This is a genomic window from Anaerofustis stercorihominis (genome assembly GCF_024623185.1).
GTDB lineage: Bacteria > Bacillota > Clostridia > Eubacteriales > Anaerofustaceae > Anaerofustis.
Genome location: NZ_JANJZK010000009.1, coordinates 1 through 56,383 on the forward strand (window position 1 = coordinate 1; position 56,383 = coordinate 56,383).

Annotated in this window: 70 protein-coding genes and 1 riboswitch; of the genes, 57 read left to right on the plus strand and 13 right to left on the minus strand. The window is 32.2% G+C overall.

Annotated elements, in window-relative coordinates; translation table 11 throughout:
- The first annotated feature begins 405 nt into the window (after positions 1-405).
- From NSA01_RS06385 to NSA01_RS06395, 3 genes are all read left to right on the plus strand, one after another.
- Complete coding sequence (locus NSA01_RS06385; protein ID WP_257480666.1) at positions 406-1,935, plus strand: L,D-transpeptidase family protein; 1,530 nt, start codon at positions 406-408, stop codon at positions 1,933-1,935.
- Positions 1,936-3,089: 1,154 nt separating this feature from the next.
- Positions 3,090-3,165: riboswitch (cyclic di-GMP riboswitch) on the plus strand.
- A gap of 55 nt (positions 3,166-3,220) precedes the next feature.
- Entirely contained in the window at positions 3,221-4,456 is a 1,236-nt protein-coding gene (locus NSA01_RS06390; RefSeq protein WP_257480668.1) for a hypothetical protein, read from the plus strand.
- A 130-nt stretch (positions 4,457-4,586) separates the two neighbouring features.
- Positions 4,587-5,621, plus strand: coding sequence for an alcohol dehydrogenase catalytic domain-containing protein (locus NSA01_RS06395; protein ID WP_257480672.1), 1,035 nt, complete (start codon positions 4,587-4,589; stop codon positions 5,619-5,621).
- A 47-nt stretch (positions 5,622-5,668) separates the two neighbouring features.
- Here the strand turns inward: NSA01_RS06395 and yyaC are convergent, their stop codons facing one another.
- The 4 genes from yyaC to NSA01_RS06415 form a co-directional block, all read right to left on the minus strand.
- On the minus strand, positions 5,669-6,223 hold the full coding sequence (yyaC, locus tag NSA01_RS06400) for a spore protease YyaC (protein ID WP_007050779.1): 555 nt from the start codon (positions 6,221-6,223) through the stop codon (positions 5,669-5,671).
- 97 nt (positions 6,224-6,320) lie between these two features.
- On the minus strand, positions 6,321-7,025 hold the full coding sequence (locus NSA01_RS06405) for a tRNA lysidine(34) synthetase (protein ID WP_257480673.1): 705 nt from the start codon (positions 7,023-7,025) through the stop codon (positions 6,321-6,323).
- 23 nt (positions 7,026-7,048) lie between these two features.
- Positions 7,049-7,891 carry an N-acetylmuramoyl-L-alanine amidase family protein gene (locus NSA01_RS06410; protein WP_257480674.1) on the minus strand — a complete coding sequence of 281 codons (843 nt, stop codon included), beginning with the start codon at positions 7,889-7,891 and terminating at the stop codon, positions 7,049-7,051.
- 62 nt (positions 7,892-7,953) lie between these two features.
- Complete coding sequence (locus tag NSA01_RS06415) at positions 7,954-9,540, minus strand: hypothetical protein (RefSeq protein WP_257480675.1); 1,587 nt, start codon at positions 9,538-9,540, stop codon at positions 7,954-7,956.
- A 180-nt stretch (positions 9,541-9,720) separates the two neighbouring features.
- On the opposite strand from NSA01_RS06415, the gene serS reads away from it, so the two are divergent.
- The 3 genes from serS to NSA01_RS06430 are packed head-to-tail and all read left to right on the plus strand — an operon-like array spanning position 9,721 to position 12,859.
- On the plus strand, positions 9,721-10,986 hold the full coding sequence (serS, locus tag NSA01_RS06420) for a serine--tRNA ligase (RefSeq protein ID WP_257480676.1): 1,266 nt from the start codon (positions 9,721-9,723) through the stop codon (positions 10,984-10,986).
- Positions 10,987-10,995: 9 nt separating this feature from the next.
- Positions 10,996-11,940 carry a hypothetical protein gene (locus tag NSA01_RS06425; protein WP_257480677.1) on the plus strand — a complete coding sequence of 315 codons (945 nt, stop codon included), beginning with the start codon at positions 10,996-10,998 and terminating at the stop codon, positions 11,938-11,940.
- A gap of 58 nt (positions 11,941-11,998) precedes the next feature.
- On the plus strand, positions 11,999-12,859 hold the full coding sequence (locus NSA01_RS06430) for a S66 family peptidase (protein ID WP_257480678.1): 861 nt from the start codon (positions 11,999-12,001) through the stop codon (positions 12,857-12,859).
- Between the two features lie 54 nt (positions 12,860-12,913).
- Here NSA01_RS06430 and NSA01_RS06435 read toward each other — a convergent pair whose 3' ends face one another.
- The 3 genes from NSA01_RS06435 to NSA01_RS06445 form a co-directional block, all read right to left on the minus strand.
- The gene (locus tag NSA01_RS06435) at positions 12,914-13,084 is read right to left on the minus strand and encodes a DUF362 domain-containing protein (protein ID WP_007050786.1); all 171 of its coding nucleotides are present in this window, start codon (positions 13,082-13,084) and stop codon (positions 12,914-12,916) included.
- A gap of 235 nt (positions 13,085-13,319) precedes the next feature.
- Entirely contained in the window at positions 13,320-13,682 is a 363-nt protein-coding gene (locus tag NSA01_RS06440; protein ID WP_257480679.1) for a hypothetical protein, read from the minus strand.
- A gap of 75 nt (positions 13,683-13,757) precedes the next feature.
- Complete coding sequence (locus NSA01_RS06445; protein ID WP_257480680.1) at positions 13,758-14,375, minus strand: manganese efflux pump; 618 nt, start codon at positions 14,373-14,375, stop codon at positions 13,758-13,760.
- A gap of 145 nt (positions 14,376-14,520) precedes the next feature.
- Here NSA01_RS06445 and NSA01_RS06450 point away from each other — a divergent pair, with 145 nt between their 5' ends.
- On the plus strand, positions 14,521-15,999 hold the full coding sequence (locus tag NSA01_RS06450) for a phosphomannomutase/phosphoglucomutase (RefSeq protein ID WP_257480681.1): 1,479 nt from the start codon (positions 14,521-14,523) through the stop codon (positions 15,997-15,999).
- A gap of 103 nt (positions 16,000-16,102) precedes the next feature.
- Complete coding sequence (locus tag NSA01_RS06455) at positions 16,103-18,970, plus strand: UPF0182 family membrane protein (RefSeq protein WP_257480682.1); 2,868 nt, start codon at positions 16,103-16,105, stop codon at positions 18,968-18,970.
- A gap of 152 nt (positions 18,971-19,122) precedes the next feature.
- Here NSA01_RS06455 and NSA01_RS06460 read toward each other — a convergent pair whose 3' ends face one another.
- The 4 genes from NSA01_RS06460 to NSA01_RS06475 all read right to left on the minus strand — a co-directional run bounded on the left by NSA01_RS06460 (position 19,123) and on the right by NSA01_RS06475 (position 21,490).
- On the minus strand, positions 19,123-19,704 hold the full coding sequence (locus NSA01_RS06460) for a helix-turn-helix domain-containing protein (protein ID WP_257480683.1): 582 nt from the start codon (positions 19,702-19,704) through the stop codon (positions 19,123-19,125).
- 204 nt (positions 19,705-19,908) lie between these two features.
- Positions 19,909-20,421, minus strand: a complete 513-nt coding sequence (locus NSA01_RS06465) for a CarD family transcriptional regulator (RefSeq protein ID WP_257480684.1) — start codon at positions 20,419-20,421, stop codon at positions 19,909-19,911.
- 201 nt (positions 20,422-20,622) lie between these two features.
- Complete coding sequence (locus NSA01_RS06470; protein ID WP_257480685.1) at positions 20,623-21,030, minus strand: hypothetical protein; 408 nt, start codon at positions 21,028-21,030, stop codon at positions 20,623-20,625.
- Positions 21,031-21,046: 16 nt separating this feature from the next.
- Complete coding sequence (locus tag NSA01_RS06475; protein WP_257480686.1) at positions 21,047-21,490, minus strand: cell wall hydrolase; 444 nt, start codon at positions 21,488-21,490, stop codon at positions 21,047-21,049.
- Positions 21,491-21,716: 226 nt separating this feature from the next.
- Between NSA01_RS06475 and NSA01_RS06480 the strand changes: the two genes are divergently transcribed.
- Genes NSA01_RS06480 through pgsA form a run of 3 tightly spaced genes read left to right on the plus strand, consistent with a single transcriptional unit; the run spans position 21,717 to position 26,395 of the window.
- Positions 21,717-24,509, plus strand: a complete 2,793-nt coding sequence (locus tag NSA01_RS06480; protein ID WP_257480687.1) for an FtsK/SpoIIIE family DNA translocase — start codon at positions 21,717-21,719, stop codon at positions 24,507-24,509.
- A 12-nt stretch (positions 24,510-24,521) separates the two neighbouring features.
- A complete protein-coding gene (rimO, locus tag NSA01_RS06485; protein ID WP_257480688.1) occupies positions 24,522-25,856 on the plus strand; it encodes a 30S ribosomal protein S12 methylthiotransferase RimO in 1,335 nt (444 codons plus the stop codon).
- Positions 25,856-26,395 carry a CDP-diacylglycerol--glycerol-3-phosphate 3-phosphatidyltransferase gene (gene pgsA, locus NSA01_RS06490; protein ID WP_257480689.1) on the plus strand — a complete coding sequence of 180 codons (540 nt, stop codon included), beginning with the start codon at positions 25,856-25,858 and terminating at the stop codon, positions 26,393-26,395. The genes rimO and pgsA overlap by 1 nt, the downstream gene beginning before the upstream one ends.
- Positions 26,396-26,481: 86 nt before the next feature.
- On the opposite strand, the gene NSA01_RS06495 is transcribed toward pgsA, so the two are convergent.
- Positions 26,482-27,063: a DUF5662 family protein gene (locus NSA01_RS06495; protein WP_257480690.1), complete on the minus strand. Its 582-nt coding sequence runs from the start codon at positions 27,061-27,063 to the stop codon at positions 26,482-26,484.
- A 274-nt stretch (positions 27,064-27,337) separates the two neighbouring features.
- On the opposite strand from NSA01_RS06495, the gene NSA01_RS06500 reads away from it, so the two are divergent.
- Entirely contained in the window at positions 27,338-27,604 is a 267-nt protein-coding gene (locus NSA01_RS06500; protein ID WP_257480691.1) for a DUF6809 family protein, read from the plus strand.
- 30 nt (positions 27,605-27,634) lie between these two features.
- On the opposite strand, the gene NSA01_RS06505 is transcribed toward NSA01_RS06500, so the two are convergent.
- On the minus strand, positions 27,635-27,994 hold the full coding sequence (locus NSA01_RS06505; RefSeq protein ID WP_257480692.1) for a Spx/MgsR family RNA polymerase-binding regulatory protein: 360 nt from the start codon (positions 27,992-27,994) through the stop codon (positions 27,635-27,637).
- A gap of 241 nt (positions 27,995-28,235) precedes the next feature.
- Here NSA01_RS06505 and NSA01_RS06510 point away from each other — a divergent pair, with 241 nt between their 5' ends.
- The 45 genes from NSA01_RS06510 (at position 28,236) to NSA01_RS06730 (ending at position 56,370) form a co-directional block, all read left to right on the plus strand.
- The gene (locus NSA01_RS06510; protein ID WP_257480693.1) at positions 28,236-29,570 is read left to right on the plus strand and encodes a polysaccharide pyruvyl transferase family protein; all 1,335 of its coding nucleotides are present in this window, start codon (positions 28,236-28,238) and stop codon (positions 29,568-29,570) included.
- A gap of 45 nt (positions 29,571-29,615) precedes the next feature.
- Positions 29,616-30,329: an IspD/TarI family cytidylyltransferase gene (locus NSA01_RS06515; RefSeq protein ID WP_257480694.1), complete on the plus strand. Its 714-nt coding sequence runs from the start codon at positions 29,616-29,618 to the stop codon at positions 30,327-30,329.
- Positions 30,330-30,354: 25 nt separating this feature from the next.
- On the plus strand, positions 30,355-31,422 hold the full coding sequence (locus tag NSA01_RS06520; protein ID WP_257480695.1) for a galactitol-1-phosphate 5-dehydrogenase: 1,068 nt from the start codon (positions 30,355-30,357) through the stop codon (positions 31,420-31,422).
- A 21-nt stretch (positions 31,423-31,443) separates the two neighbouring features.
- Positions 31,444-33,090 carry a CDP-glycerol glycerophosphotransferase family protein gene (locus NSA01_RS06525; RefSeq protein ID WP_257480696.1) on the plus strand — a complete coding sequence of 549 codons (1,647 nt, stop codon included), beginning with the start codon at positions 31,444-31,446 and terminating at the stop codon, positions 33,088-33,090.
- Between the two features lie 414 nt (positions 33,091-33,504).
- The gene (gene rpsJ / locus NSA01_RS06530) at positions 33,505-33,813 is read left to right on the plus strand and encodes a 30S ribosomal protein S10 (protein WP_039945534.1); all 309 of its coding nucleotides are present in this window, start codon (positions 33,505-33,507) and stop codon (positions 33,811-33,813) included.
- 41 nt (positions 33,814-33,854) lie between these two features.
- The gene (rplC, locus tag NSA01_RS06535; RefSeq protein ID WP_039945536.1) at positions 33,855-34,490 is read left to right on the plus strand and encodes a 50S ribosomal protein L3; all 636 of its coding nucleotides are present in this window, start codon (positions 33,855-33,857) and stop codon (positions 34,488-34,490) included.
- A gap of 23 nt (positions 34,491-34,513) precedes the next feature.
- On the plus strand, positions 34,514-35,131 hold the full coding sequence (rplD, locus tag NSA01_RS06540; protein WP_257480697.1) for a 50S ribosomal protein L4: 618 nt from the start codon (positions 34,514-34,516) through the stop codon (positions 35,129-35,131).
- Positions 35,131-35,418 (plus strand): 50S ribosomal protein L23, encoded by a 288-nt coding sequence (gene rplW, locus NSA01_RS06545; protein WP_306813871.1) that lies wholly within the window; start codon positions 35,131-35,133, stop codon positions 35,416-35,418. Before rplD ends, rplW begins: the two co-directional genes overlap by 1 nt.
- 14 nt (positions 35,419-35,432) lie before the next feature.
- On the plus strand, positions 35,433-36,266 hold the full coding sequence (gene rplB / locus NSA01_RS06550; protein ID WP_257480698.1) for a 50S ribosomal protein L2: 834 nt from the start codon (positions 35,433-35,435) through the stop codon (positions 36,264-36,266).
- Between the two features lie 10 nt (positions 36,267-36,276).
- Entirely contained in the window at positions 36,277-36,555 is a 279-nt protein-coding gene (gene rpsS / locus NSA01_RS06555) for a 30S ribosomal protein S19 (protein ID WP_007050807.1), read from the plus strand.
- Positions 36,556-36,575: 20 nt separating this feature from the next.
- Positions 36,576-36,911 (plus strand): 50S ribosomal protein L22, encoded by a 336-nt coding sequence (gene rplV / locus NSA01_RS06560; protein WP_257480699.1) that lies wholly within the window; start codon positions 36,576-36,578, stop codon positions 36,909-36,911.
- A gap of 17 nt (positions 36,912-36,928) precedes the next feature.
- Positions 36,929-37,570: a 30S ribosomal protein S3 gene (rpsC, locus tag NSA01_RS06565; RefSeq protein ID WP_007050809.1), complete on the plus strand. Its 642-nt coding sequence runs from the start codon at positions 36,929-36,931 to the stop codon at positions 37,568-37,570.
- A gap of 33 nt (positions 37,571-37,603) precedes the next feature.
- Positions 37,604-38,041 (plus strand): 50S ribosomal protein L16, encoded by a 438-nt coding sequence (gene rplP, locus NSA01_RS06570; RefSeq protein WP_039945541.1) that lies wholly within the window; start codon positions 37,604-37,606, stop codon positions 38,039-38,041.
- On the plus strand, positions 38,041-38,241 hold the full coding sequence (gene rpmC / locus NSA01_RS06575) for a 50S ribosomal protein L29 (RefSeq protein WP_257480700.1): 201 nt from the start codon (positions 38,041-38,043) through the stop codon (positions 38,239-38,241). The genes rplP and rpmC overlap by 1 nt, the downstream gene beginning before the upstream one ends.
- Before the next feature lie 18 nt (positions 38,242-38,259).
- On the plus strand, positions 38,260-38,514 hold the full coding sequence (rpsQ, locus tag NSA01_RS06580) for a 30S ribosomal protein S17 (protein ID WP_007050812.1): 255 nt from the start codon (positions 38,260-38,262) through the stop codon (positions 38,512-38,514).
- A gap of 29 nt (positions 38,515-38,543) precedes the next feature.
- Positions 38,544-38,912, plus strand: a complete 369-nt coding sequence (gene rplN / locus NSA01_RS06585) for a 50S ribosomal protein L14 (RefSeq protein WP_007050813.1) — start codon at positions 38,544-38,546, stop codon at positions 38,910-38,912.
- Between the two features lie 13 nt (positions 38,913-38,925).
- Positions 38,926-39,234, plus strand: a complete 309-nt coding sequence (gene rplX, locus NSA01_RS06590) for a 50S ribosomal protein L24 (protein WP_007050814.1) — start codon at positions 38,926-38,928, stop codon at positions 39,232-39,234.
- Positions 39,235-39,250: 16 nt separating this feature from the next.
- Positions 39,251-39,793, plus strand: coding sequence for a 50S ribosomal protein L5 (gene rplE, locus NSA01_RS06595; RefSeq protein ID WP_007050815.1), 543 nt, complete (start codon positions 39,251-39,253; stop codon positions 39,791-39,793).
- 13 nt (positions 39,794-39,806) lie between these two features.
- The gene (locus NSA01_RS06600) at positions 39,807-39,992 is read left to right on the plus strand and encodes a type Z 30S ribosomal protein S14 (RefSeq protein WP_007050816.1); all 186 of its coding nucleotides are present in this window, start codon (positions 39,807-39,809) and stop codon (positions 39,990-39,992) included.
- 38 nt (positions 39,993-40,030) lie between these two features.
- Positions 40,031-40,429: a 30S ribosomal protein S8 gene (rpsH, locus tag NSA01_RS06605; protein ID WP_007050817.1), complete on the plus strand. Its 399-nt coding sequence runs from the start codon at positions 40,031-40,033 to the stop codon at positions 40,427-40,429.
- 26 nt (positions 40,430-40,455) lie between these two features.
- Complete coding sequence (gene rplF / locus NSA01_RS06610; RefSeq protein WP_257480701.1) at positions 40,456-40,992, plus strand: 50S ribosomal protein L6; 537 nt, start codon at positions 40,456-40,458, stop codon at positions 40,990-40,992.
- A gap of 13 nt (positions 40,993-41,005) precedes the next feature.
- The gene (rplR, locus tag NSA01_RS06615; protein WP_257480702.1) at positions 41,006-41,374 is read left to right on the plus strand and encodes a 50S ribosomal protein L18; all 369 of its coding nucleotides are present in this window, start codon (positions 41,006-41,008) and stop codon (positions 41,372-41,374) included.
- Between the two features lie 17 nt (positions 41,375-41,391).
- Positions 41,392-41,895, plus strand: coding sequence for a 30S ribosomal protein S5 (rpsE, locus tag NSA01_RS06620; protein ID WP_007050820.1), 504 nt, complete (start codon positions 41,392-41,394; stop codon positions 41,893-41,895).
- Positions 41,896-41,900: 5 nt separating this feature from the next.
- A complete protein-coding gene (rpmD, locus tag NSA01_RS06625; RefSeq protein ID WP_007050821.1) occupies positions 41,901-42,098 on the plus strand; it encodes a 50S ribosomal protein L30 in 198 nt (65 codons plus the stop codon).
- 14 nt (positions 42,099-42,112) lie between these two features.
- Positions 42,113-42,556, plus strand: coding sequence for a 50S ribosomal protein L15 (rplO, locus tag NSA01_RS06630; protein WP_257480703.1), 444 nt, complete (start codon positions 42,113-42,115; stop codon positions 42,554-42,556).
- Between the two features lies 1 nt (position 42,557).
- Complete coding sequence (gene secY, locus NSA01_RS06635; protein WP_257480704.1) at positions 42,558-43,814, plus strand: preprotein translocase subunit SecY; 1,257 nt, start codon at positions 42,558-42,560, stop codon at positions 43,812-43,814.
- Between the two features lie 13 nt (positions 43,815-43,827).
- On the plus strand, positions 43,828-44,475 hold the full coding sequence (locus NSA01_RS06640) for an adenylate kinase (RefSeq protein WP_007050824.1): 648 nt from the start codon (positions 43,828-43,830) through the stop codon (positions 44,473-44,475).
- Positions 44,475-45,224, plus strand: a complete 750-nt coding sequence (gene map / locus NSA01_RS06645; protein WP_257480705.1) for a type I methionyl aminopeptidase — start codon at positions 44,475-44,477, stop codon at positions 45,222-45,224. Before NSA01_RS06640 ends, map begins: the two co-directional genes overlap by 1 nt.
- Positions 45,225-45,237: 13 nt before the next feature.
- Positions 45,238-45,507, plus strand: a complete 270-nt coding sequence (locus NSA01_RS06650; RefSeq protein WP_007050826.1) for a hypothetical protein — start codon at positions 45,238-45,240, stop codon at positions 45,505-45,507.
- A gap of 14 nt (positions 45,508-45,521) precedes the next feature.
- On the plus strand, positions 45,522-45,746 hold the full coding sequence (gene infA, locus NSA01_RS06655; RefSeq protein WP_007050827.1) for a translation initiation factor IF-1: 225 nt from the start codon (positions 45,522-45,524) through the stop codon (positions 45,744-45,746).
- A gap of 26 nt (positions 45,747-45,772) precedes the next feature.
- Complete coding sequence (rpmJ, locus tag NSA01_RS06660; RefSeq protein WP_002509257.1) at positions 45,773-45,886, plus strand: 50S ribosomal protein L36; 114 nt, start codon at positions 45,773-45,775, stop codon at positions 45,884-45,886.
- 119 nt (positions 45,887-46,005) lie between these two features.
- On the plus strand, positions 46,006-46,374 hold the full coding sequence (gene rpsM / locus NSA01_RS06665) for a 30S ribosomal protein S13 (protein ID WP_257480706.1): 369 nt from the start codon (positions 46,006-46,008) through the stop codon (positions 46,372-46,374).
- 40 nt (positions 46,375-46,414) lie between these two features.
- A complete protein-coding gene (gene rpsK, locus NSA01_RS06670) occupies positions 46,415-46,810 on the plus strand; it encodes a 30S ribosomal protein S11 (protein WP_007050829.1) in 396 nt (131 codons plus the stop codon).
- Between the two features lie 60 nt (positions 46,811-46,870).
- Positions 46,871-47,497 (plus strand): 30S ribosomal protein S4, encoded by a 627-nt coding sequence (gene rpsD / locus NSA01_RS06675; RefSeq protein WP_257480707.1) that lies wholly within the window; start codon positions 46,871-46,873, stop codon positions 47,495-47,497.
- A 56-nt stretch (positions 47,498-47,553) separates the two neighbouring features.
- Positions 47,554-48,501: a DNA-directed RNA polymerase subunit alpha gene (locus tag NSA01_RS06680; protein WP_257480708.1), complete on the plus strand. Its 948-nt coding sequence runs from the start codon at positions 47,554-47,556 to the stop codon at positions 48,499-48,501.
- Between the two features lie 27 nt (positions 48,502-48,528).
- A complete protein-coding gene (rplQ, locus tag NSA01_RS06685; protein ID WP_039945550.1) occupies positions 48,529-48,876 on the plus strand; it encodes a 50S ribosomal protein L17 in 348 nt (115 codons plus the stop codon).
- A 135-nt stretch (positions 48,877-49,011) separates the two neighbouring features.
- Complete coding sequence (locus NSA01_RS06690) at positions 49,012-49,845, plus strand: energy-coupling factor transporter ATPase (RefSeq protein ID WP_257480709.1); 834 nt, start codon at positions 49,012-49,014, stop codon at positions 49,843-49,845.
- Complete coding sequence (locus NSA01_RS06695) at positions 49,836-50,675, plus strand: energy-coupling factor transporter ATPase (RefSeq protein WP_257480710.1); 840 nt, start codon at positions 49,836-49,838, stop codon at positions 50,673-50,675. The genes NSA01_RS06690 and NSA01_RS06695 overlap by 10 nt, the downstream gene beginning before the upstream one ends.
- 11 nt (positions 50,676-50,686) lie before the next feature.
- Positions 50,687-51,502: an energy-coupling factor transporter transmembrane component T family protein gene (locus NSA01_RS06700; RefSeq protein ID WP_257480711.1), complete on the plus strand. Its 816-nt coding sequence runs from the start codon at positions 50,687-50,689 to the stop codon at positions 51,500-51,502.
- Complete coding sequence (truA, locus tag NSA01_RS06705; protein WP_257480712.1) at positions 51,502-52,236, plus strand: tRNA pseudouridine(38-40) synthase TruA; 735 nt, start codon at positions 51,502-51,504, stop codon at positions 52,234-52,236. The genes NSA01_RS06700 and truA overlap by 1 nt, the downstream gene beginning before the upstream one ends.
- 161 nt (positions 52,237-52,397) lie before the next feature.
- The gene (gene rplM / locus NSA01_RS06710) at positions 52,398-52,838 is read left to right on the plus strand and encodes a 50S ribosomal protein L13 (RefSeq protein ID WP_117532795.1); all 441 of its coding nucleotides are present in this window, start codon (positions 52,398-52,400) and stop codon (positions 52,836-52,838) included.
- 10 nt (positions 52,839-52,848) lie between these two features.
- Complete coding sequence (rpsI, locus tag NSA01_RS06715) at positions 52,849-53,241, plus strand: 30S ribosomal protein S9 (protein WP_257480713.1); 393 nt, start codon at positions 52,849-52,851, stop codon at positions 53,239-53,241.
- Between the two features lie 883 nt (positions 53,242-54,124).
- Positions 54,125-55,306 carry an iron-containing alcohol dehydrogenase gene (locus NSA01_RS06720; RefSeq protein ID WP_257480714.1) on the plus strand — a complete coding sequence of 394 codons (1,182 nt, stop codon included), beginning with the start codon at positions 54,125-54,127 and terminating at the stop codon, positions 55,304-55,306.
- 11 nt (positions 55,307-55,317) lie between these two features.
- Positions 55,318-55,563 (plus strand): glutaredoxin domain-containing protein, encoded by a 246-nt coding sequence (locus NSA01_RS06725; RefSeq protein ID WP_007050841.1) that lies wholly within the window; start codon positions 55,318-55,320, stop codon positions 55,561-55,563.
- Between the two features lie 117 nt (positions 55,564-55,680).
- Positions 55,681-56,370 (plus strand): phage baseplate protein, encoded by a 690-nt coding sequence (locus NSA01_RS06730; RefSeq protein ID WP_257480715.1) that lies wholly within the window; start codon positions 55,681-55,683, stop codon positions 56,368-56,370.
- Positions 56,371-56,383: the final 13 nt, after the last annotated feature.

Below are 56,383 nucleotides of genomic sequence, written 5' to 3' on the forward strand. Positions count from 1 at the left end.
ATTTCCTTATGTATTTTCCTTTGTTTTATTTTTATTATTTATGGCTTTTTTCTGACTCTTGGCTTTTTTTATTTTTACTTTTATAATGTTTCTCTTTTTGATAATTATTTTTATTTGCTTTTGTGGTATTTTTTCACTATTGCTTTTATTGTTGTTAAAATACTGTTACCAATTATTTACTTATTACTTATTGATTTTTGTTCTTTTTCTTGATTTTCTTGTATATATTATTATGTATAAGAATTTAGCTTTAATAGAATAAGAGATTTTACATATTTTATGATTACTTTTTGGCTTTTTAATTCTTTTACTTGTTTCATCTTTGTCGATTTATGGTATAATAAGTCGAATATCGTTAAAGTTCTATACTTAAATAATATTTAATCTATTTACAAGGTTTTATATATGAAAATTTTAAAAAAATATCGATTACTTTTTATTTTATCAATACTATTAATTGCTCTTATATCTTATATGTGTGTAAATAAAAATTATAATGTAAAAACTTTTCCCAATGGAACTAAAATCAATAATGTTGATTGTTCCGGTCTTACTGTAAATCAAGCAGAAAAGAAACTAACTAAAGAGTGGAATAAAAAGCATTTTACTATTTACGAGAGTGATGAAAAAGAAATAAAATCACTTCCTATGGTTTGGGATATAAAAGAAATTAAAAGTAATAGTGAGAAGTTATCTAAAGATTTATTAGAACATAATTTAACTAACAGTAAAGAACCAAAGGTACTGGGTGAATTATCTGATTTGGATATCTCTTATGATATTAAGGATAGGATTAACTCAGAGCTCAATCCAAGTCTACTTACATCTTTTTTAAGAAAAATACATATTGTTAGTAATAATATCAATATAAATATGGAAATCAAAAATGTTAATAAAACATTTAATGAACAATTTAAAGATTTGAATATTTTTAATAAAACAGATAATACGATAATTACCAAAGATGCTTATATTGATTTAAACAGTGATAATTTCGATATCGTTAAAGAAGTTTACGGAAACAACATAGATAAAGAATTAGTAAAAAGTACGATTTTAAATAATATATCCAAAGGCGAATTTAATATGTATTATTCTCAAAAGGAATTTTATGATAAACCTGAAGTTACTTCAACGAATAAATTACTTCTTGAGGAACAAGAATATTTGAGGAATTTAGACTTTCCTGAAATAACTTATAAAATATACGGCAATACTGTAAAAGTTAAAAAGCAGCAAATCTTGAAGATGTATGGTATTACACAAACGAGCTTAAGTAAAAAAATTAATATAAAGGACTTGAAAGTCAATAAAAAAGCTGTAAAAAAATATGTACATAAATTAGCTGAAAAATATGATACTGCATGGTCAGATCATGAATTTAATTCCACAAAGCAAGGTAAGATTACTGTGAGCGGCGGAGATTATGGGTATTTTATAGACGAAGATAAAGAAACCTCAAAACTGATTTCTATATTAAAGAAAAAGAAAAATGTTGTCAGAACGCCAATATATTCTCAAAAAGGATACAAAAATGCCAATGATATAGGAGATAGTTATGTTGAAATTGACTTGACATATCAGACGTTGTGGCTGTATAAAGGCGGAGAAATGGTTACCAGTACTCCGATTGTTACCGGAAGTGTTGCTTCCGGGTTTGCGACACCTCCGGGAGTATATATTTTAAAGTATAAAACTATGCATACCACTTTAAAAGGTAAAAATGCCGACGGTTCAGACTATGAAAGTCCGGTTACTTACTGGATGCCTTTTAATGGAGGTATAGGTATGCATGACGCTACATGGCGAGGTACATTTGGCGGAAATATATATTTAAGCGGAGGAAGTCACGGATGTGTTAATATGCCTTATGAAAAGGCGGGAATAGTTTATAGGAATATTTCTGCGGGATATCCTATTGTAGTTCATTATTAAATTAATTATAAACATTAAAATCGATATAAAATTAATTGATAATTTTATATCGATTTTTTATATATCTTTGTATCTTTTTATTTATTATTATAAGAAAACGAAAATAAAATAAGTTATTTTTATTTTTTTTAGTTACATATTAAAAATTTTAAATAAATTTATTATAAACCCTTGAAAACGTATAGCATTTTGCATATAATATAGACATAGAAAACGTTAACAAGTCGTGAAGGTCATGACAGCAACTATAAGTTATTTAAGATATAAAAGGTTGCATTTAATTTTATTTAAATATTCTGATACTGTAAAGAAAGTAAAAGGATAATGGTCAAATAGATTTATTTAATATTTGTCTATACTATTTAAAAAAGCACTTAGAAGTAATTAAGAGTAAAGATGTATAAGTTCATCGAAATTAAGAAAGGAAAAGTGGAGCTTTAGATATATAGAAAGTATTAAAACTATATTTATTCAGAGATATAGAAATCTACAAGACTTAAATAAATTAAATATTGTGTAACGTTTAGGCTGAAAATCCAAAATGTATGGAGAAGAAAAAATAAAATGTTGAAATAAACATTATAAAAAATCTTTTCAATATAAAGTACATTAAGGATTAATATAAGCGGATACAAGAGGAGGTAATATAAGGAAGCATCAATAATAAATAAGAGATTTATAACAGGGCGGTAAGTGCGGGAGGCACAAAATAATTAATTATATATATGGAGACGAGTAAATCTCCAAAGAAGGAAGATTAATAAATAGTTAATCAGAAGAATAGTTGGTTGTAAGAAAAATAAAACCTGTTGTAAAAGAAATTAAGATAGTAGTTAAATAAAGAAAAATACGATTGGGTAGTAAGTCAGAGGTGAAGATCGTAATAGTAGCCGAGGACCGAAGATATTGTAAGTAAATAAGTAAGATGTTGAAATTTAATTAAAAACTACTATAAATAATGCTAAATTATATTATGAAACTTGTTGAAACTTATGAACAAGTATTAAGTATAATCTTAATACAAATCGAAAGAGGAACCGGAATAAACCGGTTCTTCTTTTTTATTGACCCGCAAGTTACAAGTTACAAAATAATAGGTAATTTATTAAAAATATCTTTACAAATAACCAAATTGAGTATATAATTAATATACAATTAAATATGGGCAAAACTGTGGAAACACAGTGACGCAAAACTATAGGGCCTGTAAAATGGCAGCCAGTTGCATTCAGTTCTAATAGAATTGTCTTACTAATTGAATTAATTTTGAATGAGGTAAGAAAAAATGATTAGCAAGAATGACAAATATTTAAAAGGTAAAAAAAGTATTGCGTTACTTCTGATTTTATTATTAATAGGTTTTGGTGTTGTATATCCTAATTTTATTGCTGATAGAAATGTAAATGACAGTGTATCTATTACAGATAACAAGACCCCTTTAGCATCAGGTAAAGATAAAAGTAATAAAGCCGATGCTGTAAGTAGTTACTCATCTGTTATAAATGCAGCAAATAATGCGATAAATAGTAATACTGTAAGGACTAATACTATAAGCAGACTTTCTGCTGATAGTATAATGAGTAATCCTATAGTAAAACCTATACAAAATAATAATAGCGTATCTAATGTATCCGGTAAAGATATTATTACATCTTCTGATTCAAATAAAGAAGAAGTTAAACCTGAAGTACCTTCTGACTTGGAAAACGAAGTAGTAACTCCGGAACAACCTATTATACCTGACAATGAAGAAGAAACACAAATACCTGAAGAACCTTCTAAACCTGCTTTAACAGCAAAAGACGGAATTGAATGGTTAGAAAAACAACTTAGTGCTGAAGGATCTGATTTGTATAATTATTTCCATGGCGGCAAAGGTGATACATTTAATGGATCATTGGACTCAAATGGATATAACTTTGCACCTAATGTAAACGAAGCTTTATTAAAAGAGTTTGGTTTGGATAATATGGATAGTATTACATATAGGATCTGGAAGGACAAAGCAAGCGGTCAATACAATATTTTCTGGGCAGACTGTGGAATTAAAAATAATAATAACGGTGAAGCTATCGAAAGTACTGTAACTAAGTATAATACTAAAGATAAAGTATATATTGAAGGAACAGCTACTGTGAAAGCTAAAAATGACGGAAACAGCAATTTAAATATCATTGATGGTTCCAGCTTTAAAGAAACCGTTAAAGAGAAATCTGCTAATTCTATTAAGACTATCAAGATAGCGGAAGAAAAAGCTAGTGAAAATAGTTCTAAAGCAGACATTATTAAAGATGAAAAAAAATCTGATAATGAACAAGTTGTAGAGACTGCTGAAGCTTCAAATGAAGAAGCAGAAGCTATCAATGAAAATACAACAAACAAAGAAGAAGTTATTTCATCAGAAAATAATTGTGAAGAAGCTTTAGCCGAAGAACCTGCTATAAGTGAAGAGCAATCTGAACAAGCAGAAAATATTGCAGAAAATCAAAATGCTGATGTAGTTATTTCCGAAATGGAATAACCTAAAAAGAAGATCGGATAATATCCGGTCTTTTTTTATTATAAAATTTCGTGTGGGAAAATAAAATTATAAATTTAGATAATAATTGTGATACAATATAAATAATAAATTTTGCTTTTGGGAGGAAATAATGAAAGCACTTGTATTAGAAGATAAAGAAAAAGTTGTTTATAAGGATGTTCCCAAACCGGAATGTCCAAAAGATGGTATCCTTTTAAAGATCGATGTAGTAGGACTTTGCGGTTCTGATGTAAGGACATATTCTTCAGGGGTGAACGGACTTGATTTTCCGTTTATATTAGGTCATGAGAATATTGGTATAATCGAAGAAATCGGAGAAGATGTAGAAGGTTATAAAGTTGGGGAAAGAGTTATTGTAAATCCAGTAATTCCATGCGGAAATTGTTATTACTGCGAAAAAGGTATGCAGAACTTATGTAATACCAGACTTACATACGGTCATCACTTGCATGGTGGATTCGCCGAGTATATGTTGATTCCTGGAATAGGTGTTCAAAGAGGACAAATCCTTAAAATACCTGAAGGTGTAAAAAGTGAAGATATGGTCGTTGTTGAACTATTATCCAGCGTTGTAAATTCTCAGGAACTTGTTAATGTTACCCTTGGAGATACCGTTGTAATCATAGGTGCGGGGCCTTTAGGCTGTCTTCATAGTGAAATCGCAAGACTTAGAGGTGCTAAAAATATAATAATGGCTAACAGAAGCGAAGCCAGACTTGAAAAAAGTAAGCCTTTCAGCGGTACTCATTTTGTAAATACATCCAAAGAAGATTTAAAAGAAAAAGTAATGGAAATTACTGATGGCATGGGAGCGGATGTTGTTATAAACGCTACTCCGGCATCAAAAACAATAGAAGACGGCATACATTTATTAAGAAAACAAGGAAAGCTTCTTATATTCGGAGGACTTCCAAAAGATAATCCAACTGTTAATTTAGATGGGAACCTTCTTCATTACAGTGAAATACAAGTAATAGGCGGATTTTCCACTACTCCTGACAGCTTTAGAAAAGCATTTGAAGTCGTTGCTAAAGGTATGATCAATGCTAACCTTGTGTCTCATATCCTTCCTTTAAAGGATATGGAAAAGGGTGTGAAAATGCTTAAAAGCGGGGAAGCATTAAAAGTCGTATTAAAACCATAATAAAAAAGACCATATGGTCTTTTTTTATTTGTAAAAGTAAATTAAGTTCATTGCAGCACAGCCGAGCTTACGCAGTAAGGAGAATCACTTAATGCAATAAAAATAGAATTAGCAACGACTTTTGCCATTTCATAAATATTGTTTAGTCTAAGTGTGGTAAGAGAATTTATCGCGTCTTTTTCATTGTTGCTTACGACTAATGTAAGTGAAATATCGCCGCTTAGAGGCAATTTCTTTCCAAGAGCACTTCCCGGGAAAATACCTTCATTAAGTAAAATTATATCTCCTATATTTCCTTTCCCCGAAATCATCGAATCTATTACGAATATAGGTTTGTCGGGATATTTGTTTTTTATTTCATCTAGGGTTTCTTTTATGTTTAATGCATGTATAGGCTCTTTTATCGTTCCATAGACAGGATTTTTTATATAATTATAACTTGTAAGCAGGCTTCCTACTAATGGCGCAAATGCATCTCCTATGCATTTATCCGTACCTATCAGAAGCAGAACACAATCTTTTTTTATATTCTTTTTTATTTCGTAAGATAATTTATTTATAATGTCTTCGTCTAAATAATTGAAAATTTCTTGTTTATCCACATTTACTCTCCATAAAAAATATACACTAATTATAGTAACTAGCGTATAAACAATATGTAGATATTTGTATAAAATAAAAGTTTTAAATATTATAGTATTAGCGTAGATTATTTAAGTTGTTCTTTATTGCCGTGAACATTCTTTCATCCACCATTGGAATTTGTTTTTTTAGATATTTCATCAGTTCTTTCATTTCTTCTCTTTTTGTAAATCCGTCTGCGGGACATCCGCTTTTTATAACAGGTATATTTTCCGTTTTGACCGCATGTATTATATCTTTTTCTTTTGCATACAATAGAGGCCTTATAGAGTATACTCCTGTTCTGTCTAAATATGTTACAGGTTTGAAAGTATGTATTCTTCCTTCATAGAATAAACTTAAAAGAAAAGATTCAATAAAATCATCTCTGTGATGTCCGTATGCAATTTTATTGCTTCCTATAGATAAAGCCGTTTCATTTAAAGCTGCTTTCTTCATCTTTGAGCATAATGAGCATGGATTTTTTTCTTTTCTTTCATCGAATACTATTTTTGCGATATCGGTCTTTACGATTTTTAAGGGTACGTCTAAATCACTGCAGAAAGCTTTTAGCTGTTCAAAGTCCATGTTGTCAAAGCCTACATCTATGCTTATTGCCGTCAGCTTGAATTTGACCGGAGAGAAGTACATAAAAGTTTTAAGAGCCTTTAAAAGTATCATACTGTCTTTTCCTCCGGAAACTGCTGCACAAATATGCTCATTTTCATTTATCATATTATAATCCTGTACTGCTTTTCTTAAACATCCCAATGTTTTTCTCATAACTACTTTATTCCTTAATTCATTTAAAAATATTTATTTACGCTTTTAACTATTTTATTTACCAGTTTATCTTGATTTTCTTCTTTTTTTATTTGTTCTGCTTCATTTTTGTTAGATAAAAAACCGCATTCAATAAGTACACTTGGGCAGTTTGCCATCCTGAGAACTCTAAAGTTATTATCTTTTACGGCATTTCTTTTACTTCCCACCAATGGAGTAATATAATCAAGCTTATTCATTTGGTCATTCAATATATTTGCAAATTTAAGACTTTTTTTTGCCTCTTCACAAAGCGATTTATCTTTGACGATAACACTGCTTCTGCCTTTTGATGTCTTTATTTCTGCTGCGTCTAAAAAATATACGGTTGTGACTCCGTCTTCCATTACTTCCTTTATAAACGGATATTTTTTGCCGCCTTCTTCTACATATACATCTTCATTATCAATATTTGCTTTATATGAAGAATAATAAATCGTATAACCGCTTTTATTATTTACTGTACCGGTTGAGTCATGATGAATACTTATAAATAAGTCAGGCTTGATCCTGTTAGTTATTTTTGTTCTTTTTGTAAGAGATACTTCCTTTTCGTCTTTTCCCGGTTCTCTTGTGAATTTTACTTTGTAACCTTCTTTTTTCAGTGCTTCGGCTAATTTTAATGTAACACTGTCATTTAAAGTATACTCCAATGTTTTTTCTTTATCTACTCCGGTAGCCCCTTTATCTGCCGATAACTTCCCGCCGTGACCCGGGTCCAAAAGGATTGTATATCTGTTTTTGGGGGAAAAGTTTATAAGCAAAAGAATTACCAGTATAGACGTTATTATTATAAAAAATTTTTTCTTTTTTTTATATCTTTTCATGATTTTATCTTACCTCATAACAAACCCACAAAATGTTATATTTTGTGGGTTTATATAATGGTCTATAACTTATCTATTAAATCAGCTATTTTATCAAAATCATCTTCCGAGAACAGTAAATCTACCTGATCTTTTTCTTTTATGATTTCTTTAGATTTATCATTTTTAATATATTTTGATGTGTCTTTTTTGTTTTTTATTTCCTCTAAATTTTTATTGTTATTATCATTGAGCATATTGATGATTTTCAATTCTTCTTCTGTAAATTCAGGTTTTTTGACAGTATTTTGTTTTTTAGTCTTATGACTATTTAGTTCTTCTTTTTTTATAACTTTATTATTTTTAATCGTTTTGTTATTTTGTGTATTTTTATTTATAGTCTTTTGATTTTGTTTTTTAGCTGTCTGCTTCTTAGGTTTTTCCCCGGTATTTACATTTATATCGGTTTTTAAAATATCATCGCCGAATTGTTCTTGTGATATGCTTTTCCTTTTTATTTCTTTGTTTTCAGATGTGATTTTTGCATCATCATACATAGATTTAAGGAAAGCATTTGCGTTTTCTGCTTTCAATTTTTTGTCATCATTTATAAGAGGACTTGAAAGAAGTGCTTCGGAAAGTTTTTTATCTTTATTTTTTTGATTATTTGATTTATTTTCTCCGGTTTTAATAACTGTTTTTTGTTTTATATATGGATTGGTTCTTTTTCTCTTTTGACCTATTTTTTTATATGTAGCTTCCAAAAGTTCCTTATCACTTAAATTCTTTTTCTTTCTTGGCTCTTCTTTTTGTTTTACTTCGATTTCTTTTTTTGTTATATCATACATCTTTAACATTAAATCATGTTCCTGCATATCGACTATTTTGGAGCGTTCATTTAAAGAGGTATGTATTGTTTTAATATTATCAAGGACGCCGTCTAATATTTCTTGCTGTTCGGATTTCTGTTTTTGTTTTAATGCCAACTCTTTTTCTGCTTGTTTTTCTTTCTCAATCTTTTCCAATTCCTGTTTAATATTTAATTCCTTTAATGAAAGAGTGTGTTCAAAACTTTTTAATTCTTCTTCTTTTTTTCTTAGCTTTTCTTCCATTTCCTTGAGTCTATTCAAAGACTCTTCGGTTTGTTTTTGTTTTTCTTCCTGTTTTGCCTTGTTTTCAAGAAGTTCTTTTTTTATCTTATTTAGTTTAAGCTCTTCTCTATAATCCATAGGGTCATCAAATACTTGAGGAAGAGAGCCTTCTTCTTTATCTTCATCATCTTCATATATTTCCTCCACTTCTATAACGCTTAATAGAAGGGAACGTGAAATAGTTTCTACGATTATATCTACAGTCAAGGCTATTAGCTGAAGATATGTAGAAACTCCTATTTTAAATATAAATCTAAGCAAAATAAAAACTAATAGGTTTGCGAAAGTTACGCTCCCTATTTCGAATATTATTCCTCTTGTTTCGTCTTTATATAAACCGGCTATGAAATATATCAAAAGTTTAACTATAATAAGTAATGGGATATACTTTGGAAAAGCAGGGTCGATAGCTAAATTATTTGCGTTGAATACAGTATTGCAAATAACATAAGTTATCGCCATAAAAAGTATATCTATCATTACTAAAAATACTAATTTAACTATTTTTTTCGTATCCACTGACATCACCCTTATTAAATATCATTTCATTATATCACAAAGTGATGAAATACCCAAATATAAATTTTGGGCAGAATGTATATAAACCTTCTTTTTTCCCTATTATAAAAGTATCTTGTTGACCTAATATAAAAAAAATATTATAATATAAGATAAATTTGTGATTTGTTAGGAGATATTATGTTAGATATAAAAAGAATTAGAACCAATACCGAAGAAGTTAACGAACTTCTTAGAAGAAGAGGGGACTACAGCGTCGATGAAATAGTTAAGCTGGACGCTGAAAGAAGAGAATACTTAAAGAAGGCCGAAGAGGGTAAGGCTGAACAAAATAAAGTTTCTAAACAAATCCCTGTGATGAAAAAAGAAGGAAAAGACGTCAGTGAGCTTTTAAAGGAAATGAAAGAGCTTTCCGGCGAAGTTAAAGAATTTAATTCAAAAGTCGGTGAACTTGAAGAAAAGATAAGCGACTTGATTTTATCTATTCCAAATACTCCAAATAAAGATGTTACTATCGGTAAAGATGAAAATGACAATAAAGAACTGATCAAAGTAGGTACCCCGAGGGAATTTGATTTTGAAGCTAAAGCACACTGGGATCTTGGTGTTGACCTTGGATTACTGGACTTTGAAAGAGCGGTCAAAATTTCCGGAGCGAGATTTTCAATGTTTACCGGTATGGGAGCGAAGCTTGAAAGAGCTCTTATTTCGTTCATGCTTGATACTCATACGATTGAAAATGATTATGTTGAGATTTCTCCTCCTTTTATGGTAAACAGAACTTCAATGACAGGTACGGGACAGCTTCCTAAATTTGAAGAAGACGCTTTTAATATAAAAAATAATGATTATTTTTTGATACCTACAGCGGAAGTTCCTGTTACGAATATTCATAGAGGTGAAATTTTAAACGAAGAAGATCTTCCTAAATATTTCACAGCTTATACGCCATGCTTCAGAGCAGAAGCCGGAAGTGCGGGAAGAGATACGAGAGGTCTTATAAGAAATCATCAATTTGATAAAGTGGAATTGGTTAAGTTGGCTAAGCCGGATAACTCATATGAAGAGCTTGAGGACTTGACCTTGGAAGCGAGAAAAATATTGGATTTATTGGAAATTCCATACAGAGTAATAGAGCTTTGTACCGGAGACTTGGGTTTCTCTGCTGCTAAAACTTATGATATTGAAGTATGGCTTCCAAGCTATAACAGATACGTAGAAATTTCTTCTTGTTCTAATTTTGAAGATTATCAGGCAAGAAGAGCTAATATAAGATACAGAGATAAGGACGGAAATGTTAATTTTGTCCATACATTGAACGGTTCTGCATTGGCTGTCGGCAGGACTTTTGCGGCAGTTCTTGAAAATTATCAAAATGAAGACGGAAGTGTAACGGTTCCTAAGGTTCTTAGAAATTATCTCTGCGGAATGGAAGTAATAAAATAGGTTGAAAATATGGCGATAAAAAAAAGAGTGAGAAAAGTAGCAAAGAAACCAAGAAAAAAAGAAGATATATTTGAAAATTTTAATTTTAATAATATAGACCAAAATGACAATAATGATATAGATATTGATTACTCTGATAATGATATATTTAAAAATATCGATTTTGAAAAGCGAATTAAAAGTGATACTAAAACAAATCAAGTTTTAAATGACGCTGAGCCAAAAGAAAATCAAGTTATTGAAAATAATAATGAAGACGAGTTTTTTGAAGAAGAGGAAATTGAAAATATTCCTTTAAGAGAAGCTTTAAAATTTAAAGTAACAGGTAAGACAATAGGTATATTCGTAGGGATTTTAATAGCTGCGTTTGCACTAGGTTTTACTTTGTCTAAGGTATTTCCCGGAGGGAAAGTATTTCACTCTGTAGTCAATTTGTCAGATGTAATAACAGACGGGAAAGTTGAATGTACTGTAAGCGATATTGTAGTAACAGATACACTATCATCCGTTAAGGCTTCAAACGGAAATACATTTGTTTGTATATATTATGAGTATAAAAATATTTCTGATGCGGATTTGAAATGGGAGCAGCTGCCTTTTACTACTCTCGGCGGATATGATACTGATAAACCGGGACTTACACCTGATTATGAACTTAGCAATGATAGTATAAATAAAGACGCATTAAGGGAATATTCTTATATAATGGGCGTAGACCTAAGAGATGATTTAGATCCATTGAACCCCGGACAAAGCCGTGATGATGTAGATGTATATGAAATAAAAAAATCTGCACTTACCGATAAGAAAATATATCTTACTTTTGATATCTACGATAAAGCTATAAAAGTAGAGGAAGGTCTAAGTACACTCCCTAGCCTTAAAGAAACAATCAAAGAAAATAAACAGGAAATAAAAAAAGAACAGGAAACAGTAGGTATAACAAATAATTAAGAAAGATTTAACGGGATAATAATTATATATATTATCTCGTTTTTTAATAGGTTATTATATGTTTAATAGAAATGATAAAATAGGTATAGTCGCATGTTCAAATGGAATAAATGTAAAAAAGAAAGAGGAAATAAAAGAACTGGTAATTATTTTAAAAAATATGGGTTTTGTACCCATACTTGGCAATAATATATTTGCAGATAATTCAATTTTTTGCGGCAGTTCTATAGAAAAAGCAAAGTCTTTAATGGACTTCTATATTAATAATGAAATAAAAGCAATATTTGATGTCAGCGGAGGTGATATTGCTAATGAAATCCTTGATTTCTTGGATTATGATGTCATTAAAAATAATCCTAAGCCTTTCTTTGGATATAGCGATTTGACAACCGTGATAAATGCATTATATAGGAAAACCGGTGCAGTGAGTTATTTATATCAAATAAGAAATCTTGTTTCAGAATGTAGGGAAACACAAACGAAAGATTTTTATAATTCTTTGTTTCTTGGTAAGAATGACTTATTTGATTTTAATTATAAATTTATCAGAGGAAATAAATTAAAGGGTACGGTTCTCGGCGGGAATATAAGATGTTTACTAAAATTAGCCGGAACTGAATACTTTCCGGATTTTCAAAATAAAGTATTATTCCTTGAGAGCAGAAGCGGAAATGAAGGTGCAATGATTTCTTATCTAACTCAGTTGAAACAAATGGGGATATTTAATAAAATAAGCGGAGTTATTCTCGGAAAATTTTCGCAAATGGAAAGAGAGAATATAAAACCTAAAGCGGAAGAGCTTATTTTAAATGTTACGAAAGACAAATCTTTTCCTATCGTTAAAACCAGCGATATAGGACATAATAAAAATTCAAAATGTATGATTATAGGGAAAGATATATATTTAAAAGATAAATAAAAAAGAAGGTTTTAAAACCTTCTTTTTTTATGTACTTATTGTACTATTTGAATCTTATTCAGGTTGAGCTGCTCCTGTTGGGCAAGCGCCTGCACAAGCTCCGCAATCGATACATGTAGCAGCATCGATTTCGTATTTTCCATCTCCTTCAGAAATTGCTCCAACTGGGCATTCACCGGCGCAAGCGCCGCAAGAGATACATTCATCAGTAATTACATGTGCCATGTCTTTACTACCTCCATAATATTTGTTTGTTCTAATATAACATTTTTACAGTTCTATTGCAATAGAAAAATATTTAAAAGTGTAAGCAAAATATTACATTATGGATATGAGAAATAAGATGAAAGGCTTTATATATCGGCATTTAAATATGGTGAGAAAAATAGAATTAATAATGATTTTTATTATTATTTTTATGTTTCTATGTATAGAGGGCAATGACTGCCCCCTTATAATACTATCTTTTTACATCGTCAAAAAAGTAGATAAGTTTTCCTCTATTTGTATTTGCTACTCTGCAGTTGCATTTTTCTTTGCATTTACAGCAAGAGCAAGAGCTTCTGCTTTGTGAACTTGCAGATATAAGATCTGTGCCTATAGGACCATTACAAGCACATGAAGATCTTCTGGGTTCAATATTGCTGCATCCGCATCCGCAGCCGTTTCTTGATTCATTATTTCTTGAAGATCCGTTGTTACATCCGCAAGATCTTCTAGGTTCTGCATTGCCAGATCCACAGCCACAGCCATTTCTTGATTCATTGTTTCTCAATGATTCATTATTACATCCGCAAGAAGATGTTCTATTTGAATAACTCATTATTAATTCTACCACCTTTACTATATTACTGCTTTCGATATATAATATGAAATTTTTATATTTGTGTTACTTCTTTTACATTATTTTTGTAAACGCCAATATTATAAGCAAAACTCCGCTAAACCAGCTTAGATTGGTCTTTACTATATCATTAAGTTTCCCTCCGAGTTTAAAGCCCAAAAATACCAGTGAAATACATATAATGAAAGCCAAAACAAATATAATAGAGACATTAGTAAAAGGAAAGGATAATCCTGCACATAGTGAATCCATTGAACCAAGCCCTCCGATTAAAAGAGCCTCTTTCATATCCAAATCTTTTGATTTATCTATATCCGCTTTAGTTTCATCTATAAAGACATCCACCAAAAGATGATATCCTTCTATATTAAGACTTATATTTTTATTGAGTACTTGCATTTTCTTTAAATAGTTTTTTATTGCAGTAGAAAAAATATTATAGCTTCCTATTATTATAAGTACCAAAAAGCTTAGCATATTAAAAAGATGAATAGGTATTATATTTGATAATATATTGGATAGAAGGATCGATACACTGAGAGACACTGCACTTCCAAGCGCTATTATTATGGCTCCCGGGATTTTGACCCTGATATTATTGGAGCCGAATGATGAGCTTATAAGGAATGTGTCCATACTGAGGGCAACAATTAAAAGTAATAGCTTAAACAATTTTATTCCTCCTTATACTTTGTCATACTTATAATATGAATAAAATCCAAAGTCTGTGATTGAAATTAAAATATTGTTAAAATGTATAAAAAATAAATATTTTGTGGTATATTTAACTTAACATTAATTTATTTAGGAGGAATAAATGGATTTAAGAAAATTACAAAACGGTTCTGATGTAAGGGGTATTGCTCTGGAAGGAATTAAAGGCGAAAATGTAAATTTAACGAATGAAGCGAGTTATAAAATATCAAAGGCATTTGTAAAATGGCTTAAAAAGAGATTAAATAAAGACAGTATTAAAATTACTATCGGAAGAGATTCAAGATTATCCGGTCCCGATTTAGCAGAAAGCGTAATGAAAGGACTTAGCAGTGAAGATAATGTAGATGTAGTTTATTTTGATTTATGTACTACTCCCGCTATGTTCATGAGTTGTGTCAGTGAAGAAGTAAATGCGGACGGTGCAATTATGATTACTGCAAGTCATCTTCCTTTTAATAGAAACGGACTTAAATTCTTTACTAAAGACGGCGGGGCGGAAAAAGAAGATATCAAAGCTATTTTAGAAATTGCCAATGATATGAATTACTCAGAAAATGAAGCTAAGTACTCGACACTTGACTTCTTAAGTATTTATGCAGGTAATCTTGTTAAAACAATAAGAGAAAAGACAGGGGAAGAAAAACCTTTTGAAGGTAAAAAAATAATAGTAGATGCTGGAAATGGTGCAGGTGGATTTTTTGCTTATAAAGTGTTAGATGTATTGGGTGCAGATACAAGCGGAAGCGTATACTTAGAACCCGATGGGAAATTCCCTAACCATGTTCCAAACCCTGAACTTAAAGATGTAATGGACAGTTTTTCCGAAGTTGTTTTAAAGGAAAAAGCCGATCTAGGAATTATATTTGATACGGATGTTGACAGAGCTGCTGCAGTTGATAAGAGCGGAGAAGAAATAAGCAGGAATAAGCTTGTTGCATTAATGGCAAGCATTTGTTTGCAGGAAGCTAAAGGAAGCTATATTGTGACAGACAGTGTTACAAGCAGCGGTTTAAAAGAATTTATCGAAGAAAAAGGCGGAGTTCATCACAGATTTAAAAGAGGATATAAAAATGTTATCAATGAAGGTATAAGACTTAATAAAGAAGGAAAAGAATGTCTTTTAGCAATAGAAACAAGCGGTCACTGTGCTTTGAGGGAAAATTATTTCTTGGATGACGGTGCGTATATGGTTGTTAAGATTTTAATTAAGTTTTATGACCTTGTAAAAGAAGGAAAGGATTTTTCCGATTTAATCGGTTCTTTAAAGGAGGCTAAAGAAGAAGCTGAACTAAGGGCTACATTCTTGGTCGAAGATTTTAAGGATTACGGAGCAAAGCTTCTTGAAGATTTTAAAGTGTATGTAAAAGAAGAAATGAAGGGCGCAAGTTTCGAAGAACCTAATTTTGAAGGTGTCAGAGTAAATGTAGCAAGAGACGGCATAAAGGGCTGGGTACTTTTACGACTTTCACTTCACGATCCTGTTCTTCCTATAAATATCGAATCGGAAAACGAAGGCGGAGTTGAAAATATCAAGAGCGAAATCCTTGCTTTCCTAGATAAATATGAAGTAAAATTATAAAAATATTTAATAAGTTGCATTGATAAGAACACCTTATTAATGCAACTTTACTATAATATATAAAAGTGTACTATGTAAGTATAATTAAATTCAGAGGAAATATATGAAATTTAAAAATGTGATTGACGGCGAATTTGAAGAAGTAAAAGACGATAGCTATCAAAAGAAAAAAGAACAAAAAACAAGAAGAGAAAAAAAAGAAAAGAAGCCCAAAGAGCATAAAGAAAGAAAACCTATTAAAGGCAAAAAAGCAGTATTTTCTGTTATAGGCATAATAATTCTTCTTTTAGGATTTCTTTATATAATAAATGATTATTATATAGAATATTTATGGTTTAAAGAAGTCAGTTATTTGGATGTTTTCTTTAAAGGGATCACAGCCAAGCTCACTCTCGGGATACCCTTCTTTATTATAATGCTGATAATCTCTTTGTCTTATTTTAATTTCTTATTCAGTGTTATAAGAAAAGGCTACAATAAAGTAGGAAGTTTCGGCAACAAGATAAAAATATTTATATCGGTCGTTTATTCTGTAGTAGTAAGCGGAGCATTTATATATAAGCTGTGGTATAAATTCCTTGAATTTAAGAATGCTGTTCCATTTAATCAGGAAGACAGTTTGTTTGGTAAGGATATATCTTTTTATGTGTTTAAACTTCCATTCTTTACTGCATTAATAAAGCTGTTATTTGCTTCTGTTACTTTACTGTTTGTTATTACTATACTTATTTTTATAATACTTAGAGTTACAGGGAACAGAGAAATATATATAGAAAAAGAAAACGGGGTCAGCAGAGAAGAAAGGCTTAATTTCTTTATGAAGATATGGGATTTTATAAAAGTCCCATGTAGTATCTTTGTTTGTGTTCTCTTTATACTGGGCAGTATATATAGCTATTTATCTATGTTCGATGTGTTATATTCATCATCGGGGATAGTCTACGGTGCTACTTACAGTGATGTGACGATAACGGTCAATATGTATAAATTCTTTACGGGACTTTGTGCTCTTTTAGCTGTCGTATCCCTTGTTTTTGGACTTAGGAATAAATTAAAACCTATAATAATCGGTGCTCTTATTATTCCTATAGTATATTTTTCATTGGGCGGAGTTAAAGTATTGGTTGAAAATTATATAGTAATCCCAAATGAATATGCAAAAGAGCAGAAGTATATTGAAAATAATATAAAGATGACAAGAAAAGCCTATAATATTGACGAAGTAGAGGTCAAAAGATTTGAGGGGAATAATGATTTGACAGCTAAGGATATTGCAAATAATTCCATTACTGTCGGTAATATTCCCATAAACGATTTTGAACCGACACTTGATGTTTACAATTCCCTTCAAAGTTTTAGGTCTTATTACTCTTTTAAGGATGTAGATATAGACAGGTATACTTTGGATAAGGTTGCAACACAAGTATTTATTTCCGTTAGAGAAATGGATCCGTCGAGTAAAGAAAATGCAAGGACTTGGGTCAATAAACACCAGAAATATACTCACGGATTCGGTACTGTGGTATCTCCCGTTACCGAAATAAACGAGTCCGGTCAGCCGGTTCTTATTCAAAAGGATATCCCTCCCAGCACAGCTTATGAAGAATTAAAGATAGATGAACCTAGGGTATACTTCGGAGAATCAAGTGATGATTATGTCATAGTAAATACAAAGAGCAAAGAATTTGACTATCCCGAAGGTAATAATAATGTAGAAAATAAGTATACAGGTAGCGGCGGGATAAAACTTTCACTTTATAACAGGCTTGCGTTTTCTGTAAGCAATATGAGCAGTCGGTTATTATTTTCTTCCGACATAACAGGGGATAGTAAGATATTGATGCGAAGACAGGTAGCCGAAAGAGTTACTACCATTGCTCCTTTCCTTACTTATGATAAAGACCCTTATATAGTAAACTCGAACGGAAAGCTATATTGGATAATGGATGCTTTTACCAAGACAAATAAATATCCTTATTCCACCCCTTCAAAGTTTGAAGACGGAACGAAATTTAACTATATTAGAAATTCAATAAAAGTAGTCGTAGATGCTTATAACGGAACGGTAAATTTCTATCAGGTAGATAAGAATGATCCGATAGCCTCTACTTATGCAAAGATTTATCCGGGTTTTATCAAGCCTATAGAGCAAATGGATAAGACATTAAAAGAACATTTAAGATATTCTGAAGTTTTATTTAACATTCAAAGTGAAATGTATGAAAATTATCATATGACAAATCCTCAGGTATTCTACAACAAAGAAGACCAGTGGCAGGTAGCAAAACAATTCTATGGAACAAAAAAAGAAGCTGTCGATGTAAACAGTTCATATCTTATAATGAAACTTCCCGACAGGAAAAAGGAAGAATTTATAATAATGGCTCCTTTTACTCCTAAAAATAAGAATAATATGGTTGCATGGATGGGAGGGATTTGTGACGGAGAGGACTACGGTAAATTAAAGGTTTATCAGCTTCCTAAACAAAAGCTGGTTTACGGTCCGATGCAGATTGAGCAAAGGATAGACCAGGATACGACCATAGCTCCTCAGCTTAATTTATTGTCTCAGGTAAGCAGTGAGGTATCAAGAGGCAATATGCTTACTATTCCTATTGAAGATAGTATACTTTATGTCGAACCTATTTATGTTAAATCAAGCACCGACCAAATGGCGCTTCCCGAAGTTAAAGAAGTTATAGTTGCATACGGAAATAAAATCGTTATGAGAGACTCTTTGACAGAAGCGATAAATGCTATATTTAATCTTGGTGAAGGCGGTGACGGTGTTACGGGGATAGTTGATGATGCGATAGATAAAGCAACAAAAGACAATACTAAAACCGACCTTGAGAAAAAATCAAGGGAACTTCTCACTAAAGCTAAAGAGGCTCAGGCAAAAGGCGATACAAAGGCATATACAAAATATATGAGTGAACTTGAAAAAGTATTGGATCAAATAAGTGAATAAAATTATTAAAATATTTTGAATTAAAAAAGATAGCTATATTAGCTATCTTTTTTATTATTAGCTCTAAGGTAAATTATGTTTATTTTTGGGATAGATAATAATATGATAATATAAACGCTTGATTTGCTATGATTTATATATTGATAAAAAAATTACATAATAGCAATGTATAATAAAAATAATATACTTGATACTAAGAACCAAGAATTAATTTTAAAGAATTTTTTACTGTTTATCTTCTTTTGCTTTTCGTTTTTAATATTATTTTGATGATTATAAAATAATCCTATTCCTATAACTTGAATAATCAGTGCTACTGCGCATGGTACAAGCATTTTAAACGATAAGTAAAAGCTAACAAATAATAAAAATCCTGCAATGACCAAAATAGTAGCAATAATAGTAGGGTCACTTATTATTTTTGAATTGCCCTCTTTTATTGCAGATGTGATTTCGTTATCTATTTGTTTCAAAAGAATTTCATCAGTACTTTGATCATTACTTATATTACCTTTTGATACATCGGTTTTTGATTTAGAGTCTTCTTTTAAAATATAATCCGTTGATACACCAAAAAGTTCACTTAATTTAACGATCTTATCAATATCCGGAAGGCATTGTTCAGCTTCCCATTTTGATACGGCTTGCCTTGATACCCCGAGCTTTTCTGCTAATATTTCCTGAGATAAATTGTTTTCTCTTCTCAGCGTCATTATTTTATTTCCTATTGTCATTGTATAGTCCTCCTTTTTAGATTATAATACTAATATTTTTAATGGTATTCTACCAAATCTAGCTTGAATTTTGTAAACCCACGGTTGCAATAGGTATAGAATAATACTTTATGGTAGTTAAATATTGATTTTATTATAATAAAATAAAAAATTAGTATTATATTTTGTTGTAATTAAAAAAAGAGAATAATTTAATATTCTCTTTTAGTTTGTCTGTTCACTTTTTAATTCATTTACTATAAAAGATACCACTTCATTTGGTCGGATATTAAGTACATGGGAGAATTCATCATGTAAGATCCTTTCTGCATTTTTCATAAATTGTTCATCACTCATATGCAGCTTCTTCCCTTGTTTAATAAGTTCATCTTTGTGATAATGTAGTGTAATTATTAATTTAATTAAATCTCTTCTGTCTCCGGATTGAATTATTTTTTTATATATATCTCTTCTTTCACTATCATTTTCAATCCAAATCATATCTTCGTTAGGCATATTCTTAATAAGTTTAAAGATTTCTTCCGATGATAATATTTTACGCATTTTTGCGGTTTGTTTTTCATTGTCAACCGGAACATATATGGTCATTCCGTTTTTGTTGATAGAATTTAAAATATAATATTTTTGTTTTTCTCCTCCAAAATCCTTTTCAGTGATTTCGGATATTTTGCATACTCCTTCGGTGTCGTATAGAATTATTTCATCTACTTTATACATTTATTAACCCTTCTTTCTTAATTGGTTTATGTATGCTAAAGCTATTTTGTTTGTAAATAAAAAGAGCAGTTTTTTGTAACTGAATTTTATGTCACAAAATAAACTGCACGTTACATAAATATATTATAACATATTTTCTTTGATTATGTAATAATAATTTTTTCTTTTTTTTAAAAGGATAAAACACCCTTTAAGGGTGTTTTATCTTCTGTTTCTTCTGGAATTATTATTTGATGCAGACGGCATATAATCTCTCATATTACCTCTAGGAAGAGTTACAAACTTAACTGCATATATATCACATATGATATATTCGTTGTTTTCAACATTATATAATGTAAAATAACTTAGACCTACACTATACATTATACCTTGCTTAGATACGAGTGTATCACTGCCAATCAAGAATTCGCATATACAAAATTCTCCTATAATTCTGTTAAGTATGGCAGGTGTTGTTCCCGAAACAAATTCAGGAGGAACATTTGAACCGTCGCTATCCATGATTGTAGCTGAACCGGTATTAGTACCGTTCATTTTACCGTCCAAACCCGAACTAGATGACATCTGACCATTTAAAATATTATTTAAATTATCTTCTCTTTCCATTCTCGACCCCTTTTCTTTATGTATCTAAATATTTTTCTGTCGGATTGTAAAAGCAATGTGCACCTATTTTGGTTATAAGACTTCCTACATTGCTTGGGAAATTTTGTCTGCACGCATTTGAAAACGGATTATAAAACCAAAGAGCATAACCGAGGTTATATAACCGCCCGCCTCCTATTGCCCAGTCCGCAATGGCATAATGAATGTCTGTGGGATTCATGTTGTAGATATTTTGGGCATTGTACCTGCCGTTTACCGTTTCCATTGCACAAGTGAACTGTCCTCTTTGCATAATGATATTTCTTATGCTTCCTCCGTCTGAAACCCTTGCATATTCTCCGTAAGGTGTATAAACTCTGTTCATTACAACACTTGCTACTGCCGCCATGCCGACATCACCTTCACCGCCGGCTTCACATTCAATCAACCTTGCAAATAATTCTCTTTCCGAATATGCCATCATTTCCTCCAAAAAAATATTTTATAGTAATGTATATTCATAAAATTGTCTTTTATTCATTGTTAAATTACTTTGGATGATGTATTATATTTTAAATCAAAAAAGAATAATGTGTTATATTTTAGCAGATATATTATCTATGAAAAAAAATAAAAATATGATAAAATATAATATACGACTTTTATAGTTAAAAAATAATAACTTTAATATATAATGAGGTGTCATTTTGGCAAATAAAAAGACTACTGCAAAAAAGAAAAATAGCAGAAGCACTAAGACAACACGAACAAGCAAGAAGCAGCTGGAACAGGAATTGTATAAAAAGAAGATCGTTCAAAATGAAGTAATCGGAGTGGTTATTTTATTTTTTGGTATATTTATGCTCTATTCTCTTTTATCAAAGGACAGCGGTGTATTTGGTAATAACCTGCATAATATATCAATGTTTTTATTTGGTAATGTCGGAACGTCACTTATTGGCGCGGCATTCTTGATATTGGGCTTTTATGTCATATCAAGGCTTAAACCTTTTAAAGAACTCATTACCTTAATTTGCGTGACCGTTATTATTTTTAATATAATGGCTGCGTTCAATATCGGAGGAGAACTTTTAAAGTACGGAGCCTTCAGTAATCAATTATTTGTATCGGTACTAAATGTAGTTACCAAAGGCGGGATAATCGGTATTTGGCTTGGGGGAATATATACTACTCTTCTTTCTGAAATAGGAGGATATATATTCATAGCTACATCTATAATCGTATGTTTGATATTAATATTTAAAGATAATATTGCATTATATAAAGAAGACAGGAAAGCACTTAGACTTAAAGAAAAAGAAGTCAAAATGGAAATAAGAGAAGAAAGGCTTAATGAAAAGCTTCTAAAAAGAGAAGAAGAAATCAGAAAACAGGCTTTGGAGGGAAAAAGTAAACCCGGATTTTTCCCTGCCTTTAGAAGTAAACTTCCTAAAAATCCATATGATGCAAAATCTATAACTACGGATAAAGATAAAGAAGAAGTTTTGGATAAATGGGAAAAAGAATATAAGGAAAGTAAAAATCCATTTAAAAAGAAAGCAGAAAAAAGAGAAGAACCAATAATAAAAACTTATTACAGAGGTGAGCAGGGAAGCTTTATAGATTTTGATGAAGAAGAGAAGAAGAGTAATAAAAAAGAAAATATCGTTACAGAAGAAAAACCCAATAAAGAAGAAATAAAAAACAGAGTCAGAAAAGAACAGGGACTTGACGATATAATAAAAGAAACAGAAGAGAGTCAGAATAAGGCAAATAAAGAAATAGAGAGAACAAAGAATTTTGTAAGTCCTAAAAGCATAAATGATGAAGATTTTATAGATGATAAGCCTATAGAACATATTGAAAAAATAGATTTGAGCGACATAGACAGAGCCAATAAAGAACAAGCGGAGCAGTTAAACAATATTAAAGCTGCTATGGAAGGTAAGAGTACAACTTCAGATACTTCTCTTGTGGAGGAGAAAGAAAAGATCCCTTATGTATTTCCTAAGGTAAGTCTACTCAAAAGAGCAGACAGACGAAATAATAAGGGAGAAAGAGACAGAGTCCTTGAGAACACAAAAGTATTGGAAGAAACACTTGCTAATTTTAAAATAGGTGCAAGAGTTACAGAAGTAAGTATCGGACCGACAGTTACGAGATATGAACTTGAGCTTGAACCGGGCATAAAAGTTAGCAGGGTCGTAGGGCTTCAGGATAACCTTGCAATGGCACTTGCGGCGAACGGGATAAGAATGGAGGCTCCTATTCCCGGCAAAAGCGCTATAGGTATAGAGGTTCCAAATAAAGAAGTTTCTGTTGTCGGTTTTAGAGAAATTGTAGAAGATAAGAAATTTAAGGATAGTAAATCTAAACTTTCTATAGCCCTTGGGAAGAATGTTACCGGGGATATGGTAGTAATGGATATAGCAAAACTTCCACATTTACTTATTGCAGGTGCTACGGGTTCCGGAAAAAGTGTTTGTATCAATGCGATAATAAGTTCTATTTTATTCCACGCAAGTCCCGAAGAAGTCAGACTGATACTCATTGACCCTAAAATGGTAGAACTTAATGTATATGAGGGTATTCCTCATTTATTGGTTCCCGTTGAAACTGACCCTAATCATGCTGCAGGTGCACTTAAATGGGCAGAAAAGCAAATGAAGATAAGATATGACTTATTTGCTCAAAATAGAGTAAGAGATATTAAAGGATATAACAAGAAAATGGAAGAGACCGGCGGTGAAAAGATGGCTCAATGGGTCATTATAATAGACGAGTTAGCTGATTTGATGATGACATGTGCCTCTCAGGTAGAATCTGCGATTTGCAGATTAGCTCAGCTTGCCAGAGCGGCGGGAATTCATTTGGTACTTGCTACTCAAAGACCGAGTGTCGATGTTATCACAGGTCTGATAAAGGCAAATATACCTTCTCGTATATCTTTTGCAGTATCATCTCAAATAGATTCAAGAACGATACTCGATATGGCGGGAGCAGAAAAGCTTCTCGGCAGAGGGGATATGCTATATGCACCTGTCGGAAGTAATGCTCCGATGAGGGCACAGTGTGCTTATATAAGCGACGAAGAAGTAGAGGAAGTCGTTAAGTTCATCAAGAAAACTCAAGTTCCTAATTATGATGAAGATGCTATAAAAGGTATTGATACCGTTGCGGTAGAAGAAAATATGCCTGGAAGCGAAAAGGATGTAAACAGAGAAGACTTTATAGATGATAAATTTAATGATGCGCTTAATATAGCTTTTGAGCTGGGAGAAATATCTACATCAATGCTTCAAAGAAGGCTTAGGATAGGTTATGCGAGAGCAGGAAGGATCGTAGATGAACTTGAACAAAAAGGGATAGTATCTGCGCCTGAAGGAAGTAAACCAAGAAAAGTACTAAAGAAAAGAGAAGATTTTTTCTCGAACAGTGTGGTTGAGAGTGATGAAGTGTATCCGGAGGGGACTTTGGATATAGAAGAGGAAATATATTAATTGGAGAATAATATGAAAAAAGTTTTTGTTTTAACTTTAGGCTGTCCCAAGAATACCGTCGACAGTGAAAATATAATGTATTTATTAAGTAATCAGGGGTATGAAATAGTGGATGATGCTGCTGTAAGTGATTACATAATAATAAACACTTGTACTTTTATCCATGATGCTATGGAAGAAAGTATCAATTCAATATTAGAGGCAACTTTGGTTAAAAAAGACAGAAGTGAAGTAAAAATAATCGTAACAGGATGTCTTGCACAGAGGTATTCAAAAGATTTAAAAGAAGAAATACCGGAAGTAGATGCGTTTGTGGGTACCGGTGAATTTTATAATATGGATAAAATCATAAGAAGCATGGAGACTGAAGATAGTGATGAAGTAATAGTAAAAGTGGATAATATTGATTGTCCTATTTTTGAAACAGACAGGACTTTGACGACTCCGTCTCACTTTGCTTATTTAAAAGTATCCGAAGGCTGTGACAAACACTGTACTTACTGCGTTATCCCAAGTATCAGAGGTAAACAAAGAAGCAGAAAAATAGAAGATATTATAGATGAAGCAAAGAGGCTGGCAGATAGGGGAGTTAAGGAACTAATTTTGATTGCTCAGGATGTAGGCGAATATGGTACCGATTTATATGGAGAGAGAAAACTTCCGGATTTATTGGAAGAATTAAACAAGATAGAAAATATTCATTGGATAAGAGTACTTTATATATATCCGGAAACTGTTTCCGATAAGCTTATTAATAAATTCGTCAATTTGGATAAGGTACTTAAGTATATCGACATGCCTCTTCAGCATATAAATGATAATATACTAAAAAAAATGGGAAGAAAGACTTCTAAGGAAGATATACTTACACTTATTAGGAAACTAAGGAGTAAAGTGAAAGGCATAAAAATACGTTCTACCTTTATAACCGGATTCCCCGGTGAAACTGAAACAGAGCATAAAGAGCTTTTAGAGTTTATTAAATTGTATCAGCTTGACAGGGTTGGTTTTTTCAAATATTCAAGAGAAGAAGGAACTCCTGCTTATGATATGGATAATCAAGTAAATGAAGAGATAAAAGATGAAAGATATATGGAACTTATGTCTGTTCAGGAAGATGTTTCCGAAGAATTGATGGAGAGTTATTTGGACAAAACATTGGAAGTCCTTATTGAAGAAAAGGTTGAAGATGAAGATAATGTTTATATAGGCAGAAGTTATATGGACTGTCCTGAAATTGACGGTGAAGTCTATGTTTATGCAAATAGAGACCTTGAAATAGGAAATTTTTATGATATAGTTATAGAAGATTCAATGGAATATGATTTAATTGGAAGGACTAAATAATGAACTTAGCAAATAAAATAACTCTTTTGAGAGTTATAATGATACCTATTTATGTTGTTATGATGATAATGACGAATATTCCCAACAATTATTTGATTGCGGGTATAATATTTATCATTGCGTCTATATCGGATTTTGTGGACGGACAAATAGCAAGAAAGTGCAATATGGTAACGGATTTTGGGAAATTTGTGGATCCTCTTGCGGATAAATTGCTTGTAATGGCAGCTATGCTTTGTTTTGTGGAAATCAATTTTATTCCTGCATGGATCGTAATAACTATACTTGCAAGAGAATTTATTGTTACTGGACTTAGGACTCTTGCGGCTTCAAACGGTGTTGTTATTGCGGCAGATAAAATAGGTAAACTTAAGACCACGACCCAAATGATAGCATTGGTTCTTATGCATTTTTCCGGATTGAACGAAACGATATACACTGTGTCAATCGTTCTTATGTATGCTGCACTAATCCTTACCGTAGTATCCGGTGTAAATTATTTGATATTAAATAAGAATTTGTTTAATGTAAAAGAGTGATATATAAATAAAAAGAGCATGTGAGTATGCTCTTTTTTTACGCCTGACTTTGTCAGATTCCGCGACCGTTATTTTATTTCTCATTACTAATCTAAAATTAGTGTACCGTTTTCTTCGTGATAATCTCCGTCTTTATTTTTCATTAAAGTATGTTTTATGAAATGTAAAAGTTTTTCTTCTCCTTCTTCGCTTAACATTGTCAGTAAATAGTCTGTCAAGAATTCACTGTCTTTATCTATTACATAAAAATCTTTTCCGTTAAGCCAATATTTTAAAGGTTCAACAACTGTGTATTTATCACCCAAGTAGTTTTTTGAAGCACTTATTCTGTCTATAACCATTTCAGCGACATATCTTTTGGGCATTTTTATGCCAATTAATCCATCGTGTGGATTTTTTGCAAAATCTATCCAGTACTCAAAATGATGTTTGTTTTTTCCCTTATGGTGAAGCCAGCCAGGTGCATACCCTTTTACTTCTTTTTCTTTGCTTATTGGGCTTCTGTTTCCGCCCTGGTAATATTTGACTCCCGAGAAAAATTCGATAGGAGCATATTTGGACATATCATGGAGCAGTCCTTGTTTATATAATCCGGCTTTGAAGCAGGTTTTCAGTACATACATTTTGTGTCTGTTTATTGTACATAAATGTCCAAAAAACTTGTTCATTTTAGCTCTCCTTTAAATGTAAATCTATTTATATAGTATAACAAAATATCCATAAGAAAATCCATACTAAAAGTTTACTTTTTCTTTATTTGTTTACATATGTAACTTTGATGACTAAAAAGTGACTTGTTTATGCTATTTTATTGAGCAAAAATTGACCTGCTGATATAATAAAAATATAAATTATTACATTTAAATGTTTGTTTTATATATTATGCAGTAAATAGTAAAATGTTAAAAATGAAATTTCATTTATATATTTAAGGAGGTAAATATGTGTAATATTTTAAAAGATTTATATGAGGGCAATATTAATCCTTCAATGGAGATCGTACCATTCACGAAAGAGTATGAGACAGAACTTAGAGAAAAAACAAAAAGTGAAGATGAGTTTTTAAGTAAGCTTGACAGAGATATGCAAAATGAGTTTTATAATATTATGGAGAGGTGGATAAAAGCATATCCTTTGGAACTCAGAGAATATTTTATAACGGGATATAAGCTTGGAGTTAAAATGACTGCCGAAGTTTATAAAGATTAGATAATAAAAAAATAAAAGGATTTTATCCTTTTATTTTTTTAATTTTTCTTCCCATTCTTTTTCTTTAAATCCTGTGAGAATAAAATCTTCTGCAACTATTATGGGTCTTTTTACAAGCATACCGTCTGTTGAAAGTATTTCAAACATTTCATCTTCGCTCATGTTCGGTATTTTATCTTTAAGACCGAGTTCTCTGTATTTCATTCCGCTTGTATTAAAAAATCTTTTAATTGGCAGTCCGCTTATTTCAAACCAAGTTTTTAGTTCTTCCTTTGTAGGATTGTTTTCTACTATATGTCTGTCTTCAAATTCAATATTATTGTCATTAAGCCATTTTTTTGCTTTTTTGCATGTTGTGCATTTAGGATATTCTAAAAATAAATATTTCAAAATCATACCTCCTACTGTTTTTTTATTTATTATAGCAGATTTATTATTTATTTTATGGATATAATTTAAATAAATAATATTAATTTACTTATGTTTAAAATGATTGGTAAAATATAGTTTAATTGACAATGATTATTAATATGGTATAATATATCTACTAATATCCTAAAATATTTTAAATATTTTAGATTAATATTGTAAAAATGATGTTTATATTAATGTAAAGCTTGGGAGAACTTGCATGAAGAAAATTTTAATGAGGGCTGGAATGGCACCGTGGGACAGATTTAGTCCATGGGATATGCTTGTATATGATTATTTTGGAACAAATTTAGGTAATTATATGTATGCTCATAGTATTTGGCGTGCATTAGATACTGGGAATGATGTGGAAATTGATGCAGATTATTATAGATCTAATGCTGATAAGGCAAAAAAAATTAATTCAAATTATGATTATTTTATAATACCAATGGCTGATGCATTCAGAAATGATTTTAATTTAGAAAAGTATACTGAGCTTGTAAAAAAAGTCAAAATCCCTTGTATACTTATAGGAGTAGGTCTAAGAGCCCCATATGAACCTAATTTGGAAAAAGGTTTTGAATTTGATAATAGAGTCAGGGATTTCGTCAGTGCGGTTTTGGATAAATCTGCTATGATTGGTGTGCGCGGACAAATTACTGCAGATTATTTAACAAAATTGGGCTTTAGAGAGGGCGTACACCATACAGTCATAGGCTGCCCCTCTTTGTATATGCATGGTAAAGAGTTGTATATTAGAGATACCGAGATTAATGAACAATCAAAAATATGTATAAATGCATCTTCTGTTGCTAATGCAGAGGTATGTTCTTTTATTGAAAGAAATATGAGAGAATTACAAAATGGATATTATATTCCTCAAACTTTGAAAGAGTTGAGATTGCTGTTAACAGGTATAAAATATCCGCATAATCCCAAACACGTTTATCCGGATACTTTGTCACATCCCGTTTTTCAAGAAGATAGGGTCAGATTTTTTATGAATACAACTGAATGGATTCATTTTTTAAGAGATGCTGATTTGACTTTTGGGGCTAGGCTTCATGGTAATATTGCCGCAACATTAGCAGGTTGTCCGAGTATTTTATTTACAAAAGATTCAAGAACTCGGGAACTTAGTGAATATCATGGATTAACGGCAGTAAGAGATAAAGAAATCAAGAGTAATACTGATTTGTTTGAGTTGGCTTCAAAAATGGATTTTCATAAAGTTTCTAAAAATCAAAAACGAAATTTTGAACATTATATTGATTTCCTTGATAAAAATGGATTAAATCATATATATAAAAATGGACAAGAGCCTATTGTTGCACCTTTGGATAAAAAAATTGATATGGTAGGCGAATTTGGTCCTGTAAAATCTTTAGCGATGATGAACAAAGATGAAGTGGAGGAATATTGGGGAAATATTGTCATGGATATTCGAAAAAAGGAATCTACAATAAGAAGATATGATAATAAAATGTCAATTAAAGCATATAGAAAAATAAAGGGTATATTTGTCAAAAATAAAGATGAAGAGCCATGTTAATATAAAAGAATAATACTTATAAAAAAGGAAAGAAGGTTAACAATAATGATTTACGGTGCAATGCTGGCCGGAGGGGTTGGTAGAAGAGTAAAGAGCTCTAAAATACCAAAGCAATTTATAGAAATAAACGGACTTCCTATTATTTTTTATACATTAAAAAATATGTTAAAAGTGAAAAGTTTTGATTATATCTATATTGCTGTTCATAAAGATTATGTTGATTATTTACAAAACATTATAAATAAGAATTTAATTAAAGAAGATTCTGCAAAAGTAAGATTAATATTAGGTGGTAAAGAGAGAATCGATACCATTCACAACGTAACGGATGCAATAGTTAATGATAATGGACTTAATGAAAATGATATTATTGTGATACATGACTCTGTCAGACCTTTTGTTACAGAAAAAATACTTAATGACAGTATTGAGTGTGCAGCTAAGCACGGTGCGGTTGTAACCGCACTTCCTGCAAGTGATACCATAATTCATTCGGTTGATAAAAAAATTGTAAGTGAAATACCGGATAGAAGTATAGTGTTTCATGGACAAGCACCGGATAGTTTTAATTTGAAAAAATTAATAGATATGGAAAATAATCTCACTGTCGAGCAAAAGAAAATTATAGTTGGAACTTCACAAATATGTACATTTAATAATGTAGATATGTATCTAATCGAAGGAGATGCAATTAATTTTAAGATAACAACTGACAGTGATTTGGATATAGTTAGAAATATACTTAGTAAAGAAAAATAGAAAGGTTAAATAAGGTATTAAAAGGATGGGTAATATAGTAGGTGTACCTGAAAAGATGAAGGCTCTAGTTCTTCATGACGTCGGCAAATTATCATTAGATGAGGTGAAAGTGCCAAAATTAAAGAAGGGTACTGTATTAGTAAAAATTAAAGCAAGCGGAATTTGTTCAAGCGACACAGAAAGAGTATTCGTTAACGGGACATATCATTTCCCAACAATACCCGGACATGAATTTTCAGGGCAAATTGTTGCTTTAGGAGAGGGTGTTGATGAGGAGCTTCTTGGAAGAAGGACTTGTGTATTTCCTATGCTTCCATGTAAAACATGCAAAGCTTGTAAGTTAGAAGAGTATGCTCAGTGTAGTAATTATAATTATTTTGGTTCACGATGTGATGGTGGATTTGCGGAATATTTGGTTGTTCCTGTATGGAATTTGGTTCCTTTTGATGATTCTGTTCCATATGAAAAGGCAGCTTTATGTGAGCCTTCTGCGGTAAGTTTGCATGCAATTAATATTGCAAATATTCAAGAAGGACAGACTGTTGGAGTAATAGGAACAGGAACGATAGGCTTTATGATAGGTTTATTTGCTAAGAGACTCACTTCTAAAGTAGTTATTTGCGGAAGAAATGAAGAAAAACTTGATTTTGCAAGGAAATTAGGGTTTGAAGCAATAAATTTAAGGAAATCTGATTTAAAAGAAAAAATGGATGAGATTACCGAGGGTGAAGGTGCGGATGTTATGTTTGAAGCCGTAGGGACAAACGCTGCGATTAATGATGCAGTTCGTGTTACCGGTGCCTTTGGAAAAGTAGTATTAGTCGGTAATCCAAAAGCAGATTTATCAATGGATAGAAATATTTACTGGTCAATATTAAGAAAACAGATTGCTGTTCTAGGCTCTTGGAACTCAAGTTATAATAGTAAGATTAATGATTGGAAGACTGCGTTAGAACTATTTGAGGATAAAAATCTGCCATTTGAAGAACTTATTACTCATAAGTTTAAACTAAAAGATTATAAAGAGGCTTTTGATGTTTTGATAGACAGTGATGAGTTTAGTTTAAAAGTTATGTTTACGTTAGAGGATTAAATAAACTGGGAGAGTTAATTTATGGTTAAAAATAATATTCAATGTGCTTATGTTGATGATATTGAATTTAAAAGAATTGTCCTTCACGTGAGAGGAACTCTTGAAGGTTTTGATGATACAAAAGATTTAAAATTTATCTTTATTACAGAGGATGGACTAAAAAAAGTCTATCCTCTGCTTTATGGAATAGAAGGAAATAAATTTCATATAATGCTTAATGTTATGAGCTGTAATGATCAGTATCCAATTAGAAACGGTATTTATTATCTAAGGGTATATAAAAAAGGTAACGAAAAAGAGCTATATCCTTTTTATTTAAATGATGCAAATAAATATGATTTTAGTGATAAAAAAGATAATCCTATTAATTTGTATATAGAAAAAAATAGTGGTTCTTATTTTTTTGGAAGATTTTATCCTGATTTGGATACTAAAGAATTATGTTTGGATACAAAGGCATTACTTTTAGTTCAGAAAGCTGGTGTAAAGTATTATTTAGTTAAAATAAAATCATCTATTAAAAAATTTATATCTAACGTAAAAAAATGGTTATTTATTCAAATCTTTAATATTTGTTCCAAGCTTATAAAAAGAAAGGGTAATAAAATTTTAATCTCATCTGCTTCAAGGGTTGAGTTAGGTGGAAATGAAAAATTTATTTATGATAGAATGATTGACAGAGGGCTTAATAAAAAGTATAAATTCAGATTTGATTTTAAACCTAGTATTAAGGAACGTAGAGGGATTTTTCAAAAGTTTAAATTCGCTTTTTATTTAGCTACATCGGATATAATTATTATTGATGATTATTATCCTGAAATTTATAAAGTCAATTATCCTAAAGATGTAAAAATCATCCAAATTTGGCATGCTTGCGGTGCATTTAAGAGTCTTGGTTTAGAACGAATGGATAAGCCCGGTGCTCCGCCATTTAATACTAGAGTTCATAAATGTTATACACATGTTCCGGTTAGTAGTTTCCATTCCGCATTGCATCACTCAGAAGCTTTTGGATTAAGTTTGGATAAGTTTTATCCTATAGGTGTCCCGCGAACAGACATATTTTTTGATGAAAATTATAAAGCAGAAATCCTTAGTAAATTATATAAAAAATATTCTGTACTAAAACATGCTAAAAAAACATATCTATATGCTCCTACATTCAGAGGTAATAATGCTAAAAATGCTTATTTCCCATTTTATAAGTTGGATTTAGAAAAGTGGGGTGCATTCTTAAAAGAACACGATTCTGTTTTAATTATAAAAATGCATCCGTTCGTTGAAGAACATCCTGTTATTCCCGAAGAATATAAGGATTATATAATAGATGCAGGGGATTACAGAGAGGTGAATGACATATTGTTTGCCGTTGATGTGTTGATAACAGATTATTCGTCTGTTATATATGAATTTTCTCTTCTTAACAGACCTATGGTATTTTATGCTTTTGATCAGCAAATGTATGTATCTACAAGAGATTTTTATGAAAGATATGAGGATATTGTTCCTGGTAAGATAGTTAAAACATTTGATGACTTAATTAAGGCTTTAGAAGATGAAGACTATGATTTTGAAAAAATGGATGCTTTTGTTAAAAAGAACTTTACTTATACGGATGGAAAATCAACTGATAGAGTTATTGACCAATTGATATTAGATAAAAAATAAACTTTATATATTTTTTTAGATTTAAAATGATTTATTAAAGTAAATTTTTTAAAACAACCATATTTTTGGTTGTTTTTATTTTTAAAAAATGAAATAATTTTAAAATTTTGGTAAAAATGTATAATATATACACAAATATTTACTAAAAAAATATTGATTAAAAAAAGTAAAAAAAATGTAAGAAAAGCCTTGCATTATAGGCTTTTATAGTGTATTATTAGTGAGCTATGACAAAAAGGAATGCGTTGAAGCGGGAGGTTGCCGTGAGAACGGGTTTTTCCGTGGAGTATGTCACCATCTAGAATGGGGCGGCATGCTTGATGTTTTTGTGTGACTTTACTACAGATGAAACACACGGAACAGTGTATCAAGTATGGTCGTACTGGCGAATCAAGATTTCAGGAGGAAGAAAGTATGGCAAATCAAAAAATCAGAATTAAGTTAAAGGCTTATGATCACGCAGTAATCGATAAATCAGCAACAAAGATTGTTGATACTGCAAAGAGAACAGGAGCGGAAGTTTCCGGACCTATTCCACTTCCAACACAAAAGGAAGTTGTAACAATTATCAGAGCGGTTCATAAGTATAAGGATTCTAGAGAACAGTTCGAAATGAGAACTCATAAGAGAATGATAGATATCCTTAACCCAACGCCAAAAACAGTTGAAGCTCTAATGAAATTAGACTTACCAGCTGGTGTTGATATTGAAATCAAATTATAAAATTATGACTACTAAGTAGTCCGCTAATGGAGGTAGAAAGAATGAAGAAAGCTATTATGGCTAAAAAAGTGGGCATGACTCAGGTTTTTAGTGAAACTGGCGAAGTTATCCCGGTAACTGTATTACAAGCTGGTCCTTGCTATGTATTACAAGTTAAGACGGTTGAAAAAGACGGTTATGAAGCTGTTCAACTTGGTTATGGTGAAATTAACGAAAAGAATGTTAACAAACCTTTAAAAGGACATTTTGAAAAGGCAGGCGTTAAACCTGTAAGAAAAATCAAAGAATTCAGATTTGATGATTGTTCAGGTTATGAAACAGGAAATGAAATCAAAGCTGATGTATTTGAAGCCGGAGATAAGATTGATATTACCGGAGTAAGCAAAGGTAAGGGATTCCAAGGTGCTATTAAGAGACATGGTCAATCAAGAGGGCCTATGGGACACGGTAGTAAATCTCACAGAGTAGTAGGTGCTATGAGCGGTGCTTCTTATCCGGGAAGAGTAATGAAAGGTAAAAACATGCCAGGACACATGGGCAGTGAAAAAGTTACAGTTCAAAACTTAACAGTTGTTAAAGCTGATAATGAAAATAACATGCTCCTTGTTAAAGGTGCTGTTCCGGGGTCTAACGGTTCTATCGTAACAATTACTGATAGTATCAAGGCTTCTAAATAAAGTATTAGGTAAGGAGGATAGATATGAAAGCAGATGTATTAAACGTAAAAGGCGAAGTTGTTGAAAGTGTAAGCTTAAACAATGATATTTTCAAAATCGAACCTAATATGCCGGTTGTTCATCAATATGTTAAGGCATACCTTGCTAATCAAAGACAAGGAACTCAAAGTGCTAAAACAAGAGCAGAAGTGCGTGGGGGCGGTAAAAAGCCATGGAGACAAAAAGGTACAGGTAGAGCAAGAGTTGGTTCATCAAGAAATCCGGTTTGGACCGGTGGTGGTGTAGCATTTGCTCCAAAACCAAGAGATTATTCTCAAAGCATCAATAAGAAAATGAAAAGACTTGCTATGAAGTCAGTGTTCTCTGCTAAAGTAAATGATAAAGAATTATTTATCTTAGACGAACTTAAATTTGATGCTCCAAAGACTAAAGCTATGGTTGAAGTATTTAATAACTTAAAAATAAATAAAACTTTGGTTGTTATCGCGGAAAACGACAAGAATGTCGTTAACTCTGTAAGAAACATTAAAGATGCTAAGTGTGCTACGGTAGGAACACTTAACGTATACGAAATGTTAAAATACAATAATTTGATTTTAACTAAAGATGCATTAACAAAAATAGAGGAGGTATATAAATAATGAATCCTCATGATATTATTATTAAACCAATCGTAACAGAACAAAGTATGTTCGATGCAGAAAATAAAAAATACACATTCAAGGTTATGAAAAAAGCAAACAAGTATCAAATCAAAGATGCTGTTGAAGAAATTTTCGATGTAACCGTAAAACAAGTCAACGTTATGAATATGAACGGAAAACTTAAAAGAATGGGTAGAACACAAGGTAGAAGAGCTAACTGGAAAAAGGCTATTGTTACATTAACAGAAGCTAGTAAAGAAATTAAGTTCTTTGAAAATATCTAAGGAGGCGATTACTGATGGGTATTAAAAAATATAAACCAACCTCACCAGGTCTTAGAGGTATGACAGTTTCTACTTTTGAAGAAGTTACAAAAACATCTCCTGAAAAGAGACTTACTTCTAAAAAGACTAAGACTGCCGGAAGAAACAATAACGGTAGAATTACTGTAAGACATCATGGTGGCGGTGCTAAACAAAAATACAGAATCATTGATTTTAAAAGAAATAAAGATGGTATTCCTGCAAAAGTAAGTGCTATCGAATACGATCCAAACAGAAGTGCAAATATTGCATTATTATTCTATGCTGACGGTGAAAAGAGATATATCATCGCACCTAACAACTTAAAAGTTGGTGATACGGTTATGTCCGGTAAGGACTCTGATATCAAAGTAGGTAATGCATTGAATCTTGAAGATATTCCTGTAGGTACAATCATTCATAATATTGAACTTAAAGCAGGTAAAGGTGCTCAAATGGCAAGAAGCGCCGGAACTTACGTTCAATTGATGGCTAAAGAAGGTAACTACGTAACTTTAAGACTTCCTTCAGGTGAAATGAGACTTGTAAGAAAAGAATGCAGAGCTACAATCGGTCAGGTAGGAAATCTTGAACATGAAATAATCACTATCGGTAAAGCCGGTAGAAAAAGACATATGGGTATTAGACCAACAGTCAGAGGTTCTGTTATGAACCCTAACGACCATCCACACGGTGGTGGTGAAGGTAAGGCGCCAATCGGTAGAAGCGGTCCTGTTACTCCTTGGGGTAAACCAACGCTTGGTTATAAGACTCGTAAGAAAAATAAACATTCTGACAAATATATTGTAAGAAGAAGAAGCGGTAAATAGGAGGTAGAGGATGAGTAGATCAACTAAAAAAGGCCCTTACGTGGATGAGAGACTTCTTAAAAAAATAGAAGCAATGAATGAAAGCGGCGAAAAACAAGTAGTTAAAACTTGGTCAAGAGACTGCACAATCTTCCCTCAAATGGTAGGACACACTGTTGCAGTTCATGACGGCAGAAAACATGTTCCGATCTTTGTTGTTGAAGATATGGTTGGACATAAATTTGGTGAATTTGCACCAACTAGAACATTTAGAGGCCACGCAGGCGAAAAGAAGACTGGCGTTAAATAGGCTTAATAGGAGGAAAATAAATGGAAGCAAAAGCAACTGCAAAATATTTAAGAGTTTCACCTATTAAGGTAAAAAGAGTTGCTTCTTTAGTAAGAGGTAAAAACCTAGGCGAAGCTATTAATATTTTAAAACTTACAGGAAACAAACCTGCAAAAGAAATAGAAAAAGTAGTAAAATCAGCAGCAGCAAATGCTGAAAACAATCATGATATGGACGTTACAAAGCTATACATCTCTGAAATTAGTGCTAATCAAGGACCTACATTAAAAAGATTTAGAGCTGGTTCTCAAGGTAGAGCGTCTATGATATTAAAAAGAAGCTCACACATCAGTGTAGTTCTTAAAGAAAGAGCATAAGGAGGATGAATATCTAAATGGGTCAAAAAGTAAATCCACATGGTTTGAGAGTTGGCGTAATCAAAGATTGGTCTTCAAGATGGTATGCAAAAGATAAAGACTTCGGAGACACTTTAGTAGAAGATTACAACATCAGGAAATATATTAAAACAACACAATATAATACCGGAATTTCCAGAATTGAAATCGAAAGATTCGGTGAAAAGATCAAAATCTTTATTTACACAGGAAAACCTGGAAAGATCATCGGTAAAGCCGGTTCTGGTATTGAAGCAGTAAGAAAACAACTTCAAAAGATGACTGGTAAAAATGTTTATATCAACATTATTGAAGTAAAAAATGTTGACTGTGACGCACAATTAGTAGCAGAAAACATCGCTCAGCAGCTTGAAAGAAGAATTTCTTTCAGAAGAGCAATGAAACAAGCTATCGGCAGAGCCCTAAGAGGTGGTGCTGAAGGTATCAAAACAAGCGTTTCAGGAAGAGTAAACGGAGCTGAAATGGCTAGAACAGAACAATATAGTGATGGAAACGTGCCACTTCAAACATTAAGAGCTGATATTGATTATGGTTTTGCGGAAGCAGATACAACATATGGAAAAATCGGTGTAAAAGTTTGGATAAATAAAGGCGAAGTTCTTCCAACTAAAGGTGAATAATTAGTATTTCAATAAGGAGGATAAATAACAGTTATGTTAATGCCTAAAAGAGTAAAACACAGAAAAGTACATCGTGGCAGAATGACAGGAAAAGCTACGAGAGGAAATAAAGTAACTTACGGCGATTACGGTATTCAAGCATTAGAACCTGCTTGGATCACTTCTAATCAAATAGAAGCAGCCCGTATCGCTATGACAAGATATATTAAAAGAGGCGGACAAGTTTGGATTAAAATTTTCCCGGATAAGTCTGTAACAAAGAAACCTGCCGAAACTCGTATGGGTAAAGGTAAAGGTGCTCCAGAATACTGGGTAGCGGTTGTAAAACCGGGTAGAGTTATGTTTGAGCTTGCAGGAGTAGATGAAGAAACTGCAAGAGAAGCTATGAGACTTGCTCAACATAAACTACCAATCAAGACAAAATTTATCACTAAAGCAGAACAAGAAAATTTAGTAGGTGGTGAAGCATAATGAAAGCGCAAGATATTAGAAATATGAGTGAACAAGAGTTAAATAATAGGCTTTCGTCTTTAAAAGAAGAATTATTCAATCTACGTTTTCAACATGCAACAGGACAGCTTGACAATCCTTTAAAGATAAGGGAAGTTAAAAGAGACTATGCTAGGGTGAAAACTGTACTTCGAGAAAGGGAATTACAAGCTAACGCTTAGTAATTTTAGGTAGGATAAATGGAAAGAGGAAACAGAAAAGTAAGAATTGGTAAAGTTGTTTCAAATAAAGGTGACAAGAGTATCGTTGTTGCTATCGAAACAATGGTAAACCATCCATTATATAAAAAGCGTGTAAAGAAAACAACTAAGTTCATGGCTCATGATGAACAAAACATGTGTGATGTTGGTGATATTGTTAAAATCATGGAAACAAGACCACTTAGCAAATCTAAACGTCATAGATTAGTTGAAATCGTAGAAAAGGTTAAATAGCCTTTTGGCGTTTTAAGGAGGTTTAGAGAATGATACAACAAGAAAGTAGACTAAAAGTAGCTGATAACAGCGGTGCAAAAGAACTATTATGTATCAGAGTACTTGGAGGAAGCAAAAAGAAGACTGCCAATATCGGTGACGTTATTGTAGCAAGTGTTAAAAGTGCTGCTCCGGGCGGAATGGTAAAAAAAGGTGACGTTGTAAAAGCTGTTGTTGTTAGAACTGTAAGCGGTGTTAGAAGAGCTGATGGAACTTATATCAAATTCGATCAAAACGCTGCTGTTATATTAAAAGAAGATAACCAACCAAGAGGAACTCGTATCTTCGGTCCGGTTGCTAGAGAACTTAGAGAAAAGAAGTTCATGAAAATCGTTTCACTAGCTCCGGAAGTGTTATAAGGAGGCTTTTATAATGCATGTAAAGAAAGATGATAAAGTAATTGTTATTTCTGGTAAAGATAAAGGAAGTATTGGCAAAGTTATAAAAGGCTTTCCAAAAGAAAACAGAGTAATTGTTGAAAATGTAAATGTTAGAAAAAAACATTTAAAAGCAACAAATCAAATGCAACAAGCAGGTATTGTCGAAGAAGCATGTCCGATAGATGCTTCAAACGTTTTATTATACTGTGACACATGTAAAAAAGGTGTTAGAGCTGGCGTAAAAGTTAATGACGGCAAAAAAGAAAGATACTGCAAAAAATGTAATGCAACTTTTAAATAGTAGGGGGCAGTAATTAATGAGTAGATTAAAAGAAAAATACAAAGCTGAAGTTATAAATGCACTTACTGAAAAGTTCGGATATAAGAATGTAATGCAAGTACCAAAACTTGATAAAATAGTTGTTAACATGAGATTTGGGGATTGTAAAGATAACTCAAAACAAATGGAAGCAGCAGCAAACGAACTTGCTTTGATAACAGGTCAAAGACCTATTATGGTAAAAGCTAAAAAATCAGTTTCTAACTTCAAATTAAGAGAAGGTATGACGATTGGTGCTAAAGTAACACTTAGAGGTGAAAGAATGTATGAATTTGCTGACAGACTTCTAAATGTTGCAATCCCAAGAATCAGAGACTTCAGAGGAGTTAATCCTAAGAGTTTCGATGGAAGAGGCAACTATTCTTTAGGTCTTAAAGAACAACTTATCTTCCCTGAAATTGATTATGATAAGATTGAAAAATTAAGAGGAATGGATATCGCATTCGTTTCTTCAGCAAATACAGATGAAGAAGGCTATGAATTACTTAAATTAATGGGTATGCCTTTCAAAGAAGCATAGGAGGATAAGTTTTATGGCTAAAAAAGCAATGGTAGAAAAGCAAAAAAGAACACCAAAGTATTCAACAAGAGCATATACAAGATGTAAAATATGCGGAAGACCTCATGCTTACCTAAGAAAATATGGTATTTGTAGAATATGTTTTAGAGAACTTGCTTACAAAGGTGAAATCCCTGGCGTAAAGAAAGCAAGTTGGTAGAAATAATATAAGAAAAGTAATTAAGGAGGTTTTCTAATATGTCTATGACAGATCCAATTGCGGATATGCTAACTAGAGTTAGAAATGCAAATAACGCAGGACACAAAGATGTGATGATCCCTGCTTCTAATATTAAAAAAGCTATCGCCAACATTTTATTAGAAGAAGGTTATATAAAGAAAGTAGATTTTATAGAAGATAATAAACAAGGCATGATTAAAGTTACTTTGAAATACGGCAAAGACGGCGAAAAAGTAATTGCAGGCCTTAAAAGAATTTCTAAACCGGGACTTAGAATTTATGCTTCAAACGAAGAATTGCCTAAAGTTCTAAATGGTTTGGGAGTAGCAATTATATCAACTTCAAAAGGCGTTATGACTGATAAAAAAGCCAGAAAAGATAACGTTGGCGGCGAAGTTTTATGCTACGTATGGTAATAGAAAATAGGAGGAAGAAATAGATTATGTCTAGAGTAGGAAACGCACCTGTTAATTTACCAGCTGGAGTTGATGTAAAAATTAACGATAACGTAGTTACAGTAAAAGGACCAAAAGGTGAATTAACACAAGAAATAGATAAAGATATTATCATTGAAATCAACGATAATGTTTTAGAAGTAAAAAGACCTAATGACGATAAAAAATATCGTTCACTTCATGGTTTATCAAGAGCTTTAATTCAAAACATGGTAACAGGTGTTACTGATGGTTTTGAAAAGAAACTTGAAATTGTCGGTGTTGGTTACAGAGCACAAAAACAAGGTAAAACTTTAGTACTTAGCCTTGGATATTCTCATCCTGTAGAAATGGAAGATCCTGAGGGTATCGAAACAGTTGTTGACGGACAGACAACAATTTTAGTTAAAGGTATTGATAAACAATTAGTTGGCGCTCATGCTGCTAACATCAGGGAAAAAAGAAGCCCTGAACCTTACAAGGGCAAAGGCGTAAGATACGCTGATGAATTTGTAAGAATTAAAGAAGGTAAATCAGGTAAATAGGAGGGGTGTATAGATGATATCAAAAGTTAACAAAAATGAAATCAGAAAGAAAAGACATCTTAGAGTAAGAAATAAGATTAGCGGCACTCCTGAAAGACCAAGACTAAATGTTTTTAGAAGCAATAAGCAAATTTATGCTCAGCTTATTGACGATGTAAACGGAGTAACTCTTGCGGCTGCTTCAAGCTTAGACGCTACGATCAAAGATGAATGCGCTAAGGCTAAAAAACTTGAAGCTGCAACATTAGTTGGCAAAGAAATCGCAAAAAATGCTAAAGCTAAAGATATTAGCGCATGCGTTTTCGATAGAGGCGGCTATGTATATGAAGGTAGAGTTAAAGCTCTAGCTGACGGTGCAAGAGAAGCTGGACTTGAATTTTAAGGAGGCTAAAGGAAATAATGAATAGAAATTTTAATCCTGAAGAATTAGATATAAAAGAAAAAGTTGTTGCGATTAACAGAGTAACAAAAGTTGTTAAAGGTGGTAGAAATTTCCGTTTTAGTACTCTTGTAGTAGTAGGCGATGAAAACGGCCACGTTGGTGTAGGCCTCGGTAAAGCTATAGAAATTCCTGAAGCTATCAGAAAAGGTATTGAAGATGCTAAAAAGAACATGGTAGAAGTTTCTTTGGTTGGTACAACAATCCCTCATGAAACAATCGGAAGATTTGGTGCCGGAAGAGTACTTATGAAACCGGCAGCTAAAGGTACAGGAGTTATCGCTGGTGGTCCTGCCCGTGCAGTAATCGAACTTGCCGGTATTAAAGATATTAGAACAAAATCTCTAGGTTCAAACAATGCCAGCAACATGGTAAAAGCCACATTAGCAGGATTATCTGAATTAGTAACAGTTGAAGAGGTTGCTAAAAAAAGAGGTAAGACTGTAGAAGAAATCTTAGGATAAGGAGCGTGAGAGAATTGGCTAAAGAAAAACAATTAAAGATTACGCTTAAGAAGAGCTTAATAGGTAGAAACGAAAGACAAAGAAAAAGTATTGAAGCATTGGGACTTAGAAAAATCGGTCAAACTGTTTTAAAACAAGATAATGCTCAAATCAGAGGTATTTGTCAAAAAATGGACTTCATGTTAGACGTTGAAGAAATATAATAGGAGGTGTTAGTATGAGATTACACGAGCTAAAACCTGCTGAAGGTTCAACAAGAAAGACAATTAGAAAAGGTAGAGGTACAGCTACAGGCAGAGGAAAAACTGCCGGTAGAGGTCAAGACGGACAAAAATCACGTTCAGGCAGTGGTGTTAGACCGGGTTTTGAAGGTGGTCAAATGCCACTTACAAGAAGAGTTCCTAAAAGAGGCTTCTCTAACTATCCTTTCAAAAAAGAATTTGCTATCGTAAATCTTGATAGATTAAACGATCTTGAAAAAGATACTGTAGTAACTAATGATCTTTTAAAAGAACTAGGTATGGTTAAAAATAAATATGAATTTGTTAAAGTTTTAGGCGAAGGAGAAATAAAAGTTCCTTTGACCGTTAAAGTAAATAAAGTAAGTAAATCGGCTAAAGAAAAGATTGAAGCAGCAGGCGGGAAGGTAGAGGTATTATAAAATGCTTACAACTATCAAGAATGCTTGGAATATTCCTGAACTAAGGAAAAGAATTTTATTTACTCTTGCTATGTTATGTATATTCAGACTTGGTGGCTTTATAGCCGTGCCATTCATAGATACTGCTGCTGTAGATACTATGGTAAATAATAATTCAATGTTTGGATTACTTAACATAATATCGGGTAATAACTTTAGAACATTCTCAATATTTGCTATGTCGATAACACCATATATCAATGCATCTATTATTTTGCAGTTATTGACAATAGCTATTCCGGCGTTAGAAAGACTTTCCCATGAAGGGGAAGAAGGAAGAAAGAAAATTTCTTCTTACACTAGATATTTGACTGTTGTTTTAGCATTAATACAAGCGTTAGGTATTGCATTCAGTTTTAAACAAATATTAACGACTGACAGTGCATTTACCGTAGCAGTGGTGGCACTTACCATTACGGCAGGTACGTCCTTCCTGATGTGGCTTGGTGAAAATATTACGGAACATGGTATCGGTAACGGTATATCAATACTTATTTTTGCCGGTATTATAGCAAACATTCCATCAGCTCTAGGTTACTTATATGAACAAGTAACTTCAGGCTCAATTACAGGAGTACTTTTAGTAATATTCCTTGTATTTGTAATTTTAGTTATAGCCGGAGTTGTTGAAATCAATGAAGGTGTCAGAAAGATACCTGTTCAGTATGCAAAAAGAGTTGTAGGCAGAAAAATGTACGGCGGACAAAATACTCACATCCCGCTTAAGATAAACCAATCAGGTGTTATGCCTATAATCTTTGCGAGTACGATTACAATGTTCCCTGCAACATTGGCGTCATTCTTCCCTAACTGGGGATTTGCGGCATGGCTAAGTAAAGCTCTTGCATGGGGTGGCGCAGCGTCTACTATACTTTATGTAATTCTAATAGTATTCTTTACTTATTTTTATACTATTGTTACATTCAATCCTGATGATGTTGCAAAGAACTTGAAACAATATGGTGGATTTATTCCCGGAATAAGACCGGGACATTCTACAATTGTTTATTTAAAAAGAACATTAAACAGACTTATGGTTGCGGGAAGTATATTCCTTGTTGTAATAGCGGTACTTCCGATAATCGTGGGTAATGTAATGGATCTTAGTTTACAATTCGGTGGTACAAGTTTACTTATCGTTGTAGGTGTTGCTCTTGAAACTGTAAATCAATTAGAACAACAAATGATTATGAGAAATTATAAAGGTTTCTTGAAATAGTAGGTGATATAAAATGAAATTAGTACTTTTAGGCCCTCCTGGAGCAGGTAAGGGTACACAAGCCAGTAGAATAGTTGATAAATATAATGTGGTTCATATCTCTACAGGAGATATATTCAGAAAAAATCTAAGCGAAAATACACCTCTTGGTAAAAAGGCTAAAGAATATATGGATCAAGGACTGCTGGTTCCCGATGACGTAACTGTTGAAATGGTTGAAGACAGATTATCTTGGCCGGATATTACTGATGGCTATATGTTAGATGGTTTTCCAAGAACTATTTCACAGGCTGAATCTTTAGATAAAATTCTTGATAAAGCTGGTGACAAGTTAGACTTAGCCCTTTGTATAGAAGCAGATTATTCACTACTTACTAAGAGAATTACTGGAAGAAGAATGTGTAAATGTGGTGAAACTTATCACGTAGAATTTCATCCGCCGAAAGTAGAAGGCATTTGTGATAAATGCGGCGGCGAGTTATATCAAAGAGATGACGATAAAGAAGATACTGTAGTTAAAAGATTAAAAGAATATGAAGAAAAAACACAACCTCTTGTAGACTATTACGAGAAACAAAATATTTTAAAAACTGTGAATGGATCAAGAACAGTTGATGAAGTATTTGAAGATATTTCAAAGATTCTTGATGAGTGTAAATAATGATTGTACTTAAATCTGATCATGAAATTGACCTAATGAAAAAAGCGGGTAGTATAACTGCAAAGGCACACGATGCTGTAAAGAGATATATCAAACCCGGAATGAGTACACTTGATTTAGATAAATTGGTTGAAGATGTTATCTTGACCAATAATGCTACACCGGCTTTTAAAGGTTATATGGGATTTCCTAAAAGTATTTGTTCTTCAATCAATGACGAAGTTGTACATGGGATACCGGATAAGAAAACCATAATAAATGACGGCGATATAGTAAGCGTCGATATCGGTGCTTTCTATGACGGATATGTAGGAGATCAGGCTAAAACTTACATGGTAGGAAATGTAAGTGAAACAGCTAAGAAACTTGTTGAAGTTACAAGACAAAGTTTCTTTGAAGGTCTCAAATGTGTTAAAGAAGGATATCGTATAAGTGATATTTCCAGGGAAATTCAAAATTATGCCGAGAGTCATGGCTTTAGTTTAGTAAGAGACTATACTGGGCATGGCGTAGGACAGGAAATGCATGAAGATCCCGCTGTTCCAAATTACGTTGGTGCAAGAAAAGGTCCGAGACTTCAAAAAGGAATGACAATTGCAATAGAACCTATGGTAAATGAAGGAACATACGATGTTCACGTTCTTGATAACGGTTGGACGGTAGTCACTGATGACGGAAAACTTTCTGCACATTATGAACATTCAGTAGCCGTAACGGACGGGGATCCGATAATTCTTACATTATTATAATGAGGATTTGATTATGGACTATAATGTTGGTGATATTGTTATATCGAAAGCTGGTAGAGACAAAGGTTCTTTTCTGGTCGTTATTGGTTTTTTGGACGATGATAAACTTTTATTAGCGGATGGTAGGCTAAGAAAAACAGAAAATCCAAAAAAGAAAAAAATTAAGCATATTACTAAAATAAATGCTAAAAGTACATTAATTTGTGATAAAATAAAATGTAATGAGAAAATTCCCAATGCGCTTATAAGAAAAGAGATTGAGAGAATTAAAGAAGAAATTTAGGAGGATGTGTTTTAGTGAGTAAGAGTGATTATGTGGAAGCTGAAGGAATTGTTCTTGAAGCAATGCCTAATACAACTTTTAAAGTAAAGTTAGACAATGGACATGAAATTACAGCACATATATCTGGAAAATTAAGAATGAACTACATTAAAATATTACCGGGAGATAAAGTAATTTTAGAAATTTCCCCTTATGATTTGACAAAAGGAAGAATTATTTGGAGAGAAAAAGGCAGATAAAATTACTAAAGTAGGAGGATAGAATTATGAAAGTAAGACCTAGCGTAAAACCTATTTGCGAAAAATGCAAAGTCATTAAACGTAAAGGTAAAGTAATGGTAATTTGTGAAAATCCTAAACACAAACAAAAACAAGGTTAATTAATTTGATATAAAGTATTTTGTCGCGGCTGGATTTATCTGACAAGATCTTATATATATATAATAGTAAATAAATAGTAATATTAAAAACTAAAAAAAATCATACGGAGGTGCAATTGATGGCGAGAATAGCCGGCGTGGATTTACCTAAAGATAAAAGAGTAGAAATAGGTTTAACTTATATCTACGGAATTGGTCAAGCTACTTCAAATAAGCTTTTAGCTGAAGCTGGAATTAATCCGGATACAAGAGTAAAAGATTTAAGCGAAGAAGAAGTAAACAAACTTCGTTCATTAATAGATGAAAAAGTTACCGTTGAAGGTGACTTAAGAAGAGAAGTTTCACTTAATATAAAAAGACTGATGGAAATTGGTACTTACAGAGGGTTAAGACATCGTAGAGGATTGCCAGTTAGAGGTCAAAAGAGCAAAACAAATGCCAGAACAAGAAAAGGCCCTAAGAAAACTGTAAGTAGAAAAAGCAAATAATAGATAGATATTATTCTCACAAACTAAGGAGGATTTAGAATTGGCTGCAAAGAAAGTAGTTAGAAGAGGAAAGAAAAAAGTTAAGAAGAATATTGAAAAAGGACAAGCGCATATCCGCTCTACTTTTAACAATACAATAGTTACTTTAACTGACGTTGCAGGTAATGCTTTGGCATGGTCAAGTGCCGGAGAATTAGGCTTCAAAGGTTCAAGAAAAAGTACTCCATACGCTGCACAATCAGCTGCAACAGAAGCTGCTAAAAGAGCTATGGAACACGGTTTGAAAACAATTGATGTATTCGTAAAAGGACCAGGTTCAGGAAGAGAAGCTGCTATCAGAGCACTTCAGGCTGCCGGACTTAACGTTATTTCAATAAAAGACGTTACTCCTATACCACACAATGGTTGTAGACCACCAAAACGCAGAAGAGTTTAATTTAAAAATATAAATTAATATAAACAATTAAGATAATATTTAATTGGAGGTAAAAAATTAATGGCAAGATATACTGAAGCGTCATGTAGACTTTGTAGAAGAGAAAATGAAAAACTTTTCTTAAAAGGATCTAGATGTTACTCAGATAAATGTGCTTTTAATAGAAGACCGACTGCTCCAGGACAACATGGAAGCAAAGGCTCAAAAATGAGTGAATACGGTGTTCAATTAAGAGAAAAACAAAAAGTAAAAAGAATTTATGGTGTTTTAGAAAAACAATTTAGATTATATTTTGATAAAGCAGAAAGAAAACCTGGTGCAGCTGGTGAAAACTTAATTTCACTATTAGAATCTCGTTTGGATAACGTTGTTTACAGAATGGGATTTGCTTCATCTAGAAAAGAAGCTAGACAATTAGTTAGACATAACCACTTTTTAGTAGATGGTAAGAAAGTTAATATTCCATCTTTCAGTGTAAAAGAAGGTCAAGTGATTAAAGTAAAAGATGATTCTAGAAAATCAAGCAAATTTAAAGAAATCGCAGAAATGAATGAAACAAAAGTTCCAGCAGCATATACACAAGTCGATATGGAAAAAATGGAAGGTAAGATGATTACCGCTCCTACAAAAGCAGATATCGAAATTCCTATTGAAGACCATCTAATTGTCGAATTATATTCTAAATAAGAATATATGTTTTATACATTATTGGTTAGATTTATGGAATTGGGAGGTTTTATTATATGTTAGAATTTCAAAAACCTAATATTGAGATTGCAGAGATTAGTGCAGATAGAACTTATGGAAAATTTGTTGTAGAACCCCTTGAAAGAGGATATGGGACTACGATTGGTAATTCTCTTAGAAGAATTATGTTATCATCTCTTCCTGGCGCTGCTGTAACTAACGTTAAGATTGAAAATGTATTACATGAATTTGCTACCATTGACGGTGTTGCGGAAGATGTATTACAAATTATATTGAATTTAAAAGATTTATCTGTAAAGTTACATGCTGACGGACCCGTGGATGTACACATACATTCAGAGGGTGAAGGAGAAGTAACCGCAGGTGATATTATCTGTGACAGTGATGTTGAAATTGTAAATCCTGATTTGCATATCGCATCTCTAATGGCTGATGCTGTTCTTGATATGACTATCACTATTGATAGCGGAACAGGATATGTTCCAAGTGAAAAGAACAAAAAAGAAGATATGCCTATAGGTACACTTCCTGTAGACAGTATTTTTACACCTGTAAAGAAAGCTAATTTTGCAGTTGAAAATACTAGAGTGGGAAATGTAACAGACTATGACAAACTTACTATTGAAGTTTGGACTGACGGAACAATTTCTCCTGAAGAAGCGGTTTCTCTTGCAGCTAAAGTAATTAACGATCATCTTCAATTATTTATTGATATGAATGCTAATTTACCAAACGCAAGTTTAATGGTTGAGAGAGAAGAAAACGAAAAAGAAAAAGTTTTAGAAATGTCAATCGACGAATTAGAACTTTCTGTTCGTTCCAGCAACTGCTTGAAGAGAACAAGCATTAATACTGTTGAAGAATTAATTTCAAGAAGTGAAGAAGACATGTCTAAAGTAAGAAATCTCGGTAAGAAATCTTTAAATGAAATAAAGAAAAAGCTTGCTGAAATCGGATTATCTTTTAGACAAGGTGATGAATAATAAACACACTAATAAAGGAGGTTTATGATGGCAGGATATAGAAAACTTGGTAAAGCTAGCGATAAAAGAAAAGCTATGCTTAGAGGTTTAGTAACTGACACACTTAGATATGAAAGAATAAACACTACTCTATTTCGTGCAAAAGAAGCAAGAAAAATAGTTGACAAAATGATTACGCTGGGAAAACGCGGCGACTTACATGCAAGAAGACAAGCTCTTTCGTACATTTATGACAAACGTGTTGTAGACAAATTATTTAACGAAATTGCACCTAAATATGAAAATAGAGACGGTGGATATACAAGAATTTATAAGCTTGGCGCCAGACGTGGTGACGGTGCCGAAACAGCAATTTTAGAGTTAGTAAGTGAATAATCAAATAAAAAATAGTACAAAGGGACAGTTTAAATCACTGTTCCTTTAGCACTATAATATAGGAATTATAAATGTGTATAAAATATGGATAAATTAAATATATACTTTTATAATACTTATAAGCAGGGTTATAAAATGGAAAAAATGATTGAAATAAAAAATGTAAGTTATTCATATAAAGGGGCAGAGGGAGAAGCTAATATTGAAGCCTTAAAAGATGTTTCTCTTTCTATTAATAAAGGTGAATTTATAGGTATAATTGGGCGTAACGGTTCGGGTAAATCTACTTTAGCTAAGCTTCTCAATGGTATATTGATACCTCACGAAGGCGATATCTTAATAAATGGTATGAATACCAAAGATGAGGATAAAATCTGGGATATTAGGCAGTCCGCGGGGATGATATTTCAAAATCCCGATAATCAAATGGTAGCGACTATTGTTGAAGAGGATGTTGCCTTCGGTCCCGAAAATCTTGGTATAGAGCCTAAAGAAATCCGTAATAGGGTTGAAGAAGCTCTTTTGAGTGTAAGAATGAGTGATTTTAGAGATAAGAAACCTCATGAACTTTCAGGAGGTCAAAAGCAGCGTATCGCTATAGCCGGAATTCTTGCAATGCAGCCGGAGTGTATAATCCTGGATGAGCCTACTGCGATGTTAGATCCAAAGGGGCGAAAAGAAGTTATAAATACAATAAAGAAACTTAATGAAAAAGGAACTACAATAATTTTAATAACACACTATATGGAAGAAGTAGTTTCTGCGGATAAAGTATTTATCTTGGACAGAGGAGTCAAAGCTTTCGAAGGCACTCCGAGAGAAGTCTTTTCAAAGGGTGATATGCTTAAAGATTTAATGTTGGAGCCTCCTTATGCAACTAAGGTTGCTTATGAGTTAAAGAAATTAGGGAAAATAAAGAACGAAAAAATTCTCACACTTGATGAATTAGTGGAGGAAATATGTCAGTAAAAGTAGTAGATTTATGCCATACTTACGGCGAAAACAGTATATTTGAATTTAAAGCTTTGAATAACATAAATTTTGAAGTAAGAAGCGGAGAACTGATAGGTATCATAGGACATACAGGGAGCGGAAAATCCACATTGATACAACATATCAACAGGTTATTAACACCTACGAGCGGTGAAATATATTTGGATGAACTAAATATAAACGAAAAAGGCGTTCTTATGAAAGATATTTGTTCCAAAGTCGGGCTTGTCTTTCAATATCCGGAGTATCAGCTTTTTGAAGAAACCGTTTATAAAGATATAGCTTTCGGACCGAAAAATATTGGCATGGAAGATATTGACGGTACTGTTAAGAATTCGATGGCTATGGTCGGTCTTGATTTCGAAACATATAAAGATAAATCTCCATTTGAACTTTCCGGAGGGCAAAAAAGGAGAGTTGCCATAGCAGGCGTTATAGCTATGGATCCCGATATTTTGATTTTAGATGAGCCTGCAAGCGGACTGGATCCGGTTGGAAGGAAAGAAATACTCGATAATATTTATAAACTTCATAAAGATAATAAACTTACAACTTTTTTAGTCTCTCATTCGATGACAGATGTATGCGAATATGCCGGTAAAATAATGGTTTATTCAAATGGAGAACTTAAACTTTTTGATGAGCCTAAAGAAGTATTTAAGGAAGTTAAACTACTTAAAGAAATAGGTTTAAGTATTCCCGAAGGAAAAGAGTTAATGTTAAAGTTAAAGGAAAAAGGACTTGATGTAAATACGGATTTATTTACATTTGAAGATGTAGTTAAAGAAATAGATAAACTAATTTAAGGAAATATAATATGTTAAATGATATTACAATAGGTCAATATTATCCGACAGGGTCTATCATTCATAGACTTGATCCCAGAGTTAAAATATTTGTAACATTTCTATACATGATTTTATTGTTTGTGGTTAAATCATTTATAGGTTTTTTAGGCATGTTTCTGCTTCTCGTTATTCCGGTAGTATTATCAAAAGTTCCCGTCAGTTATCTATTGAAAGGTCTTAAAGGTCTGATAATAATCATTCTTTTTACCGTCTGTCTAAATATGTTTATGACACCGGGGACTGTCTTATATAAAATAGGATTTCTAAAAATAACCGATAATGGACTTAGAAATGCGATATTAATGGCAGTGAGACTTATATTGCTCGTAACCGGAACATCTTTATTGACACTGGTTACTTCTCCGATATCTCTTACCGATGGTATGGAAAGACTTATGAAAAAAGTCCCTTTAGTAAAAAATTACGCTCATGAGCTTGCAATGATGATGAGTATAGCCTTAAGATTTATACCTACACTTATGGAAGAGACTACAAGGATAATAAATGCACAAAAATCTAGGGGTGCGGATTTTGAAAGCGGGAATATAATTTCAAGAGCCAAAGCGTTTATCCCTGTCCTTATACCTCTTTTTTTATCTGCGTTTCAAAGAGCCGAGGATTTAGCTCTTGCCATGGAAGCCAGATGCTACAGAGGCGGGGAAAACAGAACAAGAATGAAAGAATTAAAATATTCCAAGGCTGATAGTTACGCATATATGTATGGAGCTTTAATGTTTATATTTACAGTTGCTACAAATATTCTTCATACCAAGGGGATTTTATAATGCGAAATATTCTCCTTACAATAGAATATGACGGGAAGAACTATGTCGGATGGCAAATGCAGAATAATGGTATTAGTATAGAGGAAGAAGTTAAAACTGCAATAGAGAAGCTTACAAAAGAAAAAATAAAACTATATGGAAGCGGAAGGACCGACAGCGGAGTTCATGCTCTTGGACAAGCCGCAAGCTTTTATACAAATTCAAATATTGATATTAAGAAGATACCATATGGAATAAACTCTTTTCTTCCCAGAGATATAAGAGTAATTAAAGCGGAAGAAAAAGAAATAGACTTTCATGCCAGATATAGTGCGAAAGGTAAAGAATATATTTATCTTATTTATAACAGAAGTATAATGAACCCAATATACGATGGAAGAGCGAGCCACGTGTTTTATAAGCTTGATTTGGATAAAATGAAAAGAGCGAGTAGAGATTTGATTGGTATACATGATTTTGCCGGGTTTATGGGAAGCGGGAGCAGTGTAAAAAGTACTGTAAGGAAAATTTATGATATAGATATTTCTAAAGATAATGATTTGATTAAGATAAAAATTTCGGGAAGTGGTTTTTTATATAATATGGTGAGGATTATCGTTGCGTCTTTGATTGATATTGGAAGAGGCAGATTTGATGAAACCAGGATAAAGGAAATCCTTGAAACAAAACAAAGAAGTATGGCAAATGTGACAGCACCTGCTGTCGGGCTGTACTTAAATAAAGTTTTTTACTAAAAACCGCTTATAATGTGAAAAATATGTTGACATAAAAGGAAAAATAATCTAAAATAAATAGGCTAGATATTTTATAAGTGTCGTTAGCCCCGTACTTGATAAAATATAAAAGCAGGAAAATTAAATTAAAATATTATAAGTTATTGTGGAGGTTTAACGAAATGTTAACAAAGTCAACTGGTATTGCTAAACCCCAACAAATTGATAAGAAATGGTATGTAGTAGATGCTGAAGGCAAAACACTAGGTAGATTATGTAGTGAAATCGCCAAAGTATTAACAGGTAAAAATAAACCATGCTATACACCTAATATTGATACTGGGGATTATGTAATTGTAATTAATGCAGAAAAAATTCATCTAACAGGAAATAAACTATTAGATAAAAAATATTATAGACACACCGGATATCCAGGCGGAAGGAAAGAAGTTGCTTACAAAGATTTGATTGCAAACAAACCTGAATTTGTAATCGAAAAAGCAGTAAAAGGTATGCTTCCAAAGAATAAACTTGGAAGACAACAAATAAAGAAATTGAAAGTATACGCAGGAAGTGAACATGAACATGCAGCACAAAAACCTGAAGTACTTAATATAAAGTAGGAGGGAATAGATGGCAGAGCAAGTTATGGCTACGGGCAGAAGAAAAAATTCTGTTGCGAGAGTAGTTTTAAAACAAGGTAACGGTAAAATAACTATCAATGGTAGAGACATCGAAGAATACTTTGGTGGAAATGATACACTAAAATTAATCGCTAGACAATCATTGGTTCTAACAAATAGTGCTGATAAATTTGACATTAGTGTTAATGTTTACGGCGGTGGTATATCTGGTCAAGCCGGAGCAATCAGACATGGTATTTCTAGAGCTTTAGTTGCTGAAAATCCTGATCTTAGAAAAGAAGTTAAAAAAGCAGGTTTCTTAACTAGAGATTCAAGAATGAAAGAAAGAAAGAAATATGGTCTTAAAAAAGCTAGAAAGGCTCCACAATTCTCAAAAAGATAATATATCATATATATTTAAGAACAGCGAAAAGCTGTTCTTTTTTTGACTTCTCCATGGTTTTGCTTTAGCAAAACCATATGCGTTTTAAATATTTAAAACGCATTATTAAAACAAAGTCCATCGGACTTTGTTTTAATGGAGAAACATTCGCAAACTTTTTTCAAAAGTTTGCGAATGTAAGTGAGTCAATAAATAAGAATTAGTATAGGCGAAGCCTATAAATTAATATGAGTAAATTTCTAATGAAATTTACGAATGGAAGTAGCAATAAATTAAAACAATGATAAAGATGTTATTTTAATGGAGAAACATGAGCAAAACTTCTAAGGAAATTTACGAATGATAAGTAGCTTTCAAATAAAGAATTAGCGGACATTTCCTAAATGGAGAGACATGAGTAAACTTTAAAAAAAAGTTTATAAATAAAACAAATGGATAAATTAGACAGCACAGAATAAAGCTTATCAATATAAATATAAGTAAATCATATCCAAAACTGTAAAAATCTAATATATAGTAATGTTTATGAAATAATTTCAATAAGTTATAAGTGTTTTTATAAAAACGTGTTATTAAATATAAAAAGAGTTTGTAAATATAAAATATAGTAGAAAATATCATAAATCAAATTTAATATTTTGACGTTTACTTTCATAAATATAGAAATTAATTAAAGTTTTTTTAATTATATGAGCATAAATATATATTTTTAATATGAATAATAAAGATATACTAAAAAGTGTTATTTATTTTTAACGTTGATTTGTGTCATTTTTTTACATCTTATTCAGTAAAAATATGGTAAAACATTGTAGGTATAAAAATACTATGTTGAAAAATCATAATTATGTGTTAAAATATGGATAAAAGCAGGAGGTTTGTTATGAGCGGCTTTAATTTGGTAGTCCCAAGTAAGATTATATTCGGAGAGGGAAAAATACATACTTTAAATAAATACATTTTAGAATATGGTGATAATATTCTCTTTTTATGCGGGAAGACTTCATTAAAGGCGTCCGGAATGTATGATAAAATAATTGAAAACTTTGAAAGTGATAGTATCAGTTATGAAATACATTCTATCAAAGAAGAACCGAGTGTAGAGGTCATAGATAATCTTGCAAGCGAATATAGAAATAAAAGAGTGGATGCGATCGTAAGTATAGGAGGCGGAAGCGTAATCGATACCGGCAAAGCACTAAGCAGTATGCTTAAGGAAGACGGAAGTATCAAAGATTTTCTTGAAGGTGTTGGTACTAGAACACCAAGCGGAAAGAAAATCCCTTTTATTGCAGTTCCGACTACAAGCGGTACAGGCAGTGAAGCTACGAAAAATGCGGTGATTAAAGGGATGGACGGTGAAGTTAGATTTAAAAAGTCTATAAGACATGATAATCTTATGCCTAATGTAGCTTTGGTAGACCCGGTGCTCACTTTAAACTGTCCTAAGAATGTAACAATGCAAAGCGGGATAGATGCTTTTTGCCAGCTTCTGGAAGCTTATATATGTACCAATTCCAATACCTTTACCGATATGCTTGCCGAAAAAGGTTTAAAAAGAATGTGTGAAAGTCTTCTTGGTGCATATAATAATGGAGAAGACCTTGATTCAAGAAATGATGTAGCATATGCTTCATTATTGTCAGGTATCTGTATGGCAAATGCGGGACTTACCACTATTCATGGTTTTGCTGGGGTTATCGGTGGATTTTATGATAACATTCCTCACGGAGCGATTTGTGCAAGTTTACTTCATGGTGCTACCGTTGTTAATCTTCAAAAGATAAAAGATTTTGAACCTAATAATCCTGCTGCGTATAAATACGCAAAGATCGGAGCATTCTTAATGGATGCCAACTATTCTCCCGACAGGCATGAAGTATTTTTCAGAGCTGTCGTAGATACTTTAAAAAGCTGGAATGAAGAGATGAACATACCTAGACTTTCGGATTTTAGTATTGAAGAAGATGATTTTTGGAAAATACTTGAAGAAGCAAAACAAAGATATAATCCTGTTAAACTTTCTAACAGTGAAATGGAGAAAATATTAGAATATAGTTATTAAAGGAGGCTATCATGGCTGAAGTAACAATTTATACGACTTCTACATGTCCATATTGTAAAATGGCTAAGGAGTTACTAAAACAAAAAGGAATTGATTATGAAGAAAGAATGGTTGAATTCGGAAGCGAAGAGCTTGTGGATTTAGTAAGCAGGACTCATCATAGAACAGTTCCTCAAATATTCTTTGGTGAAGAATTCATCGGAGGATATGACGATTTACAAAAATACTTAACAACTAAAGAATTTACAGAAAAATAGCTTAAAAGAAGGTCATTTGACCTTCTTTTTTTATATATTTATTACATTAATTAACTAAATATCTGTTAAATAAAACTAATTATATATTGATATAATGCTTTTAAACGGAGGTTAAAAATGAAAAATGATAAAGAAAATATAAATGAATTAGAAGAAGAAAATGAAGATATAATTTTAATAGGTTACGATGGAGATGATATTAAAGGCAGCATTGACTCTCTTTCATCAAGGTCATCTTATTATCCTTTATCTGCTAATCAAGGCAGAGTATTGAATGCTAAGGTAGATGGATTTCTAGATAATATTAATAATTTAGAAAATAAAATAGGAACTTTGCTTGATATCTTTTATCCAATAGGGAGTATCTATCAAAGTACAAAAAGTATTGATCCAAATAATGTTATAGGCGGGACATGGCAAAAGATAGAGGGTAGATTTTTGTTTGCGAGCTCTTCTACTTATTCAATCGGTAATGAAGGAGGCAGCGATAAAAATATTTTAATTGCTAACAATATACCGTTATTATCAGTTAATACTAAAATCAATGAAACTACACTAAAAGGCGCTTTTGGGAATTTTGCGACTCAAAGTTCAGGACAAGGCCCCAGTGCCAGCGGGATTTGTTCCTCATATATGGATGGTGATTACGGTGGTTATGGTACATCTAAAAAAGGATTGAAAGATGCTATAAGAATAGATGCTACTCATAGTCATACCGCAACTGCTACTGCAGGAAATTCTTCTCCTCAAGCAATAAATAACATGCCTCCCTATAAGGTTATAAATATGTGGGAGAGGATAGGTTAAAGAGATTATTTAT

Coding starts and splice junctions, on each gene's coding strand:
- NSA01_RS06385 (WP_257480666.1), top strand. CDS start 406: ATGAAAATTTTAAAAAAATATCGATTACTTTTTATTTTATCAATACTA.
- NSA01_RS06390 (WP_257480668.1), top strand. CDS start 3,221: ATGATTAGCAAGAATGACAAATATTTAAAAGGTAAAAAAAGTATTGCG.
- NSA01_RS06395 (WP_257480672.1), top strand. CDS start 4,587: ATGAAAGCACTTGTATTAGAAGATAAAGAAAAAGTTGTTTATAAGGAT.
- NSA01_RS06405 (WP_257480673.1), bottom strand. CDS start 7,025: ATGAGAAAAACATTGGGATGTTTAAGAAAAGCAGTACAGGATTATAAT.
- NSA01_RS06410 (WP_257480674.1), bottom strand. CDS start 7,891: ATGAAAAGATATAAAAAAAAGAAAAAATTTTTTATAATAATAACGTCT.
- serS (WP_257480676.1), top strand. CDS start 9,721: ATGTTAGATATAAAAAGAATTAGAACCAATACCGAAGAAGTTAACGAA.
- NSA01_RS06425 (WP_257480677.1), top strand. CDS start 10,996: ATGGCGATAAAAAAAAGAGTGAGAAAAGTAGCAAAGAAACCAAGAAAA.
- NSA01_RS06430 (WP_257480678.1), top strand. CDS start 11,999: ATGTTTAATAGAAATGATAAAATAGGTATAGTCGCATGTTCAAATGGA.
- NSA01_RS06435 (WP_007050786.1), bottom strand. CDS start 13,084: ATGGCACATGTAATTACTGATGAATGTATCTCTTGCGGCGCTTGCGCC.
- NSA01_RS06440 (WP_257480679.1), bottom strand. CDS start 13,682: ATGAGTTATTCAAATAGAACATCTTCTTGCGGATGTAATAATGAATCA.
- NSA01_RS06450 (WP_257480681.1), top strand. CDS start 14,521: ATGGATTTAAGAAAATTACAAAACGGTTCTGATGTAAGGGGTATTGCT.
- NSA01_RS06455 (WP_257480682.1), top strand. CDS start 16,103: ATGAAATTTAAAAATGTGATTGACGGCGAATTTGAAGAAGTAAAAGAC.
- NSA01_RS06460 (WP_257480683.1), bottom strand. CDS start 19,704: ATGACAATAGGAAATAAAATAATGACGCTGAGAAGAGAAAACAATTTA.
- NSA01_RS06465 (WP_257480684.1), bottom strand. CDS start 20,421: ATGTATAAAGTAGATGAAATAATTCTATACGACACCGAAGGAGTATGC.
- NSA01_RS06470 (WP_257480685.1), bottom strand. CDS start 21,030: ATGGAAAGAGAAGATAATTTAAATAATATTTTAAATGGTCAGATGTCA.
- NSA01_RS06475 (WP_257480686.1), bottom strand. CDS start 21,490: ATGGCATATTCGGAAAGAGAATTATTTGCAAGGTTGATTGAATGTGAA.
- rimO (WP_257480688.1), top strand. CDS start 24,522: ATGAAAAAAGTTTTTGTTTTAACTTTAGGCTGTCCCAAGAATACCGTC.
- pgsA (WP_257480689.1), top strand. CDS start 25,856: ATGAACTTAGCAAATAAAATAACTCTTTTGAGAGTTATAATGATACCT.
- NSA01_RS06495 (WP_257480690.1), bottom strand. CDS start 27,063: ATGAACAAGTTTTTTGGACATTTATGTACAATAAACAGACACAAAATG.
- NSA01_RS06500 (WP_257480691.1), top strand. CDS start 27,338: ATGTGTAATATTTTAAAAGATTTATATGAGGGCAATATTAATCCTTCA.
- NSA01_RS06510 (WP_257480693.1), top strand. CDS start 28,236: ATGAAGAAAATTTTAATGAGGGCTGGAATGGCACCGTGGGACAGATTT.
- NSA01_RS06515 (WP_257480694.1), top strand. CDS start 29,616: ATGATTTACGGTGCAATGCTGGCCGGAGGGGTTGGTAGAAGAGTAAAG.
- NSA01_RS06520 (WP_257480695.1), top strand. CDS start 30,355: ATGGGTAATATAGTAGGTGTACCTGAAAAGATGAAGGCTCTAGTTCTT.
- NSA01_RS06525 (WP_257480696.1), top strand. CDS start 31,444: ATGGTTAAAAATAATATTCAATGTGCTTATGTTGATGATATTGAATTT.
- rpsJ (WP_039945534.1), top strand. CDS start 33,505: ATGGCAAATCAAAAAATCAGAATTAAGTTAAAGGCTTATGATCACGCA.
- rplC (WP_039945536.1), top strand. CDS start 33,855: ATGAAGAAAGCTATTATGGCTAAAAAAGTGGGCATGACTCAGGTTTTT.
- rplD (WP_257480697.1), top strand. CDS start 34,514: ATGAAAGCAGATGTATTAAACGTAAAAGGCGAAGTTGTTGAAAGTGTA.
- rplW (WP_306813871.1), top strand. CDS start 35,131: ATGAATCCTCATGATATTATTATTAAACCAATCGTAACAGAACAAAGT.
- rplB (WP_257480698.1), top strand. CDS start 35,433: ATGGGTATTAAAAAATATAAACCAACCTCACCAGGTCTTAGAGGTATG.
- rpsS (WP_007050807.1), top strand. CDS start 36,277: ATGAGTAGATCAACTAAAAAAGGCCCTTACGTGGATGAGAGACTTCTT.
- rplV (WP_257480699.1), top strand. CDS start 36,576: ATGGAAGCAAAAGCAACTGCAAAATATTTAAGAGTTTCACCTATTAAG.
- rpsC (WP_007050809.1), top strand. CDS start 36,929: ATGGGTCAAAAAGTAAATCCACATGGTTTGAGAGTTGGCGTAATCAAA.
- rplP (WP_039945541.1), top strand. CDS start 37,604: ATGTTAATGCCTAAAAGAGTAAAACACAGAAAAGTACATCGTGGCAGA.
- rpmC (WP_257480700.1), top strand. CDS start 38,041: ATGAAAGCGCAAGATATTAGAAATATGAGTGAACAAGAGTTAAATAAT.
- rpsQ (WP_007050812.1), top strand. CDS start 38,260: ATGGAAAGAGGAAACAGAAAAGTAAGAATTGGTAAAGTTGTTTCAAAT.
- rplN (WP_007050813.1), top strand. CDS start 38,544: ATGATACAACAAGAAAGTAGACTAAAAGTAGCTGATAACAGCGGTGCA.
- rplX (WP_007050814.1), top strand. CDS start 38,926: ATGCATGTAAAGAAAGATGATAAAGTAATTGTTATTTCTGGTAAAGAT.
- rplE (WP_007050815.1), top strand. CDS start 39,251: ATGAGTAGATTAAAAGAAAAATACAAAGCTGAAGTTATAAATGCACTT.
- NSA01_RS06600 (WP_007050816.1), top strand. CDS start 39,807: ATGGCTAAAAAAGCAATGGTAGAAAAGCAAAAAAGAACACCAAAGTAT.
- rpsH (WP_007050817.1), top strand. CDS start 40,031: ATGTCTATGACAGATCCAATTGCGGATATGCTAACTAGAGTTAGAAAT.
- rplF (WP_257480701.1), top strand. CDS start 40,456: ATGTCTAGAGTAGGAAACGCACCTGTTAATTTACCAGCTGGAGTTGAT.
- rplR (WP_257480702.1), top strand. CDS start 41,006: ATGATATCAAAAGTTAACAAAAATGAAATCAGAAAGAAAAGACATCTT.
- rpsE (WP_007050820.1), top strand. CDS start 41,392: ATGAATAGAAATTTTAATCCTGAAGAATTAGATATAAAAGAAAAAGTT.
- rplO (WP_257480703.1), top strand. CDS start 42,113: ATGAGATTACACGAGCTAAAACCTGCTGAAGGTTCAACAAGAAAGACA.
- secY (WP_257480704.1), top strand. CDS start 42,558: ATGCTTACAACTATCAAGAATGCTTGGAATATTCCTGAACTAAGGAAA.
- NSA01_RS06640 (WP_007050824.1), top strand. CDS start 43,828: ATGAAATTAGTACTTTTAGGCCCTCCTGGAGCAGGTAAGGGTACACAA.
- map (WP_257480705.1), top strand. CDS start 44,475: ATGATTGTACTTAAATCTGATCATGAAATTGACCTAATGAAAAAAGCG.
- NSA01_RS06650 (WP_007050826.1), top strand. CDS start 45,238: ATGGACTATAATGTTGGTGATATTGTTATATCGAAAGCTGGTAGAGAC.
- rpmJ (WP_002509257.1), top strand. CDS start 45,773: ATGAAAGTAAGACCTAGCGTAAAACCTATTTGCGAAAAATGCAAAGTC.
- rpsM (WP_257480706.1), top strand. CDS start 46,006: ATGGCGAGAATAGCCGGCGTGGATTTACCTAAAGATAAAAGAGTAGAA.
- rpsD (WP_257480707.1), top strand. CDS start 46,871: ATGGCAAGATATACTGAAGCGTCATGTAGACTTTGTAGAAGAGAAAAT.
- NSA01_RS06680 (WP_257480708.1), top strand. CDS start 47,554: ATGTTAGAATTTCAAAAACCTAATATTGAGATTGCAGAGATTAGTGCA.
- rplQ (WP_039945550.1), top strand. CDS start 48,529: ATGGCAGGATATAGAAAACTTGGTAAAGCTAGCGATAAAAGAAAAGCT.
- NSA01_RS06690 (WP_257480709.1), top strand. CDS start 49,012: ATGGAAAAAATGATTGAAATAAAAAATGTAAGTTATTCATATAAAGGG.
- NSA01_RS06695 (WP_257480710.1), top strand. CDS start 49,836: ATGTCAGTAAAAGTAGTAGATTTATGCCATACTTACGGCGAAAACAGT.
- NSA01_RS06700 (WP_257480711.1), top strand. CDS start 50,687: ATGTTAAATGATATTACAATAGGTCAATATTATCCGACAGGGTCTATC.
- truA (WP_257480712.1), top strand. CDS start 51,502: ATGCGAAATATTCTCCTTACAATAGAATATGACGGGAAGAACTATGTC.
- rplM (WP_117532795.1), top strand. CDS start 52,398: ATGTTAACAAAGTCAACTGGTATTGCTAAACCCCAACAAATTGATAAG.
- rpsI (WP_257480713.1), top strand. CDS start 52,849: ATGGCAGAGCAAGTTATGGCTACGGGCAGAAGAAAAAATTCTGTTGCG.
- NSA01_RS06720 (WP_257480714.1), top strand. CDS start 54,125: ATGAGCGGCTTTAATTTGGTAGTCCCAAGTAAGATTATATTCGGAGAG.
- NSA01_RS06725 (WP_007050841.1), top strand. CDS start 55,318: ATGGCTGAAGTAACAATTTATACGACTTCTACATGTCCATATTGTAAA.
- NSA01_RS06730 (WP_257480715.1), top strand. CDS start 55,681: ATGAAAAATGATAAAGAAAATATAAATGAATTAGAAGAAGAAAATGAA.